The 48471-nt window shown below is 61.7% G+C and carries 39 protein-coding genes; 23 read left to right on the forward strand and 16 right to left on the reverse strand.

Annotation, left to right across the window (positions count from 1 at the left end):
- Positions 1-194 precede the first annotated feature (194 nt).
- The gene (gene rhtA / locus QRN33_RS25345) at positions 195-1082 is read left to right on the forward strand and encodes a threonine/homoserine exporter RhtA (RefSeq protein ID WP_064361587.1); all 888 of its coding nucleotides are present in this window, start codon (positions 195-197) and stop codon (positions 1080-1082) included.
- 169 nt (positions 1083-1251) lie between these two features.
- Entirely contained in the window at positions 1252-1533 is a 282-nt protein-coding gene (locus QRN33_RS25350) for a hypothetical protein (RefSeq protein ID WP_039759777.1), read from the forward strand.
- Here QRN33_RS25350 and QRN33_RS25355 read toward each other — a convergent pair whose 3' ends face one another.
- The gene (locus tag QRN33_RS25355) at positions 1534-2103 is read right to left on the reverse strand and encodes a TetR/AcrR family transcriptional regulator (RefSeq protein ID WP_285410813.1); all 570 of its coding nucleotides are present in this window, start codon (positions 2101-2103) and stop codon (positions 1534-1536) included.
- 91 nt (positions 2104-2194) lie between these two features.
- Between QRN33_RS25355 and QRN33_RS25360 the strand changes: the two genes are divergently transcribed.
- The gene (locus QRN33_RS25360) at positions 2195-2923 is read left to right on the forward strand and encodes an SDR family oxidoreductase (RefSeq protein WP_285410815.1); all 729 of its coding nucleotides are present in this window, start codon (positions 2195-2197) and stop codon (positions 2921-2923) included.
- Positions 2924-2963: 40 nt separating this feature from the next.
- A complete protein-coding gene (locus QRN33_RS25365) occupies positions 2964-3560 on the forward strand; it encodes a 2-hydroxychromene-2-carboxylate isomerase (protein WP_285410851.1) in 597 nt (198 codons plus the stop codon).
- Between the two features lie 43 nt (positions 3561-3603).
- Here QRN33_RS25365 and QRN33_RS25370 read toward each other — a convergent pair whose 3' ends face one another.
- The 5 genes from QRN33_RS25370 to QRN33_RS25390 form a co-directional block, all read right to left on the reverse strand.
- Entirely contained in the window at positions 3604-5412 is a 1809-nt protein-coding gene (locus QRN33_RS25370; protein ID WP_285410816.1) for an aminopeptidase P family protein, read from the reverse strand.
- A 69-nt stretch (positions 5413-5481) separates the two neighbouring features.
- Positions 5482-6648 (reverse strand): aminotransferase class V-fold PLP-dependent enzyme, encoded by a 1167-nt coding sequence (locus QRN33_RS25375; RefSeq protein WP_285410818.1) that lies wholly within the window; start codon positions 6646-6648, stop codon positions 5482-5484.
- A gap of 205 nt (positions 6649-6853) precedes the next feature.
- Positions 6854-7468 carry a LysE family translocator gene (locus QRN33_RS25380; protein WP_285410820.1) on the reverse strand — a complete coding sequence of 205 codons (615 nt, stop codon included), beginning with the start codon at positions 7466-7468 and terminating at the stop codon, positions 6854-6856.
- Between the two features lie 101 nt (positions 7469-7569).
- On the reverse strand, positions 7570-7839 hold the full coding sequence (locus tag QRN33_RS25385) for a hypothetical protein (protein ID WP_285410822.1): 270 nt from the start codon (positions 7837-7839) through the stop codon (positions 7570-7572).
- 111 nt (positions 7840-7950) lie between these two features.
- Complete coding sequence (locus QRN33_RS25390; RefSeq protein ID WP_285410824.1) at positions 7951-8304, reverse strand: antibiotic biosynthesis monooxygenase; 354 nt, start codon at positions 8302-8304, stop codon at positions 7951-7953.
- Between the two features lie 93 nt (positions 8305-8397).
- Between QRN33_RS25390 and soxR the strand changes: the two genes are divergently transcribed.
- From soxR to QRN33_RS25440, 10 genes are all read left to right on the forward strand, one after another.
- Positions 8398-8850: a redox-sensitive transcriptional activator SoxR gene (soxR, locus tag QRN33_RS25395; protein WP_065616925.1), complete on the forward strand. Its 453-nt coding sequence runs from the start codon at positions 8398-8400 to the stop codon at positions 8848-8850.
- 112 nt (positions 8851-8962) lie between these two features.
- A complete protein-coding gene (locus QRN33_RS25400; protein ID WP_123419083.1) occupies positions 8963-9421 on the forward strand; it encodes a VOC family protein in 459 nt (152 codons plus the stop codon).
- 212 nt (positions 9422-9633) lie between these two features.
- On the forward strand, positions 9634-10833 hold the full coding sequence (locus QRN33_RS25405; protein ID WP_285410827.1) for a PepSY-associated TM helix domain-containing protein: 1200 nt from the start codon (positions 9634-9636) through the stop codon (positions 10831-10833).
- On the forward strand, positions 10830-11372 hold the full coding sequence (locus tag QRN33_RS25410; protein WP_064361579.1) for a PA2404 family protein: 543 nt from the start codon (positions 10830-10832) through the stop codon (positions 11370-11372). The genes QRN33_RS25405 and QRN33_RS25410 overlap by 4 nt, the downstream gene beginning before the upstream one ends.
- A complete protein-coding gene (locus QRN33_RS25415) occupies positions 11369-11710 on the forward strand; it encodes a hypothetical protein (protein ID WP_064361578.1) in 342 nt (113 codons plus the stop codon). The genes QRN33_RS25410 and QRN33_RS25415 overlap by 4 nt, the downstream gene beginning before the upstream one ends.
- Positions 11707-12282, forward strand: a complete 576-nt coding sequence (locus QRN33_RS25420; RefSeq protein WP_064361577.1) for a DUF6162 family protein — start codon at positions 11707-11709, stop codon at positions 12280-12282. The genes QRN33_RS25415 and QRN33_RS25420 overlap by 4 nt, the downstream gene beginning before the upstream one ends.
- 35 nt (positions 12283-12317) lie before the next feature.
- The gene (locus QRN33_RS25425) at positions 12318-13247 is read left to right on the forward strand and encodes a metal ABC transporter substrate-binding protein (protein ID WP_285410830.1); all 930 of its coding nucleotides are present in this window, start codon (positions 12318-12320) and stop codon (positions 13245-13247) included.
- Positions 13244-14092 carry a metal ABC transporter ATP-binding protein gene (locus tag QRN33_RS25430; protein ID WP_285410832.1) on the forward strand — a complete coding sequence of 283 codons (849 nt, stop codon included), beginning with the start codon at positions 13244-13246 and terminating at the stop codon, positions 14090-14092. The genes QRN33_RS25425 and QRN33_RS25430 overlap by 4 nt, the downstream gene beginning before the upstream one ends.
- Positions 14092-14991: a metal ABC transporter permease gene (locus tag QRN33_RS25435; RefSeq protein ID WP_007917717.1), complete on the forward strand. Its 900-nt coding sequence runs from the start codon at positions 14092-14094 to the stop codon at positions 14989-14991. Before QRN33_RS25430 ends, QRN33_RS25435 begins: the two co-directional genes overlap by 1 nt.
- Positions 14992-15897, forward strand: coding sequence for a metal ABC transporter substrate-binding protein (locus QRN33_RS25440; protein WP_227972750.1), 906 nt, complete (start codon positions 14992-14994; stop codon positions 15895-15897).
- A gap of 177 nt (positions 15898-16074) precedes the next feature.
- Here QRN33_RS25440 and QRN33_RS25445 read toward each other — a convergent pair whose 3' ends face one another.
- The 5 genes from QRN33_RS25445 to QRN33_RS25465 form a co-directional block, all read right to left on the reverse strand.
- Positions 16075-16299 (reverse strand): MbtH family protein, encoded by a 225-nt coding sequence (locus QRN33_RS25445; RefSeq protein ID WP_041478467.1) that lies wholly within the window; start codon positions 16297-16299, stop codon positions 16075-16077.
- Positions 16300-16382: 83 nt separating this feature from the next.
- Positions 16383-17795, reverse strand: coding sequence for an aspartate aminotransferase family protein (locus tag QRN33_RS25450; protein WP_285410835.1), 1413 nt, complete (start codon positions 17793-17795; stop codon positions 16383-16385).
- A gap of 106 nt (positions 17796-17901) precedes the next feature.
- Positions 17902-18423: a GNAT family N-acetyltransferase gene (locus tag QRN33_RS25455; protein ID WP_285410837.1), complete on the reverse strand. Its 522-nt coding sequence runs from the start codon at positions 18421-18423 to the stop codon at positions 17902-17904.
- 215 nt (positions 18424-18638) lie between these two features.
- A complete protein-coding gene (locus QRN33_RS25460) occupies positions 18639-19961 on the reverse strand; it encodes an ATP-binding protein (RefSeq protein ID WP_042607835.1) in 1323 nt (440 codons plus the stop codon).
- Positions 19961-20641 (reverse strand): response regulator, encoded by a 681-nt coding sequence (locus tag QRN33_RS25465; protein WP_042607836.1) that lies wholly within the window; start codon positions 20639-20641, stop codon positions 19961-19963. Before QRN33_RS25465 ends, QRN33_RS25460 begins: the two co-directional genes overlap by 1 nt.
- Positions 20642-20796: 155 nt before the next feature.
- On the opposite strand from QRN33_RS25465, the gene dsbD reads away from it, so the two are divergent.
- The 3 genes from dsbD to dsbG are packed head-to-tail and all read left to right on the forward strand — an operon-like array spanning position 20797 to position 24157.
- Positions 20797-22530 carry a protein-disulfide reductase DsbD gene (gene dsbD / locus QRN33_RS25470; RefSeq protein WP_227972754.1) on the forward strand — a complete coding sequence of 578 codons (1734 nt, stop codon included), beginning with the start codon at positions 20797-20799 and terminating at the stop codon, positions 22528-22530.
- Complete coding sequence (locus QRN33_RS25475) at positions 22530-23411, forward strand: TlpA disulfide reductase family protein (RefSeq protein ID WP_285410840.1); 882 nt, start codon at positions 22530-22532, stop codon at positions 23409-23411. The genes dsbD and QRN33_RS25475 overlap by 1 nt, the downstream gene beginning before the upstream one ends.
- Positions 23387-24157, forward strand: coding sequence for a thiol:disulfide interchange protein DsbG (gene dsbG / locus QRN33_RS25480; protein ID WP_285410842.1), 771 nt, complete (start codon positions 23387-23389; stop codon positions 24155-24157). Before QRN33_RS25475 ends, dsbG begins: the two co-directional genes overlap by 25 nt.
- A 112-nt stretch (positions 24158-24269) precedes the next feature.
- Here dsbG and QRN33_RS25485 read toward each other — a convergent pair whose 3' ends face one another.
- On the reverse strand, positions 24270-25094 hold the full coding sequence (locus tag QRN33_RS25485; protein WP_285410843.1) for an alpha/beta fold hydrolase: 825 nt from the start codon (positions 25092-25094) through the stop codon (positions 24270-24272).
- A gap of 204 nt (positions 25095-25298) precedes the next feature.
- A complete protein-coding gene (locus QRN33_RS25490) occupies positions 25299-38297 on the reverse strand; it encodes a non-ribosomal peptide synthetase (RefSeq protein ID WP_285410844.1) in 12999 nt (4332 codons plus the stop codon).
- A gap of 370 nt (positions 38298-38667) precedes the next feature.
- Between QRN33_RS25490 and QRN33_RS25495 the strand changes: the two genes are divergently transcribed.
- Positions 38668-39222 carry an RNA polymerase factor sigma-70 gene (locus QRN33_RS25495; protein ID WP_042607842.1) on the forward strand — a complete coding sequence of 185 codons (555 nt, stop codon included), beginning with the start codon at positions 38668-38670 and terminating at the stop codon, positions 39220-39222.
- 108 nt (positions 39223-39330) lie between these two features.
- Here the strand turns inward: QRN33_RS25495 and QRN33_RS25500 are convergent, their stop codons facing one another.
- The 3 genes from QRN33_RS25500 to QRN33_RS25510 all read right to left on the reverse strand — a co-directional run bounded on the left by QRN33_RS25500 (position 39331) and on the right by QRN33_RS25510 (position 41945).
- Positions 39331-40344, reverse strand: a complete 1014-nt coding sequence (locus QRN33_RS25500) for a GNAT family N-acetyltransferase (RefSeq protein ID WP_285410845.1) — start codon at positions 40342-40344, stop codon at positions 39331-39333.
- 85 nt (positions 40345-40429) lie between these two features.
- Entirely contained in the window at positions 40430-41227 is a 798-nt protein-coding gene (locus QRN33_RS25505) for a substrate-binding periplasmic protein (protein ID WP_285410846.1), read from the reverse strand.
- Between the two features lie 94 nt (positions 41228-41321).
- Positions 41322-41945 (reverse strand): TetR/AcrR family transcriptional regulator, encoded by a 624-nt coding sequence (locus tag QRN33_RS25510; protein WP_042607845.1) that lies wholly within the window; start codon positions 41943-41945, stop codon positions 41322-41324.
- Positions 41946-42129: 184 nt separating this feature from the next.
- Here QRN33_RS25510 and QRN33_RS25515 point away from each other — a divergent pair, with 184 nt between their 5' ends.
- The 5 genes from QRN33_RS25515 to QRN33_RS25535 are packed head-to-tail and all read left to right on the forward strand — an operon-like array spanning position 42130 to position 48413.
- Positions 42130-43914 (forward strand): acyclic terpene utilization AtuA family protein, encoded by a 1785-nt coding sequence (locus QRN33_RS25515; RefSeq protein WP_285410847.1) that lies wholly within the window; start codon positions 42130-42132, stop codon positions 43912-43914.
- A gap of 12 nt (positions 43915-43926) precedes the next feature.
- Complete coding sequence (locus QRN33_RS25520; RefSeq protein WP_285410848.1) at positions 43927-44811, forward strand: SDR family oxidoreductase; 885 nt, start codon at positions 43927-43929, stop codon at positions 44809-44811.
- A 3-nt stretch (positions 44812-44814) separates the two neighbouring features.
- A complete protein-coding gene (gene atuC / locus QRN33_RS25525) occupies positions 44815-46431 on the forward strand; it encodes a geranyl-CoA carboxylase subunit beta (protein WP_285410849.1) in 1617 nt (538 codons plus the stop codon).
- 30 nt (positions 46432-46461) lie between these two features.
- Positions 46462-47619 (forward strand): citronellyl-CoA dehydrogenase, encoded by a 1158-nt coding sequence (gene atuD, locus QRN33_RS25530; protein WP_042607849.1) that lies wholly within the window; start codon positions 46462-46464, stop codon positions 47617-47619.
- Positions 47616-48413, forward strand: a complete 798-nt coding sequence (locus QRN33_RS25535; RefSeq protein WP_285410850.1) for an enoyl-CoA hydratase/isomerase family protein — start codon at positions 47616-47618, stop codon at positions 48411-48413. Before atuD ends, QRN33_RS25535 begins: the two co-directional genes overlap by 4 nt.
- The last annotated feature ends 58 nt before the right edge of the window (positions 48414-48471 follow it).

Raw genomic sequence — 48471 nt, forward strand, 5'->3', positions numbered from 1 at the left:
GGAGTTTTCCGTTTCGACTGCGCCGGAAGTGGGGCGAATTATAGACCTCTGGAATCTGCCGTCAACCGTTAATTTCGCTTTTCTTACAAATCAGCAAAAACCTCCTCTATATATAGACGCGCCCCCCATCCAATGCGCAATATATTGCCCACTCCCATAACAACACTCTGCTTTTGCCTGGATGCCGCCCTGTAATGAATGACCAACCTCGCTCCCTAGCCTCCATGTTGTTTCCGGTAGGCCTGCTCATGATAGCCATGGCATCCATCCAGTCAGGCGCCTCCCTGGCCAAAAGCATGTTCCCGATTATCGGCGCTCAAGGCACGACCACGCTGCGCTTGATCTTTGCCAGCGTGATCATGCTGCTATTGCTCCGGCCATGGCGCGCAAAGCTGACCGCCAAGTCTCTTCGTACCGTGATTGTCTACGGCATGGCATTGGGCGGGATGAACTTCCTCTTCTATATGTCTCTGCGCACTGTGCCGCTGGGCATCGCCGTTGCTCTCGAGTTCACCGGCCCTCTGGCTGTAGCGATATATGCCTCTCGCCGCGCTATCGATTTTCTCTGGATCGCGCTGGCTGCGGCCGGCCTGCTTCTATTGATACCTACTGGGGCAACCACTGCTGGCATTGACCTGGTCGGAGCGGGCTATGCACTGGGAGCCGGGGTTTGCTGGGCGCTGTACATACTGTTCGGGCAGAAGGCCGGCGCTGATAACGGAGTAACTACGGCTGCGTTGGGCGTGATGATCGCCGCGCTGTTCGTAGCGCCGATCGGTATCGTTCATGCTGGCGCTGCGCTGCTGACACCCTCACTGATTCCAGTCGCTATCGGAGTCGCCATTCTGTCCACCGCCCTGCCCTACACCCTGGAAATGGTTGCCCTGACGCGAATGCCCGCGCGCACCTTCGGCACACTCATGAGTATCGAACCCGCGTTCGGCGCGCTATCGGGCCTGCTTTTTCTGCAGGAATACCTTTCATTGTCACAATGGCTGGCCATCCTGTGCATTATTCTGGCCTCCGTGGGCGCAACGATGACCATGGGCAGCGGAGCAAAGCCTGCTGTCGCGGCGGACTGAAGGGTAATGAAAAGTGGCTCTGGTAATTGGCGCTTATTTAGGCCATGTTTAGCTTCGTAACCCATCGCCAGTCATGGATTTTTTCGCAAAGGAACGGCACAACGCTGCAAACGCGAGCGAATACAGGCAGACCCGAGCACAAGACTCGCGGCCGCTATTAAGGATGGTAATGAAACGAATTTTGCTATTGATCGCCCTGCTGGCGATCGCAAGTTGCGCAGCGACCTCGGAAACCCAGGTCAAGCGGGGAAAGAAGGGCCTGCATATCAACTGTTCCGGACTTTCATCCTCATGGGACAAGTGCTACACCAGCGCCGCCAACTCCTGCGCTCCCAAGGGGTACAAGGTGATCGCCAAATCCGGGGATGCCGTGGAAGAACCAGGCGATTATCCGTTCGGCCTGAACCCCGCCGGCTATACCAGCCGCAGCATGATCGTCATCTGCAAATAACTACTCGGCTCGCGGGGAAGCGAGCTGACGCGTGATTTCCTGATGGCTCGAGCGCAACACCGTTCGCTGCATGTCCGGTGTTGCCAGCATCCGCGCGACCACCAGCGCACCCACGCATTGCGAAAGCACCGACCAGGCCAGGCTCTCGCTTTCCAGTATCTCAGCCCAACTTTGCTGGAGACGGCAGATCCATTCTTCCGCCTGCTCACGCACCTGCACATCGGCACGGGCGATCTCTGCGCCCAATGTCGGCAGCGCGCAGCCGGACTCGGGTTGCTCGACGTGGGCCATGCTCAGGTACTGCTTCAGACAACGCTCCAGCCGCTGCCGATCTGCGCCGCCCTGCCCGCCGAGGCGCTCAAGACTCTCACTCAGCTCTCGCTCGACGATGGCAGCAAACAACCCATCCTTTGAGGAAAAGTGACTGTAGAACGCTGCGCCACTCAAACCGATAGCCTTCATCAGACCATCGACGCCCACCGTGGAAAACCCCGATTTCTTTGCCGAGAGCGCGCTGCTTTGCAGCAATCTTTCGCGGGTTTCCGATTTGTGGCCTGCCGAATAACGCATGTCCTCTCCTGAAATGGTTCGCCTTGACGCTGCCCGAATCCTAGCATAACGTTCGTTAACTAAACGATCGTTAACCTAAAGGGATTCACCCATGAATAACAAGAAGGTCGTATTGGTTGTCGGTGCGGGCGATGCCACTGGCGGCGCGATTGCCAAGCGTTTTGCCAATGAAGGTTTCACTGCCTGCGTGACCCGGCGCAGCGCCGACAAACTGCAGCCACTGGTCGACGCCATAGTCGCTGAAGGCGGTGAGGCTCATGGGTTCGCTTGCGATGCGCGCAAGGAAGAAGACGTCATCGCGCTGATCGAAGACATCGAGACACGCGTCGGTCCGATCGAGGCCTTTGTCTTCAACATCGGAGCCAACGTGCCGTGCAGCATTCTCGAAGAAACCGCGCGCAAGTATTTCAAGATCTGGGAGATGGCCTGTTTCTCCGGGTTTCTCAATGCCCGTGAAGTGGCCAAGCGCATGGTGACTCGGCAGCGCGGCACGATTCTGTTTACCGGTGCCACCGCCGGACTGCGCGGCGCTTCCGAATTCGCCGCTTTTGCTGGCGCCAAACACGGTATCCGCGCACTGGCCCAAAGCATGGCCAGGGAACTGGGACCGATGAACATCCATGTCGCCCATGTCGTAGTGGACGGTGCGATCGACACCGACTTCATCCGCAACAGCTTTCCCGAAAAATACGCGACCAAGGATCAGGACGGCATTCTCGACCCGGAGCACATCGCCGAAAACTACTGGTATCTGCACAGTCAGCCACGGGATGCATGGACCTTCGAGCTAGACCTGCGCCCATGGAACGAGCGCTGGTAAGCCCTCCCCCTCATCACAACAATAAGAGCGCGACTTGATCATGACGAAAACCGTGGAATTCTATTTCGACCTCGGCAGCCCCACCACCTATCTGGCGCACACCCAGCTGCCGAACATTTGCGCCGAAACCCGCAGCGAACTGATCTACATCCCGATGCTGTTGGGTGGCGTATTCAAAGCCACCGGCAATGCTTCGCCGGCGGTGATTCCGGCCAAGGGTCGTTACATGTTTCAGGACCTCGACCGTTTCGCCAAACGCTACGGCGTACAGCTCAGGTTCAATCCGCACTTTCCGATCAATACGCTGATATTGATGCGCGCCGTCACTGGCATGCAGTTGCATCAGCCGCAGCGTTTCGCCGACTTCGTCGATTGCCTGTTCAAGGCACTTTGGGTGGACGGCCGTAACCTTAACGATCCGCAAACCATCGCAGGGGTGCTGACTGAAAACGGCTTCGATACCCAGGAAATAATGGGGTTGACCAACGATGAGTCAGTCAAGGCCGCACTCAAGGAAAACACCGAAAGAGCCATCAAGCGCGGCGTTTTCGGTGCTCCAAGCATGTTCATTGGCGATAAGATGTTCTTCGGTCAGGATCGACTCGACTTCGTAGAAGAGGCATTGCGCCAGGATTGAAGCCAAGCCCAAGGCACCGCGGGCAGTGCCTTGGGTACATCGATCAAATTGCCACAGTGCGCTCGTTCAGCCAGCCCAGCGCCGCACCCTCCAGCAATGGGCTCAAACGCTCGCGCACTTCACCGTGATAAGCATTGAGCCACTGCTTTTCTTCCTGGGTCAGCAGATCCGCAATCATGCAACGGGTATCGATCGGGCACAACGTCAGGGTTTCGAACTTGAGGAAATCGCCGAATTCGCTGGTGCCGGCCTCGCGGTTCATCGCCAGGTTCTCGATGCGCACACCCCAACGGCCTGGACGATAAGTACCGGGTTCGATCGATGTGATCATTCCCGGTTGCATAGCTGTTTGCGGCGCCGGCGCGGCCTGATAGGCGATCACCTGCGGACCTTCGTGAACGTTGAGGAAATAGCCCACGCCGTGACCGGTGCCGTGACCGTAATCGACGTTTTCAGCCCAGATCGGCGCACGGGCGATGGCGTCGAGCAGCGGCGACAGAATGCCTTTCGGGAAGCGTGCCCGTGAGAGGGCAATCACGCCTTTCAACACACGCGTGCAATCCTGCTTCTGCTCTTGGGTCGGCGTTCCCACCGGGACCATGCGGGTGATGTCGGTCGTACCGCCGAGGTATTGGCCACCGGAATCGATGAGCAACAGACCATCACCCTCGATCACCGCATGCTCTTCTTCGGTAGCGTGATAATGCGGCATCGCGCCGTTGGCATTGAACGCGGCAATGGTGTTGAAACTCAGCGAAACATAATCGGGGCGACGTTCACGAGCGGCGGTGAGTTTCTCGTCAATGGTCAGCTCGGTGATGCGCTCGCGACCCCACGCCGATTCCAGCCAGGCGAAGAATTCGCACAACGCCGCGCCATCCTGTTCCATCGCTTTGCGGATGTGCTGAGCGTCGGCTTCGCTTTTCTGCGATTTGGCCAGCGTGGTCGGGTTCAGGCCTTCGACCAGTTTCACGCCACTGTCCAGGTGATCCAGCAAACCTGTGGTCACTCGCGCCGGATCGACCAGCAGGCTCGCGCCACTCGGCACAGCACGCAATGCATCGGCCACTTCGCTGTAGTCACGCAGCGTCACGCCATCCTGTTCGAGCACGCCGCGCAGATCGGCATCGACCTTGCTCAGGGCGACGAACAACGTCGCCTGTTGCTGATTGATCAAGGCGAACGAAACAAACACTGGATTGAACGAGACATCACCACCGCGCAGGTTGAACAGCCAGGCGATGTCATCCAGGGTGGCGATGAAATGCCAATCGGCCCCACGCTCTTGCAAGGACTCGCGCAGCTTCGCGAGTTTCTCACCGCGGCTGACAGTCGCTTGCGGCGGCAGATGCTGATAGACCGGCGCGTCGGGGAGGCTCGGGCGATCGCGCCAGACTTCCTGCAACAGGTCGATATCGGTGCGCAGACGAGCGCCGCGTGCTTCGAGCTTGCTGCTCAGTGTGCGCGCCGAAGCCACTGCCATCACCGCACCATCGACCGCCACCACGCCGCCCTCTGGGGTTTGCTCGGCCAGCCAGTCCAGCGGGCTCGGCTGCCCCGGTTGCAGCTTGACCAGTTCGATGCCGCTGCCCTCGAGTTCCTTGGTCGCCTGTTCCCAGTAACGACTGTCGGCCCACACGCCAGCGAAATCAGCAGTGACAATCAGCGTACCGACCGAACCGTGGAAACCCGACAGCCATTGCCGGCCCTGCCAGTAACCCGGCAAATATTCCGACAGATGCGGGTCGGCGGACGGCACGAGCAGCGCATGGATGCCTTCGCGGCGCATCAGTTCACGGGTATGCGCCAGGCGCTGAGGCACCGATCCTTCGGTCAAGGTGTGGGAACTCATCATGTCTCCTGCTAATCGCGTCATCGTTATTGTTCGTAGCCTTCACGGCCATGGAAAGCGTCGGCTGTTTTAAAGCCCTGTCGCCCAGAATGCCGGGGCACTGGCGCAGGCGGTTCTGATCAGTTCGACGGCCTTGTCGACATCCTCGGCGGTGGTAAACCGCCCGAGGCTCAAGCGAATGGTGCGCCCCGCCAGCCGCGCATCGTGGCCGAGCGCGAGCAGCACGTGGGACGGCGCGTTGCTTGCGGAATTACACGCCGACGTCGCGGAAAACGCGATCGAATGGCTCAACGCAGTACTGTTGAACTCGCCCTCGCTGAAAGTCAGGCTCAGGGTGTGCGGAATACGTTGCGAGGCACTGCCATTGAGGCGCACGCCGGGCAAACTCAAAAGCTGTTCGAGCAAACGTTCGCGCAAAGCGACGATGGCTTTTTTCTCTTCATCGAATGCGTCGGCGGCCAGAGCGAATGCTGCGCCCATACCGGCAATCTGATGAGTCGCCAGGGTTCCGGAGCGCAAGCCGCCTTCGTGACCGCCGCCATGGATCTGCGCCTGCAAGCGTTGCTGCGCGTGCGGACCGACATACAAGGCGCCGATGCCCTTGGGGCCGTAGAGTTTGTGTGCGGAAAACGACATCAGGTCCACTGCCAGGCGGCTCAGATCGATCGCGACTTTGCCAGCGCCCTGCGCGGCGTCGACGTGGAATAGCGCCTGCCGACTGCGCACCACCTCACCAATCGTCTCGACATCGTTGACCGTGCCCAGCTCGTTGTTGACCAGCATCAGCGACACCAGAAACGTGTCGTCACGCATCGCTTCACTGACCGCTTGCGGTGTGATCAAGCCTTCAGCGTCCGGCACCAGATAAGTCACGGCAATGCCCGAATCCTGCAATTGTCGGGCGGTGTCGAGAATGGCCTTGTGTTCGATCTGGCTGGTAATGATGTGCCCGCCGGAAACGCCACGGGCCTGGGCGACGCCTTTGAGGGCGAGATTGTTGGATTCGGTGGCACCGGAGGTCCAGACGATCTGCTCAGGCTGCGCGCCGACCAGATCGGCGACTTGCCGACGTGCCTGCTCGACCGTCTGCCGGGCCTGCTGGCCGAAAGCATGGGAGCTGGACGCCGGGTTACCGAAGTTACCGTGAAAACCCAGACATTCGGTCATCACCCTGATGACCCGCTCGTCCACCGGGGTGGTGGCGGCGTAATCGAAATACAACGGACGTGTGTTCATAAAGGACTCGCAGAGCGTGTTCCGGGATCAGGAGGCTCGTGTCTGCAAACGACGATGCACAGCCTCGTGAGCTGTGCATGGGTTCGAGAGCGTCATCAATACCTGATCGGATGCCGTTAAAGAAGTAGGGCTTCATTTAAAAGTGCGTAGGAACGCTCCTGAAACCGAGCTTAACAGGCATCGGGCCGGCGATTGAAGCAATGCGTCAGTGAAAGCTTTCGAGAAGTAACGGATACAGCGAAATTACCAGTAGCGCCGCCATGCCCCAATTGAACACGCGCAACCACCGCGGATCCTTGAGTACATTGCGCAACAGCGTGCCGCACGCGGCCCACAGGCCAACACTTGGAAGGTTGATGATGGCGAATACCGCCGCGATGACCACCACATTGTAGAAATAGCCCTGCATCGGCGTGTACGTGCTGATGGCACCGATGGCCATGATCCACGCCTTGGGATTGACCCACTGAAACGCGGCGGCGCCCAGATAGCTGATCGGTTTCGCCTGGCCGTCGGCACCGTCGCCGACCGGCCCGGAGTGGGCGATCTTCCACGCCAGGTAGAGCAAATAGGCGGAGCCGACATAACGCAGCACCGTATAAAGAATCGGGTAGGCCTGAAACACCGCGCCCAGACCGAAGCCCACCGCCACCACCAACAGGAAGAAGCCGCAGCTGATGCCGAGCATGTGCGGAATGGTGCGGTTGAAGCCGAAATTCACTCCGGATGCCAACAACATGGTGTTGTTCGGCCCCGGTGTGATCGAGGTGACAAGGGCAAACAGGGCAAAGCCCAACAGCAGATCAAGCGAGAGGTTCATCGAGGCAGTCCATCCAGGGTCATTCAGGTGTTGACCCTATCCCACGGCGTCCGGCAAACCCACGGACAGTTAGGGAAAACTTCAAGCAGTACAGTTTGCTTTCAGCTAGGACGTCCGTGCAGCTGTACGGCACGCTCGGCGCTCATCTCACCCTGCTGGTCAAAACCGAAAGTCTTCTGCGGCTGGCCGAGCAACTGCGCTTTTTTTGCGTGGTATTCGTCGAACGACAGGCCGCTGCGGTTCAGCGCTTCCAGTGCCAGTTCGCGGGATTCTTCAGCGGTGTAAGGGCGCAGCTCTGGCGAAACGTGGCCGGCACAGCCAGCGAGTACGGAAACAGCGAGCATCAGCGAAGCAGTCAGTAAACGGTTCATGGGGGCGTCCTGGCGAGCAATGTGGGGTCGATGGAGAAAGGCTACGCCCAGGCACGCTCGCGCAGAAATCAACGCTCTCAATAGTGGCTATCAGGTTTGCGCTAATCCTGGCTAACCCGGCAGACGGCAATGCAGCGCATCGTCGTGGCTGCGGGCAATGCTGCTGTGTACCTGGAAGGAATTGAAGGTCACGGTTTTCGCGCGATGAGTGCGGATCAGTTGCCAGAAATCCTGCTCACCGTTTTCGAAACTGTGAAATGCCGCCTCCCCCGCCTCGCGGCTTTGCCATTGCAGAAAGCTCAACACGCGTCGGCCGTCGTCGCTGGCCTGCACGCTGGCACTGAGAAAACCGTCGTAACGCTGAGCCAGACGCTCGGTCCGCATCGCCAATGCCGAAACCAGCGCGGCTTGCTGACGCGGTTCGATCTCGAACTCGATCAATTGGGTAAAGCTGCGATTGCTCATGGAAAGCCCCCACTCATCTTGAAGCGAGCCTTGCGACCCGAAGAGCTGCAGGGTAAAACCTCTAGTTAAGTCAAGGTCAAGAGCATTTTCCCCATGATCAGCAAAGACCAGGTGCATAAACCTCTTACCGTCGGCGAAGTTGCCGCGCGCAGTGGCGTCGCGGTCACCGCGCTGCATTTTTACGAAGCCAAAGGCTTGATCAAAAGTGAACGCAACGCCGGTAACCAGCGCCGCTATCCCCGTGCCGTGTTGCGCCGGGTAGCATTGATCAAAGTCGCGCAACGACTAGGGATACCGCTGGCGGAGATCGGCGAAGCGCTGAAGATCCTGCCGCAGGATCGCGCGCCGTCGGCGGCGGACTGGAAAATGCTGTCCGAACAATGGCAGCGCGAACTCGACGAACGAATCAAGCAACTGACGCTAATGCGCGATCAGCTCACCGGTTGCATCGGCTGTGGCTGTCTGTCCATGGAGGCGTGTCCATTGCGCAATAAGGGTGACGTGCTCGGTGACCGAGGCCCAGGCCCGCACTTTCGCGATGCGTGATGCGCGCTGCTCGTCGGCAGAAAACCTGCGCTGCGAGGACGGTTCTATAGTGATTGCTCCGGACAAATCCGGAGCAACCCCATCTGTTGAAAACAAAAACAGGGAGAACGTCATGAGCGTCAAACCCATTCCTGAGGGGTATCACAGCATTACCCCGTATCTCGGCATCCAACAGGCCGCCGAGGCCATCGATTTCTACAAGAAAGCCTTCAATGCCAGCGAAGTCATGCGTCTGACCATGCCCGACGGCAATATCGGCCACGCCGAACTGCGCATCGGTGACAGCGCGATCATGCTCGGCACGCCCTGCGACCAAGGGCCGTTGAGCAATCCGCAGCAGGCGGTTTCGATCGGTTTGCACCTGTACGTGCCGGATGTCGATCAGGCCTTTCAACAAGCACTGGATGCCGGCGCGCAAAGCGTCTCCGAGGTCAAAGACCAGTTCTACGGCGATCGCAGCGGGACTTTGAGAGATCCGTTCGGCCATTTATGGTTTCTCGCAACCCATAAAGAGGATCTGAGCGAAGAGCAGATTCGCCAACGAGCGATGGGAATGTTCAACCAAAACTAAAGCCTTGTAGCCAGAACCGACCGACAAAACGCACTGCCGATGTAATTGCGAAACATTTGCTTTCATATCCGCTTTCGGGATTTTCTTCGCTCATACGTCTTATAGGAATGCAGGCCGTTCGCGTAGGCAAAAGCCACGAACGGCCTCCCGGGGAGTTCCGTGCTGCGAAGCCCGTAGCCCGGCCCCTTCCACCGCTATCAAGACGCGCAATCATGTCGAAGAAATCCCGTTCCAAACTGTGGTTCCTGGTGCATAGCTGGCTGGCGTTGCCGATCTGGTTCTTTGTGCTGATCGTCTGTGTCACCGGCACGCTGGCGGTAGTCAGTCAGGAAATCGTCTGGCTGGCCAATCCGCAAATGCGCGCCAGTCAGCCGTCGGACGACGCGCCGCGCCTGAGCTACGACCAGATTCTTGCCGCGATCAAACAAGCCGAGCCGCAAACCCTGGTGCAGAGCATCAACCGCCCGGACGAGTCGCACTTTGCCCTCGACGTCGAAGTCAGCTACCCCAACGGGCGTTCGTTGACGGTCTATGTCAATCCGTACACTGGCGTCATCCAGGGCACCGCGCCGGCCTTCGATTTCAAGGCCTTCACCCGCGCCTTGCACGGCTGGTGGCTGGTGCCGTTCACCAATGGCTACAGCTGGGGCTGGTATCTGGTGTCATTGCTCGGCGTGCCGATGCTGGTTTCGCTGATTACCGGGCTGGTGGTCTACAAGCGCTTCTGGAAAGGTTTTCTGCGCCCGACCCTACGCGTACGCCATGGCGCGCGGATCTTTTGGGGCGATTTCCATCGCCTGTGCGGCATCTGGTCGATCTGGTTCATTGCGGTGATTTCCATCACCGGCATCTGGTTCCTGATCAAGGCATTCCTGTTCGATAACCAGATTTCCATTTCCAGCGAACCGATCATTCCGGCGATGTCCCGGGAAAGCGTGCCGATCTCCGCCGCCGGCACTCCGCCACCGCGGATCAGTCTGGACCGCGCCATCGAAATCGCCCAGCAGAAAATTCCGGGGCTGGAAGCCAGCTACGTCAACCTGCCGGGCAATGCCTACTCGCACATGAGCGTCAGCGGTCGCGGCTGGTATCCGCTGATGTACCAGACCGCGACACTCAACCCATACAACGGCGACATGGCCTCATCACGCTTGCTGTCCGACCGATCCTCGCTGGAATTCGTTACCGAATCCATGCGCCCGCTGCACACCGGTGACTTCGGTGGCATCTGGATCAAATTGATCTGGTTCTTCTTCGGTCTGTTGCTGAGCATGATGATCCTCAGCGGCCTGCTGATCTGGACCAAACGCACCGCGCTGGCCACCGCCAATGCACTGAAGCGCGAGGACAAGAAAAACCGTGTCTCCGCCCAACCAGCGATGCGCCGTGAACCTTCGGAGGCCAGCCTGTGAACAAAGCCATCTCGGTCACACCGCCGTCTCGCCTGTCGCGTTTCTGGCACAAGTGGCGCTTCCACATCAATGTTCTGTTGTTGCTGATCCCTTTGGGGTTCATGCCGAAATACTTTGCCGATGCCTCGCTTTTTCGCGGCGACAGTGGCTTGGGCCAACGGGAAATAGGCACCGTTCAGGTCGGCCCGTGGAGCCTGCGCCTGGCCGAGCTGCGCGAAGAAGCGCCGCACCTGAGCGGCCCGGCTGGCTATATGAAGGATTTCACTGCTGCCGTCTGCGATACCTGCGTCGAACAGGTCAAGGCCACTTACTTGCGCATCGGCAAACCGCGCAGCCTGCGTGCCGCCGGCACGATCTTCTTCGGCACCCCTTACCGCATGGGCACGCAGATGCCGATCCCGGCGAAAACCAAACCTGACGCCGAGCTGTGGATCACCATGGAAGGCTGGGACGGCAGCATGCACCAGGCCGCGATTCCCCTGAGCCAAGCCTCCCCCGCCACCGTTGCCTGGCTGAACAAACAAGGAGCCAAACCATGACTCGCTCGCCACTCCATCCCCGCTTGCTGGCAAGTGCCGCGCTGCTGGTCCTGAGCGCCGGTTTCAGTGCCGGCGCCCTGGCGCACAACCCGATGTGCGAATGCAAAGCCATCGATGCCGAACAGATCAAATGCACCGGCGGTTTCTCCGATGGCAGCGGCGCGCCGGGCGTGACCCTCGACGTGATCGGCTACGACGAAACCATTCTGGTGCCCGGCAAACTGGGTGAAGACTCGACGCTGACATTCAAGAAACCCGGTAGTGAGTTTTATGTCCTGTTCGACGCCGGCCCCGGCCATGTAGTGGAAATCGACCAGGCGGATATCGAAGCCCCATGAGTACCCCGACAACTCAAGTGGTACGCCCGGCGGGTGCCGGTCATGAAACCCTCAACGTGCTGCTGTTGTGTCTGTTGATCCTCGCGGTCGCCGGTTCGGTGGTGGCGTGGCGCGGGGTTTCCCATGAGCCGGAGCCCGTCGCGAGCAACCAGTACGACGCCCGCCGCGACCTCAGCGCCGCCGAGCAAGGCATCTATGCCGACCTGCGGGTGACCCTCGACGAAATCCGCTTGCTGCGCGAAGAGCAAAAAGCCCTGCCGACCCCACAGGTGCTGGCCGAAGAGGGTTTCGCGCCGTTCGCACAGGATGCCAGTTCGGTCAGCCGTGGCGGTCATGCATGGCAGATGCTCGCCGACCGCGCCTACTTCGGTCGCAGCGCGACGCCTGATGTCGCCGGGTCATTTCTCATGCGTGTCGGTGCCGATGCCAACGCTGCGCCGGACATCTGGCTGAACCGCAGCGCCGACCTCGTGCCTGCGCAGGATCTGTCCGATGCCGCGCTGTCCGCCGCTGGCTGGAAACAGATCGTCGCGCAATTCGATGCCGGGGTTACCCGCGAACATCGCCATTGATTCCTCGCCTTTATCCGAGAGAAGACTGCTTGCCCATGTACATTTCATCTCCTCGCCGTCCATTGTTACGCCTGTTTCTCCTTGGCCTGTGCGCCTGCCTGCTGAGCCCATTGGCCAGCGCCGAGCAAGGCAAACGCCTGCGCATCGGCATTACCCTGCATCCGTATTACAGCTATGTCGCGAACATCGTCGGCGACAAGGCCGAAGTGGTGCCGCTGATTCCCGCCGGCTTCAATCCGCACGCCTACGAGCCTCGAGCTGAAGACATCAAGCGCATCAGCGGGCTGGACGTGATCGTGCTCAATGGCGTCGGCCATGACGACTTCGCCGACCGGATGATCGCCGCCAGTGAAACACCCAACGTAAAAACCATCGAAGCCAACGAGAACGTGCCGCTGCTGGCGGCCACCGGTGTCGCTGCGCGCGGCGCCGGCAAAGTAGTCAATCCGCACACGTTCCTGTCGATAAGCGCCTCCATCGCCCAGGTCAACAACATCGCCCGCGAACTGGGCAAGATCGATCCGGACAATGCCAAGACCTACACCCAGAACGCGCGTGCCTATGGCAAACGCCTGCGGCAGATGCGCGCCGACGCTTTGGCCAAACTGACCCAGGCACCGAACGCAGAACTGCGCGTGGCCACGGTGCATGCGGCTTACGACTATCTGTTGCGTGAATTCGGTCTGGAAGTGACGGCCGTGGTCGAGCCAGCCCACGGCATCGAGCCAAGCCCAAGTCAGCTGAAAAAAACCATCGACCAGCTGCGCGAGCTCGACGTGAAAGTGATTTTCTCGGAAATGGATTTCCCGTCCAGCTACGTCGACACCATCCAGCGCGAATCCGGGGTGAAGCTTTACCCGCTGTCGCACATTTCCTACGGCGAATACACCGCCGACAAGTACGAAAAGGAAATGACCGGCAACCTCAACACCGTGGTTCGGGCGATTCAGGAGTCAGGAGCATGACCTCGAAAGAAACCCTCGCCCCAGAAAACACCGAGTCCCCTGTAGGAGTGAGCCTGCTCGCGATGGCGTCCGCTCAGCCAACATCTTCATTGGGTGAAACTCCGCTATCGCGAGCAGGCTCACTCCTACAGGTTACGGGGCCGGCGCTGGAGTTTGCGGAAGTCAGCCTGACGCTGGGGCGCACAACGATTCTCGACAAGGTCAGCTTCCAGGTGCAGCCCGGCAGCGTGCATGCGCTGGTCGGCCCCAACGGCGGTGGCAAGAGTTCGCTGATCAAGACGCTGCTGGGGCAGATGCCGCATCAGGGCCAGCTCAGCCTGCACTGGCCCGGCGAGCCCGGCACCATCGGTTACGTCCCGCAAGCGCTGGAGTTCGATCGCGGTTTGCCGATGACCGTCGACGATTTCATGGCCGCCATGTGCCAGCGCCGGCCGGCCTTTCTCGGTTTGAGCAAACACTACGCCGGTGCCATCGGCGAGGCGCTGGAGCGTGTCGGCATGCAGGACAAGCGCAAGCGGCGCATGGGCGCGCTGTCCGGCGGTGAGCGGCAGCGGGTGCTGCTCGCGCAGGGCCTGATTCCGCCGCCGCAATTGCTGGTGCTCGACGAGCCGATGTCGGCTCTCGATGAGGCCGGGATTCAGGTGTTCGAACGTCTGCTGAATGACTGGCGCGCGGCGGGCATCACCGTGTTGTGGATCGAACATGATCTGGAAGCGGTGGGGCGACTGGCCGATCGGGTGACCGGCCTCAACCGTCGCGTGCTGTTCGACGCCACGCCGCAACAGGCGCTGACGCCGGAACGTCTGCTGACGCTGTTTTCCACCCATCCACGGAGCGCTGTGTGATGAGTTACGAAGCCTTTCGTTTGATGGTCCAGGGTTGGGCATCTTCGGGTTATCTGCCGGAAGCGCTGGCCTACGGATTTGTGGTCAACGCCCTGCTCGCCGGTCTGCTGATCGGCCCGGTGCTCGGTGGGCTCGGCACGCTGGTGGTGGTCAAGCGCTTCGCGTTCTTCTCCGAAGCGGTCGGCCACGCGGCACTGACCGGGGTGGCCATCGGCATTCTGCTCGGCGAACCCTACACCGGCCCGTACGGCAGCCTGTTCGGCTACTGCCTGCTGTTCGGCATCCTGCTCAATTACCTGCGCAACCGTACCGGGCTGGCACCGGATACGCTGATCGGCGTGTTCCTCTCGGTGTCGCTGGCACTCGGCGCGAGCCTGCTGCTGATCCTCGCCGGCAAGATCAACGTGCACATTCTGGAAAACGTGCTGTTCGGTTCGGTACTGACCGTCAACGGCAATGATCTGGCGGTGCTGGCGATCGTCGGGTCGCTGGTCATGGCCCTCGCCCTGCCGCTGTACAACCGCATCATGCTCGCCAGTTTCAATCCGCAACTGGCTGCGGTGCGTGGCGTAGCGGTCAAGACGCTGGATTACCTGTTCGTGATCCTGGTGACCTTGATCACCGTCGCGGCGGTAAAAGTCATCGGTGCAATTCTGGTCGGCGCCTTGCTGGTGATTCCGGCTGCGGCGGCGCGCTTGCTCAGCCAGTCGCTCAAAGGGTTTTTCTGGTGTTCGGTGCTGATCGCTACCGTCAGCACGCTGTGCGGGATTCTTGCGCCGATCGTGTTCGACCTGCCGATTCCATCCGGCGCCGCGATCATTCTGGTCGCCGGCATCGCTTTCGCCCTCGCCGCCATCGCGCGCGGCGTCGTCCCCAGCCTGAAAGGGAACCTTGGATAAATGGCTTTTTCACTGCGTAACCTGACTTTGGCCATGGCCCTGTGTGGCGTGGTCTGCACCCCGTTGATGGCTGCTGAAAGTGCAAAGCCCTTGCGCGTTCTGGCCTCGTTGCCGATTACCTTCGGCCTCGGCGAAGCACTGCTCAAAGGCACCGACGTCAAGCTCGAACGCGCAGCTCCGGCCAACCTGCCCGGTAGCCGCCAGACTGCGTATTTCACTGGCCGTGGCGCTCCGGCCCTGAGCAAACTGGCCACCGACGCGGACGCGGTGATCGGCCTGCGTTCGCTGTGGGCCGATGATCCGCTGTACCCGATCGCTCGGCGCAGCAACATTCGTATCGTCGAAGTCGACGCTGCCCGCCCGGTCGACGGCGCCCTGCCCGGCATCGCCGTACAGCCGGGCGTGCAGGTTGATGGCCTGAACAGTCAGCCATGGCTGGCGAGCAACAACATGGGGCGCATGGCCGATGTGATGGCCGCAGACCTGGTGCGCCTGGCACCGAGCGCCAAGCCTGCGATCGAAGCCAATCTGGCGGCGTTGAAACAGCGTCTACTGAAACTCAGCGCGGACACCGAAGCGCGTCTGGCCGAGGCGGACAATCTGAGTGTGATGAGCCTGAGCGATCACTTCGGCTATCTGATTGGCAGCCTCAACCTTGAACTGGCCGGACAGGATGCGCGTCCTGATGCCGAGTGGACGCCTGAAGCACTGAAGAAGCTGACCGCAACACTCAAGGACAACGACGTAGCGGTGGTGCTGCACCATCGCCAGCCAGCCGAACCGGTGAAAGCGGCGATTGCCGAATCCGGCAGCCGACTGGTGGTGTTGAGTACTGATGCGGCGGATCCGCTGGCGGAGCTGGAGGGCAATGTGGATTTGTTGCTCAAGGGACTGAGCGGAGCGTAATTTCAGGCACGACCGCGTTATCCTTTATCGCGAGCAGGCTCACTCCTACAGGGGATCGCATTTCAACTGTAGGAGTGAGCCTGCTCGCGAAGAGGCCAGCACTGACAGCGCCACTCTCCAGACATGAAAAAACCCGCTGACCCTCATTGGTCCAGCGGGTTTTTTCTGCCCGGTCGCTTATTGCGCCGCGACTTGCGCATCCATCTTCTGGCGCAGACTCAACGGGCGCATGTCGGTCCAGACTTCTTCGATGTAGGCCAGGCATTCCTTTTTCAGGCCGCTCTTGCCCACGGTGCGCCAGCCTTCTGGCACGGCTTTGTAATCGGGCCAGATCGAGTATTGCTCTTCGTGGTTGACCACGACCTGAAAGAGGATGTCCTCGCGGTCGAATACTGACGTCATGCTGGTTCTCCATCGTTGTAAGGTCGGCTGCACAACGGATGCAGCCGGGGTATGTAGAAAGAACGTTCGCCGCGCGGAAAAATTTACAGTGCGGCGGTGGCAGCGACCAAAGCGCGACCGAAAATCTCCGCGACGCGGTCGATTTCCGCTGCGGTAATCACCAGCGGCGGCAGGAAACGCACCACCGCGCCATGGCGGCCGCCCAGCTCCAGAATCAGGCCGCGCTTGAGGCATTCACGCTGAACCAGCGGCGCCAGACGTGCGAATGCCGGCGGGTGACCGAGCGCGTCGGGTAGGCCGCTCGGGTCGACCAGTTCGACGCCGAGCATCAGGCCGCGCCCGCGGATGTCGCCCAGTTGCGGGAAGTCGCGTTGCAGAATGCGCAGATGCTCGCTGAGTCGATCACCCATGGCGGCGGCGTGTTCGCAGACCTTGTGCTCTACCAGATAGCGCATCACCGCCGAACCGGCGGCCATGGCCATCTGATTGCCACGGAACGTGCCGGCATGGGCGCCCGGTTGCCAGGTGTCGAGCCAGTCGCGGTAAACCACCACCGCCAAGGGCAGGCTGCCGCCGATGGCTTTGGACAACACCACCACATCCGGAACGATGCCCGCATGCTCAAAGGCAAACATCTTGCCGGTACGGGCGAAACCGCTCTGGATCTCATCGACAATCAGCGCCACACCGGCCTTCTCGGTGATCCGGCGCAAACCGCGCAGCCACTCGATATCAGCGGGTATCACCCCGCCTTCGCCCTGCACCGCCTCGACAATCACCGCTGCCGGCAACTGCACGCCAGCCTCGGGATCGCTCAGCAGGTTTTCCAGATAGCTCAGATTGGCTTTGACGCCCGCCGCGCCGCCGAGGCCGAACGGGCAACGGTAGTCGTAGGGGAACGGCATGAATTGCACGCCATTGCTGAGCAAGGCACCCAGTGGTTTTTTTGGTCCCAGGCTGCCCATCAGGCTCAACGCGCCCTGACTCATGCCGTGATAACCGCCGGAAAATGACAGCACGGTGCTGCGCCCGGTGGCGGTGCGTACCAGTTTCAGCGCTGCCTCCACGGCGTCGGTGCCGGTCGGGCCGCAGAACTGGATTTTCGCCTGCGCCGCCAGTTCCGTCGGCAGCAAGCCGAACAGATCCTGGACGAATTGATCTTTGACCGGCGTGGTCAGGTCGAGGGTGTGCAGCGGCAATTCATCGGCGAGCACCTGCTGGATTGCCTCGATCACTACCGGGTGGTTATGCCCCAGCGCCAGCGTGCCGGCCCCGGCCAGGCAGTCGATGAATGTGCGCCCCTCAATATCCTCGACATACAGGCCCTTAGCACGCTTGAGCGCCAGTGGAATACGCCGAGGGTAGCTGCGTGCGTTGGACTCCTGCTGGCTCTGGCGCGCCAGCAACGGTGATTCGTGGAATTCGTACAACGTCTCCGCTGGCGCCGAGGCGACCCGGGCCGACGATTCTTCGATAAGGCTGGTGGCGACTGACATCTCTCGACCCCTCAATTCGCTATGGATAGTGACCAAAACAGCACACCAACAGGTGCGCGTTCCGGTGGCGGGGCGCACTTGCAGGTTTTCCTGTTCTGGAAACGCTTCAGCGCGGCGCGGATTTACACCCTTGATCGAGTTGTCGGGCCGGTGCGGACAAAGGTTTGTGCAGCGGCACGGTCTGCAAGCCGTCGCAGATGCCGGATGGCGCCGCTTGTTGATAACCCAGATGCCGATAAAACGGCTCGGCGGTGCGGGAACTGTAGAGGTGAACATGCTGCATGCCACGAATGCGCAACCAGCCTTCGAGATCCTGCATCAGCGCCCGTCCGACGCCCCGGCGAAAGGATTCCGGCTGCACGTAACACAGCGAAATCTCGCCGCTGGCCTGGGCCATGCCGACACCGACGGGTTTGTCCGCCAGTAAAGCCAGGCATAAATGGAAGTGGGGATCAGCGAGCCGGGCGCTGATGAAGTCAGCGGATTGCTGAGCGATCCAGCTGCCGACCCGTGGCGGATCGTTACGGTGGTCGAGCGCGCAACCGATGCGGATGGAACGCTCGATAATGCGGCTGATGATGCCAGCGTCGGCCAATCGGGCCGGACGAATGCAGATGGGTGCTTCCATGGCGCAGTTCCCTCAATCCATTGAGTCAAGCTGCGTTGACCTTAGCCCCGGCCCTGCCGGATAGCGAACGGCGAGAAGTTACATTTCATGTGGCAGAACATGTTCCCTTGTGGGAGCGAGCCTGATCGCGAAAGCGTCAGGCCAGTCAACGTCGATGTTGAATGACTTAGCGCATTCGCGAGCAGGCTCGCTCCCACAGGGGATCTGAGGTGAGATCAGAGGGCTTGCAACGGCATGGTCAGTTCGACCCGCAAGCCATCCGGGCGGCTGTCGAAATGCAGGGCGCAGTCGCAGCGCTGAACAATCGCCTGGACAATCGCCAGACCCAGCCCGCAACCGGTGCTCTGGCCGTTGCGCCAGAAGCGCTGAGTCAGATGCTGCAAGTCATCCGGCGCAATGCCCGGCCCATGGTCGCGCACGACAAAACGCACGCGGTTGCCGATGCTTTCGAGATTGACCTCGACCGCACAATCTTCAGGCGTGTGGCGCAGAGCGTTGTCGAGCAGGTTGCGCAGCGCAGCAATCGCCAGCACTGCAGGCATTTGCAGCGGCGCGGCGGACAGCTCGTCCGGCACGTGCAGTTTGATCCGCAGCCGTTCACCGCCCGTGGCGTCCTGAATCGCCAGCCTGGCCACTTGCTCGGCGCTGCATTGCGAGCCGTCATCGAATGACAGACTGCCTTCGACCCGCGCCAGCAACAGCAACTGTTCAAGGGTGCGGTGCAGGCGATCGGCACCCTCCTCGGCGCGGGCCAGCGATTGATCGCGGGCGCTGCCATCGGTCATGCGCGCGACTTGCAGGTGGGTCTTGATCGCCGTCAGCGGACTGCGCAATTCGTGCGCGGCGTCGCCGGTCAGACGACGTTCACGTTCGATGGTCTTGCCGATGCGCTGGAACAACTGGTTCTGGGTTTCCAGCAGCGGCTTCAATTCGCTGGGAAACGCCTGCAACTGCAACGGTTCAAGCGAATCGGCATTGCGCCGCATCAGCGCTTCGCGCAGACGATTCAGTGGCGCCAGGCCTTGACCGATCCCCAGCCACAGCAAGCACAGACAACCCAGCAAGGCCACGCCGACCGGTACCGAAGCGGCGAGCAGGATCGACATGTTCAACGCTTCACGCTCGATCTGCCGGTCTGCGGTAGTGATGCGCACATCGCCGCGGGCCAGGGTGAAACTGCGCCACGGTGCGCCGTCGATCATCTGATCGTGGAAGCCCATTTTTTCCGCTTCCAGCGCTTGTTCGGGATTGTTGTGGCTACGGGCAAGAATCTCGCCGCGCAATGAGCTGACCTGACAGGCCATCCCCCCGGGAATATTCAATTGTTCGGCGCTGAAGTGGGTGCCTTCGCCCTTGCTCGGCAGCGTCGGCAATTGCTCGAGCAAGCCGGCGACCATGCGCGCCGAGGCAACCAGGCGCTGGTCCAGGGAAAACATCATCTGATTGCGCAGATCGCTGAGCATCCACGCCGCAGCCAGCGCCCAGATCAGCGCGAATGCGGCGCCGAGCGTCAGGCTCAGGCGCAGGCGCAGACTCATCACTTGCCCTGCTCCCCGCCATCGGCAGGCCCGAGGCGATAGCCCAGACCGCGCACGGTTTCGACGATGCCTTTGCCAAGCTTGCTGCGCAGATGATGGATATGCACGTTCAGCGCATTGCTTTCCAGCTCATCGTTGAAGCCATAGACGCTGTCCTTCAATTGCTCGGTGGACAAAACGCGGCCGCGGTTGTGCAGCAGCGCCTGCAACAGCGATTGCTCGCGGCGCGACAAGTCCACCGGTTGCCCGGCCAGGCGGGTTTCCCGGCTGCTCGGGTCGTAGGTGAGCGCGCCATGTTCGATCAGATTGACGCTGCGCCCGGCCACTCGGCGCAACAGGGTTTGCAGGCGGGCGAACAGTTCGCGCAGGTCGAAAGGCTTGAGCAGGTAATCGTCGGCGCCGGCCTGCAAACCGTCGACACGATCCGTCACAGAATCGCGGGCGGTGAGAATCAGCACCGGAATCTCCAGGCCGCTCTGGCGCAATTGCTGGAGCAACTTGAGGCCATCTTCGTCGGGCAGGCCAAGATCGAGCACCATCACGTCGAACTCGGCGACCTTGAGCATCGCCCGCGCTTTCGACGCCGTGTTGACGTGCTCGACGGTCAGGCCCTGAGCCGTGAGCCCGGCAACGATGCCGCTGGCGATCAGCTCATCGTCTTCGCAAACCAGTACGTGCATGGTGAATCCCACAGGAAAAAAGCGGATTAGGCGGTTGGCCGATTAAGCTGACATTATGGCGCCGAACGTCACTGCGACAAGGGCATCGCGGTTAATCATCGGTTAATCGCCGCTGCCCATTGTGCACCTCAATTGCACAGGGACAAGGCTCCTCCATGCGTCATTTTTTTCTTCTGTTTGCTTTACTGATTTCCGGTCTGGCCCAGGCCGGAAACAATCCGTTCGAGTCCAAGCCGGACTTTTTACCCGTCGACAAGGCATTCGTCCTCACCTCCGAGCGTCTGGAGTCGGGGGAAACCCAGCTGTTCTGGCAGATCACCGACGGCTACTACCTGTATCAGAAACGCTTGAAGTTCGACGGACTGGCCGCCGACCAGCAGCCGGTGCTGCCTGAAGGCGAATCCCACAGCGATGAGTTCTTCGGCGAGCAGCCGGTGTATCGCCAAGGGCTGGAAGTGAAGATCCCGGCGGCGGCCAGTGGTCAGATCAAAGTCAGTTATCAGGGCTGCGCCGATGCGGGTCTGTGTTATCCACCGCAAACCCGGGTGATTGACCTGGGCGGCAAAGCCGCAGCGACAACTGGCGGGGAAGCGCCGGATCAGGCCTTGGCCAGCAGCTTGCAACAACGGGCGCTGGGCTGGAGTCTGCTGGTGTTCTTCGGTCTCGGCCTGCTGTTGGCGTTTACCCCGTGTTCACTGCCAATGCTGCCGATTCTGGCCGGGATGATCGTCGGCAGTGGCGCCACACCACGGCGCGGCTTCGCCCTGGCCAGCAGCTATGTGATCTGCATGGCGCTGGTGTATGCGGCGATGGGTGTGATTGCCGCTCTGCTCGGTGCGAACCTGCAGGCGTGGTTGCAGAATCCCTGGCTGCTCGGTGCGTTTGCGGCGATTTTCGTGGTGCTGGCATTGCCGATGTTCGGCTTCTTCGAGCTGCAGCTGCCGGTGGCGCTGCGTGATCGACTTGAACACGCTTCACGCAGCCGCAGCGGCGGCAGCCTGATCGGCGCCGGTGTGCTCGGTGCATTGTCCGGTCTGCTGGTCGGGCCGTGCATGACCGCGCCACTGGCCGGTGCGCTGCTGTACATCGCGCAAAGCGGTAACGCGTTGCACGGCGGTCTGATTCTGTTTGCACTGGGCATCGGCATCGGTGTGCCGCTGTTGCTGCTGGTCACCGTGGGCAATCGATTCCTGCCCAAACCAGGGGCGTGGATGAACCTGCTCAAGGGCATATTCGGCTTTCTCTTTCTCGCAACCGCATTGCTGATGCTGCGCCCGGTACTGGATCCGTCGTTGTGGCTGGGTCTGTGTGGCGCGCTGCTGCTGATTGCGGCCTACAGCGCCTGGAAACAGTCCGAAGGCTTTGGCCGCGTCGCGCAGATGTTCGGCGCCCTGTCCCTGTTGCTCGGTTTGTGGGGCAGCTTGCTGGTGATCGGTGCGGCTGGCGGCAGTGACGATCCGTACCAGCCATTGCAGGTTTACAGCGCCGGCCGGGTCGCCAGCGCCGCACCAAGCGGTCATGACGCCTTCACCACCATCAAGGAACCGGCCGCCCTGCAACGTGAACTCGACGCCGCCAAGGCCCAAGGCCAGTGGGTACTGCTCGATTACTACGCCGACTGGTGCGTATCGTGCAAAGTCATGGAGAAGAAGGTATTCGGCGAGGCCAAGGTCATGCAGGCATTGAGCGACGTGCGCCTGCTGCGTCTGGATGTGACCGCCGACAACGCCGCCAGCCGCGAGCTGCTCGGTCGCTATAAAGTGCCCGGGCCGCCGACTTTCATCTGGGTCGGTACTGACGGTGAAGAACGCCGCAGCCAGCGCATCACCGGCGAGGTCGATGCCGACACGTTCCTGCAACGCTGGTCCACTACCCGAGACGCCAACTGATGCTGACGTTCACCCTCGGCACTTTTGCCATCGCGCTCAACCACCTGCTGCTGATCAGTGCGCTGGCACTGGCGACATTTGTCGGCTGGCGGGTAGCCAAGCGCGGTGGCGATAACCCCGAGTCGGCGCTGTTCAGCCTGTTTTTGCTGGGCATGCTTGCGGCGCGCATTGCCTTTGTCGCGCTGTACTGGTCGCATTATCGCGATGACCCGTGGCAGATCATCGATCTGCGCGACGGTGGATTCCTCGCCTGGCCCGGGGTGATCGTGCTGCTGCTGGCGGCGTTGTATCGCGGCTGGCGTCGTCCCGGTCTGCGCCGACCGTTGGGCTTTGGTGTGGTCAGTGGCGTGGCGTTCTGGCTGCTCGCCACCCTCTCGCTGAACATCTACGAACAAGGCACGCGCCTGCCGGACATTTCCCTGCGCAATGCCGCCGGGCAAACCATCAAGCTCAGTGACTATCGGGGCGGCCCGCTGGTGATCAACCTGTGGGCCACCTGGTGCCCGCCGTGCCGGCGGGAAATGCCGGTGCTGGAAAACGCCCAGCAACAGCGCCCGGATCTGACGTTTCTGTTCGTCAATCAGGCCGAAAGCATGCAAAGCGTGGCGACGTTCCTGGAAACCCAGGGCCTGAGCCTGAACAACGTGCTGTTCGACCGCAACGGCCGTCTCGGTCAGGCCGTGGGGTCCATGGCGTTACCGACTACGCTGTTCTATAGCCCGGACGGTCGCTTGCTGACCAGTCACCTCGGTGAACTGTCGAACGCCAGCCTCGCCCGCGCTCTGGAAACCTTCGACACTTCACCTTCAAGCCCGAATCAGGCCGTTGCCCCGGCCAACTCTGCAAGGAAACTGCCATGCCCCGCCTCCGCCACCTGCTGACGCTGACCCTGGGCACTGCCCTGCTGCACTTGCCGTCGGTGCAGGCTGCTGAAGAACTGCCCGCGGCGATCAAAAAGATCGAAGCCAAGGGCGCGAAAATCGTCGGTCAGTTCGACGCCCCCGATGGCCTGCGCGGGTATGCCGCGCAATACCAGAATCGCGGCATGGCGCTGTACCTGACCCCGGACGGTAAACACGTGGTAGTGGGCAACCTGTACGACGCCGACGGCAAGGACCTGAGCAGCGAGCCATTGCAAAAACTGGTTTACGCGCCGATGTCCAAGGAAGTCTGGGCCAAGTTCGAGGCGAGCAACTGGATTCAGGACGGCAACAAGGATGCGCCGCGCACGGTGTACCTGTTCAGCGATCCGAACTGCCCGTACTGCAACATGTTCTGGGAGCAGGCGCGGCCATGGGTCAAGGCCGGCAAAGTGCAGTTGCGCCACATCATGGTCGGCATCATTCGTGAAGACAGCCCGGGCAAATCCGCCGCGCTGCTGGCGGCGAAAGACCCGGCCAAGGCCCTGGAAGATCACGAAAAGGTTGGCAAGGGCAGCGCGCTCAAGGCTCTCAAAGACATTCCGGTCGCCGTGCAGAGCAAACTCGCGGCGAACATGCAATTGATGGAAGACCTGGAACTGCAGGCCACTCCGGCGATTTTCTACCTGGACGACAAAGGCGAACTGCAACAACAGCAAGGCGCGCCTTCGCCGGACAAGCTGGTGAAGGTTCTCGGGCCCAAGTAGGTTTTTTATCGCCTGAACCGGCCCCAATCGCGAGCAGGCTCACTCCTACAGTTGACTGCATTCCTTCAGCAAGAATGCGATACCTGTAGGAGTGAGCCTGCTCGCGATTGGATCACACGGTGTGTCTGTTGCACTCGCTCAAGAAGCCAAGCAGCGCCTCAGTCACAAACCCGGGATTCTCCAGATTGGAGATATGCCCCGCCTCCGGTACCAGCACACACGGGCAACCAATCAATTCAGCCATTTCCCGGGCTTCCGAGGGTGGTCGTGGTTTGTCCTGATCGCCGCACAGCACCAACGTGGTGGTTGCGTTGAGTTCGCCCAAACGTGGCAACAGATCGTCGCGACCAAACGTGATGCGCCCCATCGGTACGATGCTTTCGCGCAAACGCTCGGGCGAGTAGTTCTGCAGTTTTGCGCGGAAGTTCTGATACAGCGGCGACTGCGGATCGATGCCCGGGCGGAAGAAGATCGGTACGACGATGTCCAGCAGTTGTTCGGAGAGGGTCCCGGTGTCTTCGATCTGCTTGAACAGCGAGAAGTAATACTGCCGGGTCGGTTCCGGCTCGACGCCGACGTAGGTGTCCATCAGCACCAGACCGTTGAGACGTTGCGGCGCGGCCAGTGCCAGGCGCGTGCCCCACATGCCGCCGACCGATAGCCCGACGAGGGTGACGCGGTCGATGTCCAGATGATCGAGCAAGGCCTGCGCCTGACGGGCGATGTCGTCCAGCGATGTGGTGCCTTCAGGTAACTTGCCGGACTCGCCATGCCCCCACAGATCCAGGGCAATGACGCGATAATGCGGGGTCAGCGCGGCGATCTGCGGCGCCCACATCGCCTGGTCCCAGAGATAACTGCCAGCGAGCAACACGGCCGGGCCGGTGCCTTGATCAATGTAGTGCAGCGCTTGTCCGTCAACCGTGAAAAAGGGCATCGACCACCTCCGCGAGAAAAAACAGAACCGGCAGACTGAGCTGCCGGTTGTTGATCGTCAAGGGTGGAAATGTACAGTCATGTACCGTTGATTTGTGTTGAATCCACCGACGCCATCGCGAGCAGGCTCACTCCTACAATTGGAATGCATTTCAACTGTAGGAGTGAGCCTGCTCGCGATGGGGCCAGTACACACCCTAGAGAACTACAGCCCCTCCAACTCCGCCATCAGATCATTCAACCGATCCACCTTCTCCTCGGTAATATCACTGGCCGCCAATCCATCGATGTACTCAGCCAGTTCCTCTACCGTGCTGCACTCGAACATCGCGCGCAGCGGCACGTTGCGTTGCAGGGCTTTCTGCACCCGTGATGCAATCTGCGTCGCCAGCAAGGAATGCCCGCCGAGTTCGAAGAAGTTGTCGCGCACGCCGACCTTTTCCACCTTCAACACCTCGGCCCAGATATCAGCCAGGGTCTGCTCCAGCTCGTTGCGCGGGGCGAGATAATCCTCGCTCTGCAACTGACCGATCTCCAGCGCCGGCAGGGCTTTGCGGTCGAGTTTGCCGTTGGCATTGAGCGGCATCTGCTGCAGCCACAGCCAGTGCAGCGGCACCATGTATTCCGGCAGTTCGGCGCGCAGGCGCTGCTTGATCCGTTCAAGGCGTTCGCCCGGATTGAGCGCTGCATCGGCCGCAACCAGATAACCCACCAGATGCTTGCCGTTGACGCCTTCCTGCACGCCAACCGCAGCGTCGCGCACTTCCGGCTGTTCATGCAGGCGCGCTTCGATTTCACCAAGTTCGATGCGGTAGCCGCGAATCTTCACCTGATGATCGACGCGGCCGACGTATTCCAGCACGCCGTCAGCGCGGCGCCGCGCCAGGTCACCGGTACGGTACAGACGCTCGCCCGGCGCGCCGAACGGATTCGGCACGAACACTGGCGCGGTGCGCAGCGGATCACTGACGTAGCCGCGCCCGACACCGGTGCCGGCCACGCACAGTTCACCCACCGCGCCCAGCGGTACCAGATCCAGCGCACCATCGAGCAGATAGAGCAAGTTGTTGTCGGTCGGCGTGCCGATCGGCAAATAACTGGCGCGCGTCGACGCCAGGTCAACGCGGAAGAACGCCACGTCGTCGGAACATTCCGCCGGGCCATAAGCATTGACCAGACCGATGTCCGGGTAACGCAGCAGCCATTGATGCGCCAGTTCGGGCGGCATCGCTTCGCCGGTCGGCAGCATCCAGCGCAGACCGTCGAGGCTCATGTGGTCAGCGCCGAGCATGCCCTGGATCAGCGAGGGCACACTCTCCAGCACGGTGATGCCCTGCGCCTGCACATGCGCCAGCAGACCTTGCGGATCGTGTGCGATGGTGTTCGGCACGATGTCGACCCGCGCGCCGAACAACGGCGCGGCGAGGAACTGCCAGACGGAAATGTCGAAGCTTTGCGAAGCGGTCTGCGCGATCACGTCGGCCTCGCTCAAGTCGAGGTACGGGCGTTTGCTCAACTGGTTGTTGAGCATGCCGCGCTGCTCGACCATCACGCCTTTTGGCAGGCCGGTCGAACCCGAGGTGTAGATCACGTAAGCGAGGTTATCCGGGCTGCTGTGAATGCCGGGATTCTCAGTCGCCGTCCCCGAGGCTTGCACCTCTTCCCACACCAGCAAGCGCGGACGATTCGAACATCCAGACTCCTCGAGCAAACTCTGCGCCTGTTGAAGGCAGGCGGCGCTGCACACCAGCAACGGCGTGCGGCTCATCTCGATGATGCGGCTCAGGCGCTGGTTCGGCAGGCCCGGGTCCAGCGGCAGGTAACCGGCGCCGGCCTTGAAGCTGCCGATGATCATGCCGAGCAGGTCGAGATTACGCTCGGCCAGCAGCGCCACCGGTTGATCCATGCGCACCCCGGCGGCGATCAGCGCATGACCCAGGCGGTTGGCGTTGTGATTCAGCTCGGCATAGCTCAATTGCTGATCGAGGCAACTGGCGGCAATGCGCTGCGGATGCGCCGCGACCTGGGCTTCGAACAGCGCCACGTAGCTTTGCTCCAGCGGATAGTCGTGGCCACTCTGGTTGCAACCGTGCAGGAGGAAATCGCGTTCTTCGTCGCCCAGCAGCGGCAAGTCGGCCATGTCGCCATGAAAGCCGTCCACCAGCGCCAGCAGCAACCGCTTGAACTCAGCGAGCATGCGCTCGACCGTCGACTCGTCGAAGTAACGCTGGTCATACGACAGGTGCAAACCAAGGTCATCGCCCGGGTAGCACACCGCCGTCAGCGGAAAGTTGGTGTGGGTTCGGCCGGAATCCGAGGTCGCGTTCAAGCTCTGTGCACGATCCAGCACCGAGACTTCCACGGGAGCGTTTTCGAACACGAACAGGCTGTCGAACAGCGGCTGGCCTTTGGGCAATTCGCTCTGTTCCTGGATGTTCACCAGCGGCAGGTATTCGTACTCGCGCAGTTGCATGTTGCTGTCGAGCAACGCGCTGAGCCACTGGCGCACGCTGCTGCGCTGATCGTCCGCAGGCATCTTCACCCGCAGGGCGATGCTGTTGATGAACAGGCCGACGGTGCGCTGCATCTCCGGCATGTCCACCGGGCGTCCGGCCACGGTCACGCCGAAGAGCACGTCGCGATCGCCGCTCAAGCGTCGCAGAACCAGAGCCCACGCCGCCTGGGCAAAGGTGTTGACGGTCAATTGATGGGCCTGCGCCAGCTCGCGGAGCCGCGCACCGTCCTCGACATTCAGGCGGGTGTAGCGGTCGCCGACGATCATGCCGCCGCTTTCACCGGCATGCTCGCGCAGGAACGGCCGGTCGCTCGGGATCGGCGTGGTGCGCTCGAAGCCCTGCAGATTCTGCCGCCACCACTGCCGCGCTTCGGCCAGGCTCTGCCGTTGCAGCCAGCCGATGTAATCGCGATAACGCGGCGGCACGCTCAACTGCGCTTCACGACCTTCGCCGAGGGCGGTGTAGATCTCGAAGAAGTCGTTCATCAGCAGCGAACGGCACCAGGCGTCGATGAGGATGTGGTGGTTGCTCATCATGAACCAGTAGCGCGCCGCGCCGACCTTGATCAGGCGCAGGTGGAACGGCGCCTGATTGAGCAGATCGAAACCCGCCTCGCGCTCGCTTTTCAGCAGCGCTTGCAGTTTCGGTTCCTGCTCGGGTTCGGCGACGGCGCTCCAGTCCAGATACTCGATCGGCGTGCGACCCGGGGTGTGAATCACTTGCAGCATGTCTTCGCCGACGTTCCAGCAGAACGAGGCGCGCAACGCTTCGTGACGCGCGACCACCGCTTGCCAGGCCTGGGCGAAACGCTCGGGATCGAGTTCGCTGTTGATGCGATAACGATCCTGCATGTAATACAGACCGGTGCCCGGTTCCAGCAGGGTGTGCAGGAGCATGCCCTCCTGCATCGGCGTCAGCGGATAGACATCTTCGATGTGTGCGGCCGGCACCGGCAAGGCGTCGAGTTGCGTCTGGGTCAGTTTTGCCAGCGGGAAGTCCGACGGCGTCAGACCGCCGGCCCCTTCCTGCAGGCAATGTTCGATCAGGCTTTGCAGCTCACCGACGTAAGCATCGGCCAGATCGTGGATGGTCTGCGCGTCATAACGCTCGGCGCTGAAGGTCCAGCGCAGGAGCAATTCGCCGCCATACACCTGACTGTCGACGCTCAGCTCGTTCGGCAACGGCGCCTGCGGATCGTGGGCGGCACCGACCGGCTCATCGAGCGGACGGAACAGCGCATCGCTGGCAAAACTCTGGTCGAACTGGCCGAGGTAATTGAAGGTGATCGGCGCGCTCGGCAGCGTAGCCATGCTTTGCCGGCAACCGTCATCGGCGAGATAGCGCAGCACGCCATAACCGAGACCTTTGTGCGGCACGGCGCGCAGTTGTTCCTTGATCGCCTTGATCGAAGCGCCCTGCCCGGCGGCCTCTTCGATGGTGAATGGAGTCAGGCGCAGCGGGTAGGCGCTGGTGAACCAGCCGACCGTGCGGGTCAGGTCGATCTCGTCGAACAGGGTTTCGCGACCGTGGCCCTCCAGTTGAATCAGTGCCGACGGCTGGCCGCTCCAGCGGCACAGCACGCGGGCCAGTGCGGTCAGCAGCAGGTCGTTGACCTGGGTGCGGTACGCGCTCGGCGCCTGTTGCAGCAACTGCCGGGTACGCTCGGCATCGAGGCGCACGCTGACGGTTTGCGCATGACGATTCTGCCCGCCGCCCTGCGGATTCTCGCAAGGCAGGTCAGCGCTCGGGCCGGCCAGTTGCGCTTGCCACCAGCTCAATTCTTCACGTAGAGATTCGCTGCCAGCGTAGGCCTGCAAACGCGCGGCCCAGTCCTTGAAGGCGCTGGTTTTCGCCGGCAGTTTCAGCGGCTGTGCAGCGTCGAGTTGGCGATACGCCGTTTGCAGATCGTCGAGCAGCACGCGCCAGGAAACACCGTCGACCACCAAGTGTTGGATGGCGATAAACAGGCGTTGCTGCGCATCGGCGCCATCGACCAGCACCGCGCGCAGCAACGGGCCATTGTGCAGATGCAGACTGCGTTGCGCGTCGGCGAACAGGCCTTCGCACTGTTCCAGGGAATCGACGCTGAATTGCCACAGCACATCCTCATCCGTCAGCACTTGATGCGTTGCTCGCCATACGCCATCGGTTTCGCTGAAACGCAGACGCAGTGCATCGTGCTGCTCGATCACCGCCAGCAAAGCCTGGCGTAAACGTTGCGGCGCGAGCGGCACAGTCGGTTCCAGCAACAGCGCCTGATTCCAGTGCTGACGCTCGGGGATATCCGTATCGAAGAACCAGTGCTGAATCGGTGTCAGACGCGACTCGCCGTCGACCAGACCTTGCTCGGCAGTCACTTGCTGCGTGCGACTGGCGACTGCAGCGAGGGTCTGCACGGTCTGATGCTGGAACAGATCACGCGGGCTGAAGTGAATACCCTGCTGACGCGCGCGGCTGACCACTTGAATCGACAAAATCGAATCACCGCCGAGTTCGAAGAAGTTATCGCTGAGACCGACCTGCCTGACGTTGAGCACGTCGCACCAGATCTGCGCGAGGGTCTGCTCCAGCGCGTTGCTTGGCGCGACGTAGTCCTGCCGATTGAGCTGCGGATCCGGTGCCGGCAAGGCGCGGCGGTCGAGTTTGCCGTTGGCGGTCAGCGGCATGCTCGCCAGCAGTATGAGGTGGGTCGGCACCATGTAATCCGGCAGTTGCGCCTTGAGGTGAGTCTTCAGTGCCTCGCGCAGTTCCGCTTGTTGCGCCTGATTTTGCTCGGCTACGTCGGTCACCAGGTAACCCACCAGTTGCTTGCCACTCGGTGCGTCCAGCGCCAGCACTACGGCTTCGCGGATAGAAGGGTGATCGAGCAGGCGCGTTTCGATTTCGCCCAGCTCGATACGGAAACCACGGATCTTCACCTGATGGTCGATCCGGCTTAGATACTCGACCAGACCATCGGCACGTTGGCGCACCAGGTCGCCGGTGCGATACATGCGTCCGCCATCAGCGGCAAACGGGTCAGCGACGAAACGCTCGGCGGTGATGCCCGGACGGTCGTGATAGGCCTGGGCCAGACCGGCGCCGCCAACGAACAATTCACCGGTCGCACCTTGCGGCACCAACGCCAGGTCGGCGTCGAGAATGTACGCGACCCGCGCGCCGATCACGCTGCCGATCGGCACACTGCCGGCGCCCTCTTCCAGCACCTGCGGCGCCAGACTGGCCAGCGGCATGACCACGGTTTCGGTCGGGCCGTAGGCGTTGAAGAACTGCGCCGGTTGGAACGCCGCGCGGATGCGCTGCAGATGCTCGCCGGTCAGCGCTTCGCCGCCGGTGATGATCATCCGCACCGGCAGGACTTGGTTCTGTGTCGCGAGAAACTGCGCCAACTGGCTGCCGTAGCTCGGCGTGAAACCGAGGACGTTGATTCGATGCGTGCGAATCAAGCCGCAGATTTCTTCCGCGTCCCACTGGCCCTGCGCCCGCAACACCACCTGCGCACCGCTGAGCAGCGGCACCAGCAGACGTTCGGTGGCAGCGTCGAAGTTGATCGAATAGAAATGCAGTTCACAATCGTCCGGGCGCATGCCGAAGCGTTCGATCACGGCCTGGCAGTGCATGGCGATTTCGCCGTGGGAGACCACCACGCCTTTCGGTTTGCCGGTCGAGCCCGAGGTGTAAATCAGATAAGCCTGATGTTGCGGCAGGCTGATGAACGGCAACTCGCTGGCCGGGTAGTCGGCCAATGCCGGGCTGTCATCTTCCAGGCACCAGCGCGCCACGCTTGGCGGCAACTCGCCGAGGGCTTCGAACATCGCCCGATCGCTGAGCAGCAGGCCGATGCGACTGTCTTCGATCATGTAGTGCAAACGGTCGAGCGGGTATTCCGGATCCAGCGGCACATAGGCGCCACCAGCCTTGAGAATCGCCAGCAGGCCGATGACCATTTCCAGCGAACGCTCCAGCGCCAGACCCACCCGCACTTGCGGGCCGACCCCGCGTTCGCGCAGCGCCCAGGCCAAGCGATTGGCGCGGGCATCGAGCTCGGTGTAGCTCAGGGTCTGCCCGGCGAACGTCAGCGCTGGCGCGTCTTTACGCGCCAGTGCCTGTTCGGCAAACAGATGATGGATGCACTGATCGAGACGATGCTCGCCCGGCTCGATGCCGAGGCTGTCGAGCAGTTGCTGTTGCTCAGGCTGATCGAGCAACGGCAATTCGCTGAGCCGTTGCTGCGGATTGGCGATCAACGCTTCAAGCAGGTTGCGCCAATGCCTGGCCATGCGCGCGATGGTCGGTTCGTCGAACAGATCGGTGCTGTAGGTCAGGCAGCAACCGAGGCGATGGTCGAGGTCGGTGACTTCCAGATTGAGGTCGAACTTGGTCGCCCGCGCATCGTTGGCCAGATACTCGACGGTCATGCCGGCCAGCGTGCGGCTCTGCTGGAATTCCCAGCGCTGGACGTTGCACATCACCTGGAACAGCGGGTTGTAAGCGGCGCTGCGCGGCGGCTGCAAGGCTTCGACCAGATGATCGAACGGCAGATCCTGATGGGACTGGCCTTCGATCACCGTGTGGCGCACTTGCTCGAACAATTCGCCGACCGACATCTGCCCGTCGAGCTGGCAACGCAGCACCTGGGTGTTGAGGAACGCACCGATCAGACCTTCGCTTTCCGGGCGGATGCGGTTGGCCACCGGCGCGCCGATGCGCAGGTCGGTCTGGCCGCTGTAGCGGTAGAGCAACGTGGCGAGTGCGGCAGTCATGGTCATGAACAGGGTCAGACCGTTTTGCGCGTTGAACGCCCGCACCCGCGCGGCGAGATCGTCGCTCAGATCGAAACGGAACAGCTCGCCCTGGTGGCTTTGCACCGGTGGACGCGGACGGTCGCCGGGCAATTCCAGCAGCGGATGTTCGCGACCCAGTTGTGCAGTCCAATAGTCGAGTTGGCGCTGACGCTCGCCGGATTCCAGCCACTGGCGCTGCCAGACGCTGTAGTCGAGGTATTGCACCGGCAGCGGCTCGAGCGGTGATTCGCGCTCATCGACGAACGCTTCGTACAACGCGCTGAGTTCACGGGCAAAGATGTCCATCGCCCAGCCTTCGGTGACGATGTGGTGCAGGGTCAGAACGAAGTAATGCTCGTGCTCGGCAGTCTTGACCAGACAGGCGCGCAGCAGCGGGCCGGTTTCCAGGTCGAACGGCTGGTGCGCTTCTGCATCGGCCAGTTGCTGGACTTGTTGTTCACGCACAGCCGCCGGCAGGCTGGAGAAATCCTTCCAGCCCATGCGCACGCCGGTCTCGGCATGCACTTGCTGGCGGGCGACACCGTCAACACTTGGGAACGTTGTGCGCAGGGTTTCGTGACGCAGGATCAGCGCCTGCAACGCGGCCTCGAAATGCTCGACATGCAGCACGCCACGCAGGCGCGCCATGCCACCGACGTTGTACGCCGGGCTGTCCGGTTCCATCTGCCAGAGGAACCACATGCGCTGCTGCGAATAGGACAACGGCACCGCTTGGCTGCGATCGACTTTGCCGATCGGCAACTGTTGGTTGGTGCGGCCGCTGGCCTGGATCTGGCGGATCTGTTCGGCGTAATCGCCCAGTTCGCTGTGCTCGAACAGCGTGCGCAGCGGCAGTTCGACGTCACAGGCCTGACGTGTGCGGGAGATGATCTGAGTGGCCAGCAGCGAGTGACCGCCGAGGGCAAAGAAATCGTCGCTCAGGCCAATCTGATTGAGGCTGAGCACTTCACGCCAGATGGCGGCGATTTGTTGCTCCAGTTCGCTGACCGGTTCGACGTGTTCACGCACCTGCCATTGCGGTTCAGGCAAGGCGCGGCGGTCGAGTTTGCCGCTGGGGCTCAGCGGCATCGCGTCGAGGCGCAGCAGTTGCGCCGGGACCATGTACTCCGGCAGCTCGGCGGCCAAGGCGACTTTCAGGCGAGCGATTTGCTCATCGGCATCTTCAGGCAAATCGGTTGTCGTGAAGTAGCCGATCAGTTGCCCACCGGCAGCGGTTTCGCGCACCAGCACCACGGCTTGGGCGACGCCCTCCTGAGCGAGCAGCCGCGCCTGGATTTCTTCCGGCTCAACCCGAAAGCCGCGCAGCTTGACCTGCTGATCGAGACGGCCGAGGTATTCGATCACACCGTCGGAGGTCCAGCGCGCACGGTCGCCAGTGCGGTACAAGCGGGCGCCCTGCTCGCCCGATGGATCGACGACAAAACGTTCAGCGGTCAACGCCGGACGGCCGAGATAGCCACGGGCCAGACCGCTGCCGCTGATGCACAGCTCACCCGGCACACCGGCCGGAACCGGGTTGAGATCGGCATCGAGGATGCGGCAGATCACGTTGCCCAGCGGCCGGCCAATCGGCGAGCGCTCGCCATCGGCACTGGTGCAATGCCAGTGCGTGACGTTGATCGCAGTTTCAGTCGGGCCGTAACGGTTGTGCAGTTGCACCGCCGGCAGTTGCGCGAGGACGCGATTGCGCAGTTCGGCCGGCAGTGCTTCACCGCCGGAGAATACCCGACGCAGGCTGGTGCATTCGGCGCTCAGCGGTTCATCTATGAACAGCGAGAGCAGCGGCGGCACAAAGTGCAGCGTGGTCACGCCATGTTCTTGAACCAGTTGCGCGATGCGATGGGGATCGCGGTGTTCGCCGGGGCCGGCGAGCAGCAGACGCGCGCCAGTGATCAGCGGCCAGAAGCATTCCCACACCGAGACGTCGAAACTGATCGGCGCTTTTTGCATCAGCACGTCGGTTTCATCGAGGGCGTAGGTGTTCTGCATCCATTGCAGGCGCTCGGCCAGCGCTGCGTGAGTATTGCCGACGCCTTTCGGTTGCCCGGTGGAACCCGAGGTGTAAATCACGTAGGCGAGATTGTCGCCGTGCAAATGCAGGCCCGGTGCATGGCTCGGCCATTTTTCCAGGTGCAACGCGTCCATGGCGATCACACTGACACCGTCGCTGGCTGGCAGGCGCTCAAGCAGTTCGGTCTGGGTCAGGAGCAGTTCGACGCCACTGTCGCTGAGCATGTACGCGAGGCGCTCGGCCGGATATTCCGGATCAAGCGGCACATAGGCGCCGCCAGCCTTGATGATCGCCAGCAGACCGATCAGCAGTTGCGGCGAACGCTCGGCGGCGATGGCCACGCACACGTCCGGGCCGACGCCTTTGTCGCGCAGGTAATGGGCGAGCCGGTTGGCTTGCGCGTGCAGCTCGGCAAAATCCAGGCTACCGGTCTCCCACGCCAGCGCGGTGCGGTGCGGGGTTTTATGCAGTTGCTGGTCGAGCAGCTCCGGCAGCCACTGTTGCGCCGCGGTGCACGGTGCGACGCTCCAGTCCTTCTGCTGGTGTTGCTCGCTGGCGGTCAACAGGCGCAGATCGCCGATGGCCTGCTGAGGCCGTTCGCAGACTTCGCTGAGCAGATTGTGGAAATGCTCGGCCAGTCGCTCGATGGTCGCGGCGTCGAACAGTTCGCTGGCGTAGTCGAACGACAAGCTCAGACGTCCGTTGCGGTCTTCTTCACTGTGCAATTGCAGATCGAACTTGGCCTCGCGGCTGTGCCACGACAGCTCTTCGGCGAGCAGACCGGGCAAGCGCTTGAGTGCACCGAGGTCGCGCTGCTGATGGTTGAACATGACCTGGAACAGACCCTGTTCGCGGGCCTGCGGGAACGCTTCAAGCAGTTGCTCGAAGGGCAGATCCTGATTGTCCTGGGCACCGAGTGCGGCCTGGCGCGTCTGGCTCAGCAACTCGGCAAACGGCAGGCGCGAATCGACGTGCGCACGCAGTACCTGGGTGTTGATGAAGAAGCCGATCAGGCCCTGGGTTTCCAGGCGCGGGCGGTTGGCATTGGGTACGCCGATGCGAATGTCGCGCTGACCACTGTAGCGATGCAGCAGGCTCTGCAACGCGGCGAGCAGGAGCATGAACGGGGTGGCTTGGTGCGCCTGCGCGGTCTGGCGGATCGCCTCGCTGAGCTGGGCACTCAGGCGCACGCTGTGGCGCGCAGCGCTGTGGTTTAGTCTGGCCGAGCGTGGATGATCGGTAGCCAGCTCCAGTGTCGGATGCTCATCGCCCAACTGCGCTTTCCAGTACGCCAGTTGCCGCTCGCCCTCACCTTGCGCCAGCCATTGCCGCTGCCAGTTGCCGTAGTCGGCGTATTGCGTGGGCAGCGCTGCCAGGTTTGCCGTTGTACCCTGCGCAGCGGCGGCGTAGAGGCGCGAGAACTCGTCGAGGAGAATATTCAGCGACCAGCCGTCGGCGATGATGTGGTGCATCGTCACCAGCAGTTGATGTTCTTCATCGTCAAGACGCACCAGGGTCACCCACAGCAACGGGCCTTTTTCCAGGTCGAACCGAGTGCGCGCCTGGTCTTCGCGAATCTGCTCGGCCCGGGCTTCACGCTCGGCCGCTGGCAGGTCGCTGATGTCGATCAATTGCAGATTGAATTCGGCGGTGGCGAGCACTTGCTGCAATGCCACTCCGTGGCGTTCGAAGAAACGCGTGCGCAGGGATTCGTGGCGTTCGATCAGTTGCTGGAAGCTGCTGCGCACGGCGTCTTCGTCCAGCTCCCCACGCAGGCGCAGGCCACCGGGAATGTTGTAGGCGCTGCTGTGCGGGTCGAGCTGCCAGGTGATCCACAGACGATTTTGTGCCAGCGACTGCGGCATCGCCTCGCTGCGCGACAGCGCGGTGATTGCACCCTGGGCGCTGCCGCCGTCCTGTTGTTGCTGCGCCACAGCGGCGGTGAAGGCGGACAGAGTCGGCGCTTCAAAGAGCAGGCGCAGACTCAGCTCTACACCGAGTTTTTCGCGAACCCGCGCGACCACTTGCGTCGCGGCGATCGAATTGCCGCCGAGCAGGAAAAAGTGATCGTCGGCGTTGACCTGCTTGACGTTGAGTTGCTCGGCCCAGACTTGCCCGATCAACGTTTCGAGATCCGACGTGCTGCGGGTCGCGGTCTGGGTTTCGGCAGCGGTCGACGGGAACAGCGCATAGCTGTCGAGGCTGCCCTCGGCCAGACGATTGCGGCATGCCGAGCGCTGCAGTTTGCCGCTGGAGGTTTTCGGCAAAGCGCCCGGATTGAGCAGCACCACCACGCTTGGGGCTTGCTGATACGCCTCGGCGACGGCTTGGCGAATGGCTTTGATCAGCGCTTGCGGCGGGAGGATTTTCTGCACGCTGCGGCTGATTTCTGCGGCGATGCCAATGCCCTCTTCACCGTCGTCAGTGACTGCGAAGGCTGCGACGCGGCCCTTGCGCACAACTTCGACTTCGCGTTCGACGGTCTGCTCGATGTCCTGCGGATAGAGGTTGTGCCCGCGGACGATGAGCATGTCTTTCAGACGCCCGGTGACGAACAATTCGCCGTCACGGACAAAGCCCAGATCACCGGTGCGCAGCCAGGTGCGGCCGGCGTGCTGAACGAAGGTCTTGGCGCTGGCTTCGGGATTGCGCCAATAGCCGTGGGCAATGCTCGGGCCGGCGGCCCAGACTTCACCGACCGCGTTGTCCGCCAGTTCCTTGAGCGTATTCGGTTCGACGATCAGCACCGCGTGTTCCGGCTGGCTGGTGCCACAGCTCATGATCGCGCTGCCGTCGCCCGGCTCGGCGCGGTTTTGCGCCAGCGCCTGATCGTTCACGCGCAGCGCCGGGATGCCGTTGCCGCGCGGCGTGCCGGCGACAAACAGGGTCGCCTCGGCCAAACCGTACGAAGCCATGAAACTCTGTTCACTGAAACCGCAGGCAGCGAATTTCTCGGCAAAGCGTTCGAGGGTATCGAGGCGGATCGGCTCGGAGCCGGAATAGGCCACGCGCCAACGGCTCAGATCGAGGCGTTCCAGCGCCGATTCGCTGACCCGCTCGCTGCACAGGCGGTAGGCGAAATCCGGCCCGCCGCTGATGGTGCCGCCGTATTCGGCGATCGCTTCCAGCCAGCGCAATGGCCGGCCGAGGAAGTATGCCGGCGACATCAGAATGCACGGCACGCCGCTGAAGATCGGCTGCAGCAGGCCGCCGATCAATCCCATGTCGTGATACAGCGGCAACCAGCTGACGATGACGTCGTCCGGGTTGACGTCGATGCCGAAACCGTGACGGATCAGCAGTTCGTTGGCGACCAGATTGCCGTGGCTGACTTGCACGCCCTTGGGCAGCGCGGTGGAGCCGGAGGTGTATTGCAGGAAGGCGATGTGCTCGGGCGGCAGGCTCGGCTCAATCCAGCGCTCGGCCAGTGCGCTGTCGAGGGTGTCGACGCACAACAGCGGCGGCGCGCCCTCGATTTGCTGCAAGGCATCGCGCAGGTCGGCGCTGGTCAGCAACAGCCTGGGCTCGGCGTCGGCGATGATCGACAGCAAGCGCTCCTGATGGTGACGCCGGGCGGATTCCGGCGGATAGGCCGGCACCGCAATAACACCGGCATACAGGCAGCCGAAAAACGCCGCGACGTAATCCGCGCCACTGGGGAACAGCAGCACCGCGCGCTCACCGAAACCGGCCTCGGCCTGCAATGCAGCGGCGATGGCGCGCGCGCGTTGATCCAGTTCGCGATAGCTGAGCACCACAGCCTGCTCCGGGTTTTCGGCGAGAAAACGCAAGGCCAGTCGGTCCGGCGTCAGGGCCGCACGACGCTTGAGGGCATGGACCAGGGTGCTGGGGAGTTCGAACGCGTCGGTCATGAGGTTTCCTGCCTGAATTCGGCTTGCAAGTGGAATCGGGTGGCTGCGTCACGCCTGTCGAGAGGCGTGCAGGGCGCGGTCTGTGCCGACCGCGCAAGGCATCGGAATGCGCTGTGGCCGGGGATCAACACCCGGAACCATTCACCAATGAGAACGGATGACGTCTTGAAATAATTAGTCGGCAGGCTCGACGTTCAACGGGGCCAGGCTGCGGCAGCGTGTCGCAGTTCGCAAAACACATCGACTCACAGCAGTACTTCTCTTTCTCATTTGACAATCATTATCATTCAACATAATTTGTCGCTCGATGTGTAGGACGGCGCCGTCCCCCAGGCCCTCCCACTAACCTATTGGCAGCAAGGTGATTTCCATGACGGAACAAGTATCCACAAGCAGGTGCGATTCACCGCTACTTCAGGCATTCGTCGACAATCGACTGATTCTGGTCAAGATTGCAGCCCGCATTACCGGCTGCAGGTCTCGTGCCGAAGACGTGGTTCAGGATGCGTTTTTCCGACTGCAATCGGCGCCGCCGATCACGTCGTCGATCAAGGCTCAGCTGAGCTACCTGTTCCAGATCGTGCGCAACCTCGCCATCGATCACTACCGCAAGCAGGCGCTCGAACAGAAATACTCAGGCCCGGAAGAGGAAGGCTTGAACGTGGTGATTCAGGGCGCTTCGCCGGAAACCTCGCACATCAACTTCTCGACCCTGGAACACATCGCCGATGCGCTGACCGAACTGCCCAGCCGCACCCGCTACGCCTTCGAGATGTATCGCTTGCACGGCGTGCCGCAGAAAGACATCGCCAAGGAACTCGGCGTATCGCCGACCCTGGTCAACTTCATGATTCGTGATGCGCTGGTGCACTGCCGCAAGGTGTCGGGCAGTCGGCGGGATGGGGTGATCGCGGGTCGTCGCTGAGACCGCGTCGTCTGATCAAAAAAGATCGCAGTCTTCGGCAGCTCCTACTTGAGAATGCATTCCTCTGTAGGAGCTGCCGAAGGCTGCGATCTTTTGCTTGATGCGATATCAGGCCAATGGGCACCGATCAAAAAACCGCTCCCGCCCCAGGATCATCAGCGCCGCGCGCTTGTGCGGGAAATCGAATTCCTTGTCGCAGTGGAAACACTGGTTGTGCATATGCCCGATCATCTTCGCGTTATCGGCACGCGGCTCGGCGACCACGCGCTGGGTGCGTGGGTCATCGAGAAATAGGTAATGCACCAGCGCCGATAACCAGCTCGCCACTTTGTGCGGGCCGCGATGGCTTTCCTCGCCGACCAGCATGTGAATCCCACGGTCGTAATCGCCGGCATCGTAGAACGGCGCGATGCGGTCTTCCTTGGCCCAATAGGCTTCGAAATAGGCGAATGGCTGATCGTCAAAACAGCCGATCAGCGTCAGCGTGTGCGGATCGGCATCGAGCTTGCTCAGGTATTCGCGATGCTGCTCAAGGCTGCCCTCCTCCTGCCAGAAGCTCGCCACGCGCGGACTGTTCTGCCAGCGATTGAAGCGCGACAGGTCTTCTTCGATTTCCAGCGTACGCAGGGAAATCCACGCGCCGAGCCGCGCATCGAAACGTCGATAGACTTCACCCCGCGGCTTCACCGGGCGCAGCGGATGGCGCTTGCCTTGGCTGATGACCATTTGCTGCGGATAGCAGCCGGTCAGTGAAGCGCCGAGCCATGGTTGCGGCAGTTGCCAGAACAGCGTGCGCTCGCAGCGATATTCGCCGGCCACTTCGGTATTGATCAGTAAACCGCTGAGCAATGCCTCGGTGGGCGGTTGGTCGAGTTGCCAGGTCAACTGCTGACACGCCGGGTCACGGGCGAACAACCAATAGCAGGCCGCCCACAAAGCTTGCCCGGGCGGCAGGGCGAAACGCTCGTCGAGCTGGATCGGGCCTTTGCCCTCGCGGTCGAGACGCAGCCGAATCAACGGCTGACCGTCCAGGCTCAGGCTCAAGCGGCTCTCGGTGGCATCAGCGATCAATTGACTGCCCGAGGGCAAAGCCAGGGCAGTCAGGTCATTCAGATTGGACATGGGTCGGGCTCACGTAATCGTCGACAGTTCTACGAAGTGACGTGAGCCGGGAGGGGAAATTTAAGCGCGGGACGAAAACCGCACCTCAGTGCTGAGGCACCGGCACCACCGCAATCCGGTACGGATCGAAGATCCTCAGCAATTCCCCGTTGTCGCGCAGCCCTTGCAGCAGCTTGCCGAAAGCTTCGCCAGTGATCGGAGCACTTGTGCGCAGAATCGCGTAGTGGTGATAGATCTGATCGGTACGCTGCGAGGGCAGCAAGGCATCGCGGACCTTTTCGTTGCGCAGCAGGTAATCGAACAGATAGGAACGGGTCACCAGAGCAATGTCGGCGCGTCCGCGCAGGACCATCAGCAGGTTGCTGTCGTGGGAATAGGTCAGCGTGGCGTTGTAGTTTTTCGCGAGATATTTCGGGTCGGCGTTGAAGTTGGCAAATTCGTAGTGATAACCGCTGAACAACGCCAGACGCTTGCCCGAAAGGCTGGAGAAATAGCTCTGCTGGCGGCCTTCTTCGCGTTGCGCGACGAAAATCTCGGCGTCTTCCAGGCCCATGTCGACGTCATCGTGGGGAATGTCTTTCCAGCCCCACTCGGGGTTTTCGAAGATCGCCATGTCGATGCGGCCCTGCTTGAAATCACCGAAGCGGCGCGGGATCGACGTTGGCACCAGGACGAACTGATAGTCGCTCTGCGAACTGTTCAGCGCCTCGATCAATTGCGGCAACAGGCCGGTGTCGGCGCCGTTTTCCGGGCGAATCGTATAGGGCGGAAAATGCGCGGCGCCGACCCGGACCAATTGCGCTGACTGAACGGGCAATACCCATAACGCAGCCAGCGCAGCGAGCATCAGCCCGGCGGCTGTCCGAATTGGCGAAGACTTCAAAACACCCCACTCCCCGAAAAAAAATAGCGATCAATGCATTCAAGCTAGGCGGTTTCGCCGACTTAGCCAGTTTCCCGGCCGGTCCGACAACCGTTCAACGCGCTTCGAGGACCAGAATCAGCGCTTCATCGGCGAGTTGATCGAGGCTCAAACTGCCGCCGGCACGGAACCAGGTGGTGGTCCAGGACAGTGCGCCGGTGAGGAAACGTCGGGTAATAAAAACGTCGCCGCGAATATAACCGGCGTCCTTGGCCTCGCCCAGAACCTGCAGCCAGATGTCTTCATAAACGTCACGCAAAGCGAGGACTTTAGCCTGGCCGTCTTCGGACAATGAGCGCCATTCATACACCAGCACCGCCATCGCTTCGCCGCTGCCGCCCATGATCGACTGCAACTCGCAACGAATCAGTGCCAGGACTTTCTCGCGCACGTCGTTTGCCTCGGCCAGGGCTGCGCGCATCAACGCGGTGTTGTAGCGTATGGTTTCCTCCATCACCGCGCGGAGGATTTCATCCTTGCTTTTGAAGTGATGAAAAATGCTGCCCGACTGAATGCCCACGGCGCTGGCCAGATCGCGCACCGTGGTGCGCTCGTAGCCTTTGTTGCGAAACAGGTGAGCCGCCACTTGCAGCAATTTGCCACGGGCGCTGTCCGGGTCGGTCAACTGGCCTGACTCGACCAGTTCGCGCATGACCCGCAGGGCTTTTTGCTCGTCCACCCGTTCTCTCCTACAGTCGATCAGTGTGTTGCCCCCTGTAACCGCAGGGTTGCGCGCAATTTAAGCCGCGCGCGGGCACCAAGCAAGCGCTTGGGCAGAAGAATGTTTCCCCTGTTTACAAACCAAGCGCTTGCTTGGTAGCCTCCAGACACTTCTGTCGCAGGTCCCTGAGTCGGAGATAAAAATGCCAACCACCGTGCGTATCGGCTGCGCCAGCGCCTTTTGGGGCGATACCTCCACCGCTGCCGCCCAACTGGTGACGGGCGGAGACCTCGATTATCTGGTGTTCGATTATCTGGCCGAGATCACCATGTCGCTGATGGCCGGCGCGCGTCTCAAAGACCCGCAGGCCGGGTACGCCGGCGACTTCATCGAAGTGCTGACGCCGCTGCTGACGCAACTGGCCGAACAGCAGATCCGCGTGATCAGCAATGCCGGCGGCGTCAATCCGCAGGCTTGTGCGGCGGCCCTGCAAGCGGCGTGCAACCAGGCCGGGGTCAAGTTGAAGATTGCCGTGTTGCTCGGTGATGACCTGCAGGGACACCTCGAAAACCCCGCCGACATCCGCGAAATGTTCAGCGGCGCCCCGCTTCCACGCGTGTGCGTGTCGACCAATGCTTATCTCGGCGCGCCGGGGATTGTCGAAGCGTTGCGTCTGGGTGCCGACATCGTCATTACTGGTCGGGTGGTCGACAGCGCCGTGGTCAGCGCAGCGCTGGTCCATGAATTCGGCTGGTCGTGGCATGACTACGACAAACTCGCCCAGGCCGCGCTGGCCGGGCACATCATCGAATGCGGCGCGCAATGCACCGGCGGCAATTTCACCGACTGGCGCGAGGTACCGGATTACGAGCACATCGGTTTTCCGATCGTCGAAGTCAGCGCCGATGGCCAGTTCCTCGTCAGCAAACCGGAAGGCTCCGGCGGGCTGGTCACGCCGCTGACGGTCGGCGAGCAGATGCTCTATGAAATCGGCGATCCGCAGGCTTACTTGCTACCCGACGTGGTCTGCGACTTCACTCAGGTCAAACTCCAGCAGCAAGGCAAAAACGTCGTGCAGGTGCACGGTGCCAAAGGCCTCCCGCCCACCGACAAATACAAGGTCAGCGCCACTTATCCGGACGGTTTTCGCTGCACCGCCAGTTGCCTGATGGCCGGCATCGACGCAGTGGACAAGGCGCGGCGGGTCAGCCAGGCAATCATCGACAAGACCGCCGAGATGTTCAGCCTGCGCGGCTGGGCGCCCTACAGCGAAACCCACGTCGAACTGCTCGGCAGCGAAGCCACCTATGGCCCCCACGGTCAGCGCCGCGACAGCCGCGAAGTGGTGATCAAAATCGCCGTGCGGCATCCCGACAAACGTGCGCTGGTGCTGTTTTCCAAAGAGATCGCCCAGGCTGCGACCGGTATGGCGCCTGGCTTGACCGGCATCGTCGGCGGTCGCCCGAGCGTTTATCCAGTCATCCGCCTGTTCTCGTTTCTCATCGAAAAAAGCGCCTGCACCCTGCATGTAGACATGGCTGGCGAGCGCCATTCGTGTGCCCTGCCCGCCTTGGTCGCTCTGGACAGTGCAGATTTGCCGGTCGCCCAGCATCCGCCCAAACCCCAGGGCCGCGCCGATGCCAGTGTGCCGCTGGTGAAACTGGCGGTGGCGCGCTCCGGCGACAAGGGCAACCACAGCAACATCGGCGTGATGCCGCGCCATCCCGATTACCTGCCGTGGATCGCCGAAGCGCTGACAACTTCGGTGGTGGTCGAGTGGATGCGCCACGTCCTTGATCCAGTGCTCGGGCGTGTTGAACGCTGGTACCTGCCCGGCACCCACAGCCTCAACTTTCTCTTGGAAAACGCCCTCGGCGGTGGCGGTGTCGCCAGTCTGCGCATCGACCCGCAGGGCAAAGCCTTCGCCCAGCAATTATTGGAAATCCAGATCCCGGTGCCGCAGAGCATCGCCGAACAGCTCGACTAGAGGATGGTGTGCATGGCTTACGCGTCGATTTTTCGCGCCGATCTGTTCCGCGGCCAGAACCTGATTGTCACCGGTGGCGGCAGCGGCATCGGTCGCTGCACCGCCCATGAACTGGCGGCGCTCGGCGCCCATGTGCTGCTGGTCGGGCGCAAGCCGGAAAAGCTTGAAAAGGTCGCCGCCGAAATCACCGAGGACGGCGGCAGCGCGCACTGGAAGGCTTGCGATATCCGCGATGAAGAAGCAGTCAAGCAACTGGTCAAAGAGCTGATCGCCGAACACGGGCCGATTCACGGTCTGGTCAACAACGCCGGGGGTCAGTACCCGTCGCCGCTGGCGTCGATCAATCAGAAGGGTTTCGAAACCGTGTTGCGCACCAATCTGGTCGGCGGTTTTCTGATGGCCCGCGAAGTGTTCAACCAGTCGATGAGCAAACACGGCGGCAGCATCGTCAACATGCTCGCCGACATGTGGGGTGGCATGCCCGGCATGGGCCACTCCGGCGCCGCGCGTTCGGGCATGGACAACTTCACCAAGACTGCCGCGTTCGAGTGGGGCTATGCCGGGGTGCGGGTCAACGCTGTGGCACCGGGCTGGATTGCGTCCAGCGGCATGGACACTTACGAAGGCGCCTTCAAAGCAGTGATCCCGACGTTGCGCGAGGATGTGCCGCTCAAGCGCATCGGCACCGAGTCGGAAGTCAGTGCGGCGATCGTGTTTCTGCTCAGCCCGGCGGCGGCGTTCATCAGCGGCACCACGGTGAAAATCGACGGCGCCGCCAGCCTTGGCAGTCGCGCCTGGCCGCTGCACAAGGCCAGCCACAGCGAATCCTTCAACGGCTTTCACCGCGCCTATTTACCAGAAGTGTTGCGTCCCGACGTGCCCAAGGACGAGGAATAAGCCATGGCGCAGATTCAGTCGCAACTCGACCCGCACAGCGAAGCGTTCGCGCGCAACCGCGCCGCCATGCTCGCCGCCATCGAGCAGGTCCGGCAGCTTGAACAGAAGCTGCTGGACAAGGCCGCCGAAGCCAAAGACAAATTCAGCAAACGCGGGCAACTGTTGCCCCGCGAGCGTCTGAACCTGTTGCTCGATCCTGGCGCGCCGTTCCTCGAACTGGCCAGCCTCGCCGGCTACAAGTTGCACGACGACAAGGACGGCAGTTCGGCCGGTGGCGGGCTGATTGCCGGCATCGGTTACGTCTGCGACATTCGCGCGATGGTGGTCGCCAACAACAGTGCGATCAAGGGCGGCACGATCTCGCCGAGCGGTCTGAAAAAATCCCTGCGCCTGCAACAGATCGCTCGGGAAAACAAATTGCCGATGATCACCCTCGCTGAAAGCGGCGGTGCCAATCTCAATTACGCGGCGGAGATTTTTGTCGAAGGCGCGCGCAGTTTTGCCAATCAGGCGCGCATGTCGGCCATGGGGTTGCCGCAGATCACCGTGGTGCACGGCTCGGCCACCGCGGGCGGCGCTTATCAACCGGGTTTGTCGGATTACGTGGTGGTGGTGCGCGGCAAGGCCAAGCTGTTCCTCGCCGGCCCGCCATTGCTCAAAGCGGCGACCGGCGAAGTGGCCAGCGATGAGGAGCTGGGTGGCGCCGAGATGCACGCGCAGGTCGCCGGTACCGCCGAATATCTCGCCGAGAACGATGCTGACGGCGTACGTCAGGTGCGCGAAATCATGCGCATGCTGCCATGGAATGCACAGCTGCCATGGCAGCCGGAGGCGCAATTCAAAGAACCGCTCTACCCCGTCGATGAACTGCTCGGGTTGATCCCGGACGATGCGAAAAAGCCCTACGACGTGCGCGAAATCATCGCGCGGATCGCCGATGAATCGGATTTTCTCGAGTTCAAGGGCGAGTTCGATCAACAAACCATCTGCGGCCAATTGAAAATCCAGGGCCGCGCCTGCGGCTTCATCGGCAACAACGGCCCGATCACCCCTCAAGGTGCGAGCAAGGCGGCGCAGTTCATCCAGTTGTGCGACCAGAGCCAGACGCCGCTGCTGTTTTTCCACAACACCACGGGTTTCATGGTCGGCACCGAATCGGAACAGCAAGGCGTGATCAAGCACGGCTCGAAACTGATTCAAGCGGTGGCCAACGCGCGGGTGCCTAAACTGACCATCGTCGTCGGCGGTTCCTACGGCGCCGGCAACTACGCGATGTGCGGGCGCGGTCTCGACCCGCGCTTCATCTTCGCCTGGCCCAACAGTCGCACCGCAGTCATGGGCGGTGCGCAGGCCGGCAAGGTTTTGCGCATCGTCACCGAGGCCAAACAGCTCAAGGACGGCATCGAGCCCGATCCGAAAATGCTCGACATGCTCGAGCAGATGACCGCGCAGAAACTCGACAGCCAGTCCACCGCACTGTACGGCAGCGCCAACCTGTGGGACGACGGCCTGATCGACCCGCGCGACACCCGCACCCTGCTCGGTTACTTGCTGGATATCTGCCACGAAGCCGACAGGCGTGCGCTGCAACCCAACAGCTTCGGGGTCAGCCGCTTCTGACCGCCACGGATCCTACGGAGAACAACAACAATGATCTTCACCCCGGAACACGAAGCCCTGCGCCGCACCGTCCGCCAATTTGTCACGCACGAGATCAATCCGCACGTCGAAGAGTGGGAAAAGGCCGGGCGCTTTCCCATCCACGATATTTTCCGCAAGGCTGGCGAGCTGGGCCTGCTGGGCATTTCCAAACCGGAAAAATTCGGCGGCATGGGCCTCGATTACAGCTATTCGATTGTCGCCGCCGAAGAGTTCGGCACCATTCATTGCGGCGGGATTCCGATGTCGATCGGCGTGCAGACCGACATGTGCACTCCGGCACTGGCGCGTTTCGGCTCCGATGAACTGCGCGAAGAATTCCTCCGTCCGGCCATCACCGGCGAACAGGTAGGTTGCATCGGCGTTTCCGAAGTCGGCGCCGGCTCCGATGTCGCCGGGCTGAAGACCACGGCGCGCAAGGACGGCGACGACTACGTGATCAACGGCAGCAAGATGTGGATCACCAACTCGCCAAGCGCCGACTTCATCTGCCTGCTGGCCAACACCTCGGACGACAAGCCGCACATCAACAAGTCGCTGATCATGGTGCCGATGAACACGCCGGGAATCAGCCTCAGCTCGCACCTGGACAAGCTCGGCATGCGCAGCTCGGAAACCGCGCAGGTGTTCTTCGATAACGTGCGCGTGCCGCAGCGCAACCGCATCGGCCATGAAGGTGCGGGGTTCATGATGCAGATGCTGCAGTTCCAGGAAGAACGCCTGTTCGGCGCGGCGAACATGATCAAAGGCCTGGAATATTGCATCGACAGCACCATCGAGTACTGCAAGGAGCGCAAGACCTTCGGCAACGCGCTGATCGACAACCAGGTCATCCACTTCCGCCTCGCCGAATTGCAGACCGAAATCGAGTGCCTGCGTGCGCTGGTCTATCAGGCCACCGAGCAATACATCAAAGGCCAGGACGTCACGCGACTGGCGTCGATGGCCAAGCTCAAGGCCGGACGCCTCGGCCGCGAAGTCAGTGACAGCTGCCTGCAATACTGGGGCGGCATGGGTTTCATGTGGGACAACCCGGTGGCCCGCGCCTACCGCGATGTGCGCCTGGTGTCGATTGGCGGCGGCGCCGACGAAATCATGCTGGGCATCATCTGCAAACTGATGGGCATCCTGCCGGGGAAAAAGAAATGAGCGACCTGCCGGATTGCCAGACGCTGTTGCTGGAACTGCATGGCGGCGTGCTGCATATCACTCTCAACCGCCCGGACAGCCGCAACGCGATGAGCCTGCAAATGGTCGCCGAACTGCGCGCGGTGCTGGCGGCGATACGCGATGACCGTACGGTGCGGGCGTTGGTGCTCAGCGGTGCCGGCGGGCATTTCTGCGCCGGTGGCGACATCAAGGACATGGCCAACGCACGGGTGCAGGGCACGGAGGCTTACCGTGAGTTGAACCGGGCGTTCGGCGCGTTGCTGGAGGAAGCCCAGCACACGCCGCCAGTGCTGATCACTGTGCTGCAAGGCGCGGTGCTCGGCGGCGGATTCGGTCTGGCCTGTGTCAGCGATATCGCTTTGGCCGAGCACAAGGCGCAGTTCGGGTTGCCGGAAACCAGCCTCGGCCTGATCCCGGCGCAAATCGCGCCGTTTGTAGTGCAACGGATCGGCCTGACCGAAACCCGCCGACTCGCGCTGACGGCGGCGCGTTTCGATGGCGCCGAGGCGCAGCGATTGGGGCTGGTGCATTTCGTTGAACAGGATGCGCAAGCGCTGGCCGAACGGCTGGATGAAGTGTTGCAACAGGTGCTGCGCTGCGCCCCGCAAGCGAATGCGATGACCAAGAAATTGCTGTTGGCGAGTGCCGGGCAGCCGTCGAATGAATTGCTGGACGACGCGGCGCAGTGGTTCAGCGCGGCGGTGACTGGAGACGAAGGGATCGAGGGGACTATGGCTTTTGTGCAAAAGCGCAAACCGCGGTGGGTCAACTAAAAGCTTCGCGAGCAGGCTCGCTTGTATGGTTAGACTTGAAGGGGTGGTGGGACGAACA

Origin of the sequence: Pseudomonas sp. FR229a, from assembly GCF_030209115.1 — a bacterium.
GTDB lineage: Bacteria > Pseudomonadota > Gammaproteobacteria > Pseudomonadales > Pseudomonadaceae > Aquipseudomonas > Aquipseudomonas moraviensis_A.

Bases quoted from the DNA above. Each gene is read 5' to 3' on its own strand.
- QRN33_RS25365 (WP_285410851.1), top strand. From the start codon at position 2,964: ATGACGAAAACCGTGGAATTCTATTTCGACCTCGGCAGCCCCACCACC.
- QRN33_RS25465 (WP_042607836.1), bottom strand. From the start codon at position 20,641: ATGCACGTACTGGTTTGCGAAGACGATGAGCTGATCGCCAGCGGCATC.
- QRN33_RS25400 (WP_123419083.1), top strand. From the start codon at position 8,963: ATGAGCGTCAAACCCATTCCTGAGGGGTATCACAGCATTACCCCGTAT.
- dsbD (WP_227972754.1), top strand. From the start codon at position 20,797: ATGCGTCATTTTTTTCTTCTGTTTGCTTTACTGATTTCCGGTCTGGCC.
- rhtA (WP_064361587.1), top strand. From the start codon at position 195: ATGAATGACCAACCTCGCTCCCTAGCCTCCATGTTGTTTCCGGTAGGC.
- QRN33_RS25535 (WP_285410850.1), top strand. From the start codon at position 47,616: ATGAGCGACCTGCCGGATTGCCAGACGCTGTTGCTGGAACTGCATGGC.
- QRN33_RS25475 (WP_285410840.1), top strand. From the start codon at position 22,530: ATGCTGACGTTCACCCTCGGCACTTTTGCCATCGCGCTCAACCACCTG.
- atuD (WP_042607849.1), top strand. From the start codon at position 46,462: ATGATCTTCACCCCGGAACACGAAGCCCTGCGCCGCACCGTCCGCCAA.
- QRN33_RS25380 (WP_285410820.1), bottom strand. From the start codon at position 7,468: ATGAACCTCTCGCTTGATCTGCTGTTGGGCTTTGCCCTGTTTGCCCTT.
- QRN33_RS25500 (WP_285410845.1), bottom strand. From the start codon at position 40,344: ATGTCCAATCTGAATGACCTGACTGCCCTGGCTTTGCCCTCGGGCAGT.
- QRN33_RS25370 (WP_285410816.1), bottom strand. From the start codon at position 5,412: ATGAGTTCCCACACCTTGACCGAAGGATCGGTGCCTCAGCGCCTGGCG.
- soxR (WP_065616925.1), top strand. From the start codon at position 8,398: ATGATCAGCAAAGACCAGGTGCATAAACCTCTTACCGTCGGCGAAGTT.
- QRN33_RS25485 (WP_285410843.1), bottom strand. From the start codon at position 25,094: ATGCCCTTTTTCACGGTTGACGGACAAGCGCTGCACTACATTGATCAA.
- QRN33_RS25490 (WP_285410844.1), bottom strand. From the start codon at position 38,297: ATGACCGACGCGTTCGAACTCCCCAGCACCCTGGTCCATGCCCTCAAG.
- QRN33_RS25415 (WP_064361578.1), top strand. From the start codon at position 11,369: ATGACTCGCTCGCCACTCCATCCCCGCTTGCTGGCAAGTGCCGCGCTG.
- QRN33_RS25385 (WP_285410822.1), bottom strand. From the start codon at position 7,839: ATGAACCGTTTACTGACTGCTTCGCTGATGCTCGCTGTTTCCGTACTC.
- atuC (WP_285410849.1), top strand. From the start codon at position 44,815: ATGGCGCAGATTCAGTCGCAACTCGACCCGCACAGCGAAGCGTTCGCG.
- QRN33_RS25375 (WP_285410818.1), bottom strand. From the start codon at position 6,648: ATGAACACACGTCCGTTGTATTTCGATTACGCCGCCACCACCCCGGTG.
- QRN33_RS25455 (WP_285410837.1), bottom strand. From the start codon at position 18,423: ATGGAAGCACCCATCTGCATTCGTCCGGCCCGATTGGCCGACGCTGGC.
- QRN33_RS25445 (WP_041478467.1), bottom strand. From the start codon at position 16,299: ATGACGTCAGTATTCGACCGCGAGGACATCCTCTTTCAGGTCGTGGTC.
- QRN33_RS25420 (WP_064361577.1), top strand. From the start codon at position 11,707: ATGAGTACCCCGACAACTCAAGTGGTACGCCCGGCGGGTGCCGGTCAT.
- dsbG (WP_285410842.1), top strand. From the start codon at position 23,387: ATGCCCCGCCTCCGCCACCTGCTGACGCTGACCCTGGGCACTGCCCTG.
- QRN33_RS25430 (WP_285410832.1), top strand. From the start codon at position 13,244: ATGACCTCGAAAGAAACCCTCGCCCCAGAAAACACCGAGTCCCCTGTA.
- QRN33_RS25495 (WP_042607842.1), top strand. From the start codon at position 38,668: ATGACGGAACAAGTATCCACAAGCAGGTGCGATTCACCGCTACTTCAG.
- QRN33_RS25425 (WP_285410830.1), top strand. From the start codon at position 12,318: ATGTACATTTCATCTCCTCGCCGTCCATTGTTACGCCTGTTTCTCCTT.
- QRN33_RS25405 (WP_285410827.1), top strand. From the start codon at position 9,634: ATGTCGAAGAAATCCCGTTCCAAACTGTGGTTCCTGGTGCATAGCTGG.
- QRN33_RS25515 (WP_285410847.1), top strand. From the start codon at position 42,130: ATGCCAACCACCGTGCGTATCGGCTGCGCCAGCGCCTTTTGGGGCGAT.
- QRN33_RS25520 (WP_285410848.1), top strand. From the start codon at position 43,927: ATGGCTTACGCGTCGATTTTTCGCGCCGATCTGTTCCGCGGCCAGAAC.
- QRN33_RS25350 (WP_039759777.1), top strand. From the start codon at position 1,252: ATGAAACGAATTTTGCTATTGATCGCCCTGCTGGCGATCGCAAGTTGC.
- QRN33_RS25360 (WP_285410815.1), top strand. From the start codon at position 2,195: ATGAATAACAAGAAGGTCGTATTGGTTGTCGGTGCGGGCGATGCCACT.
- QRN33_RS25435 (WP_007917717.1), top strand. From the start codon at position 14,092: ATGAGTTACGAAGCCTTTCGTTTGATGGTCCAGGGTTGGGCATCTTCG.
- QRN33_RS25440 (WP_227972750.1), top strand. From the start codon at position 14,992: ATGGCTTTTTCACTGCGTAACCTGACTTTGGCCATGGCCCTGTGTGGC.
- QRN33_RS25390 (WP_285410824.1), bottom strand. From the start codon at position 8,304: ATGAGCAATCGCAGCTTTACCCAATTGATCGAGTTCGAGATCGAACCG.
- QRN33_RS25460 (WP_042607835.1), bottom strand. From the start codon at position 19,961: ATGAGTCTGCGCCTGCGCCTGAGCCTGACGCTCGGCGCCGCATTCGCG.
- QRN33_RS25450 (WP_285410835.1), bottom strand. From the start codon at position 17,795: ATGTCAGTCGCCACCAGCCTTATCGAAGAATCGTCGGCCCGGGTCGCC.
- QRN33_RS25355 (WP_285410813.1), bottom strand. From the start codon at position 2,103: ATGCGTTATTCGGCAGGCCACAAATCGGAAACCCGCGAAAGATTGCTG.